This window comes from Streptomyces sp. NPDC005262, from assembly GCF_042872425.1.
Taxonomy (GTDB): Bacteria; Actinomycetota; Actinomycetes; order Streptomycetales; family Streptomycetaceae; genus Streptomyces.
Window position 1 is genome coordinate 1 of record NZ_JBIAKK010000002.1, and the last position, 54820, is coordinate 54820.

Consider the following 54820-nt stretch of genomic DNA (forward strand, 5'->3'; position numbering starts at 1 on the left):
GTACTCACCCTCTCGGGCTTTCCTCCGGGCTTTTCCCTTCGGTCTTGCGTTTCCGACTCTATCAGACTCTTTCGTGTCCGATTCCCGGTCGAAGCGGCCCCCTGCGAAGCAGAAGAATTTTTACTGTGCTTTCCAGGTTTCGCTTTCGCGTTTCCCTTTCCGGCGGTCCCAACCTTACCAGACCCATTTTCGTTCCGTTTCCGGTCCGAATTTGATTCCGATGGCCGTTGGAGTGGCCTTTGCCTTTCGGCGTGTTCACCACTTTAGTCGATTCCCTTAGCGGCTCATAATCGAGTCGATGGGTTCGAATTTCGGCATGCCGAAATCGCACCCGCTAGGGTGAGTCGAAGGTAGTGGTTGGTCGCTTCCGAGTGCTCAGGCCTGGTCCGATGGACCGTGCCGACAGCAGTACCCGTTCAAGCGGCTCGGACTACATTAGGCGGCCGGCAGGGGCGAGTCAAGTTGCGCGGCGGCGTGGCGCATGGGGTCGATCGGGGCTCACGGTGGGGTCGCCATCGGTCCAGAAACGCCAGGGATGCACGGTCCCGTCGCCGCCCACGCCGGTGTGTGGCCCGTTGCGTACCTGGTCGCAGGGTGGCCGGGTGCCGTGCAGTACGGCCGACGAAGCACCCGGGTGGGCGATGGCGCCGGTGCCGTTCAGGGCTTCGTCGACGTCCGGAGCGGTGGCCAGGCGGGCTGGACCTTTGGCCAGTTCTCTGTCATTGCGGGCCGAGAATCGACGATTGCGGCTGAGTTCGGCGCCCACGGATCTCACCGGTCCGGAGCAGTACACCGCTCGCCATGCACCCGGGGCCGCACGCCAGGTTCAGGCAGTGCCACATGCCGTAGGTATCGACTCCGCGCCGACCCACTGGCGAGGCGCGAGCGAGGCGCGCAGCGGCTCAGGCTCCGGCCGACGGCTTGGCTCTCGGGCTCAGTCGGTACGCCGAGACTGTTGGATCACCGGCGAGGTAGAAGCGGTGCTGCCAGTCGTGGGCTTTGCTCACGCCTACCCGAGGACCAACTCGGATGAGTGCGGCTGGTACTGGCTCACCCTCGGACAGTGTGACCGAGGCGCCTGTCAGTAGGTCTGTGCCGTTGTGCTCCGACGTGATGCCGAGCGCTTGGCAGAAGTTCCCAGGACCCCGCGCGAGACGTGGACTCTCGACCTTGCTCCCCCGCCGCTTCCGTGCCAGTTCTTCCCCTTCGATGACCCTGCCTGCCCGGATGAGGACGGCTGTGGCGATGCCGTCCGTCCCGGTGACGATGTTGGCGCACCAGTGGAGACCGTGAGACCGGTAGACGTACAGGTGTCCCGCGGGTCCGAACATGACGGCGTTCCGGGGTGTCCTGCCTCGGTAGGCGTGGGAGGCGGGGTCGGCCGCACCGGAATATGCCTCGGTCTCCGTGATGGTGATGCTCACGGTTCCCTCGGGGGTCTCGTGGGTGAGCATGGCACCGAGCAGCTGGGGGGCGACTTCTTCAGCGGGGTGAGCAAGATCCACAATGTTCATGCTGATCGCTTTGACAGCGTCCGGCCCAGCAGGTCGGGTGCCACGTCCGGTACGGGGCGGTCGAAGAAATCGCGTGTCAGCGGCGTACGGTCCAAGCCCTCGATCATGGCGGTCGAGGTTACCGGGAACCGACTACGGTCGTGGCGCGTATGTACGGGTCAGGACCAAGGAGGAGTAAACATGGGCTTCAAGCGGCTGCTCGCGAGCATGGGTGCCGGTGGTGCTTCGGTGGAGACGGAGCTGACCGAGCTCAACGTCGTACCGGGTGGGGTCGTCCAGGGCGAGGTGCGGATCCAGGGTGGTTCCGTGGCGCAGCAGATCGAGGGACTGTCGGTCGGCCTGCAGGCGCGCGTCGAGGTCGAGGGCAATGACCAGGAGACGAAGCAGGACATCGAGTTCGCCAAGCTGCGGCTCGGTGGTGCGTTCGAGGTGCAGGCCGGTGCGGTGCACGTCGTGCCGTTCGGGCTCGAGATCCCGTGGGAGACGCCGATCACGATGTTCGCCGGTCAGCATCTGCACGGCATGAACATCGGTGTGACGACCGAGCTGGAGATCGCACGGGCGCTGGACTCCGGCGACCTCGACCCGATCAATGTGCACCCGCTGCCGGCGCAGCAGGCGATCCTGGACGCGTTCGGGCAGCTGGGCTTCGGCTTCCGCAGCGCGGACATGGAGCGCGGTCACGTTCGTGGTACGCGTCAGCGGCTGCCGTTCTACCAGGAGATCGAGTTCTTCCCGCCTCAGCAGTACCGGGGGCTGAACCAGGTCGAGCTGACGTTCGTCGCGGACGACCGCGAGATGGATGTCGTCCTGGAGATGGACAAGAAGCCGGGGCTCTTCAGTGAGGGCAGCGACTCGTACCGGGCGTTCAAGGTCGGCCTGCACGACTTCCAGGGGACCGACTGGGCGGCGTACCTCAATCAGTGGCTCGCCCAGGTCGGCGGTCAGCGCAACTGGCTCTAGGGTCGGTGGCGAGTTACCGGAGCCGATCAGGAGAGGTGTTGACGTGACCGAGCCGAAGAGGCCGCCGCTTCCGCATGACTTCCATCCCGAGGTGCCGTCGTTCACGGTGGTGAGCGAGGATCTCACCCCTGGGGCCGTGCTGGCCGATGCCCAGGTGTTCGCGGCCGGGAACACCTCGCCGCAGCTGCGGTGGGAAGGGTTCCCGGCGGAGACCAAGAGTTTCGCCGTGACCTGCTTCGATCCAGATGCTCCGACGGGCAGCGGGTTCTGGCACTGGGTCGTCTTCGACATCCCGGCGTCGGTCACGGAGCTGCCGGCCGGTGCGGGCAGCGGGAAGTTCGACGGGCTGCCCGAGGGCGCTGTTCAGGTCCGTAACGACTACGGGTCGAAGGAGTTCGGCGGTGCCGCGCCGCCGCCCGGGGAGAACCACCGCTACGTCTTCACCGTGTACGCGGTGGACACCGAGAAGCTGGGGGCCGACAGCGATGCGTCGCCGGCGGTCGTCGGCTTCAATCTGCGGTTCCACACGCTGGGACGTGCCCAGCTGATCGGTGAGTACCCCGGTCCCGCCTAGTACTCGGTGAGCTGAGAGTTCCCCTGCTGTTTGCCCTGCCCTGGTCTTGGAGAGATCAGGGCAGGGCATTTTTTATTGCGTTGTCCATCACGGCCTGCCCAGCCAGAGTTGATCCGGGCCTGCCGGGGGGCGGGCGGCACACGGGAGGTGGGCGAAATGCGGGACACGCTGGTTCTCAACGCGAGCTTCGAGCCGCTGTCGACGGTGACGCTGAACCGTGCAGTGGTTCTGATCCTGCAGGACAAGGCTGTCGTCGAGCAGTCGCACCCCGATCTCCGTATGCGTGGCGCCGCCGTGGACATTCCGGTGCCCCGCGTGATCAGGCTCTGCCGGTACGTACGGGTGCCGTTCCGAAGACAGGCGCCGTGGTCCAGAAGGGGCGTGCTGATACGGGACCAGCACCGGTGCGCTTACTGCGGGCGGCGGGCGACGACCGTCGACCACGTGGTGCCGCGGGCCCAGGGCGGTCAGGACACCTGGCTCAACACGGTGGCGTCCTGTGCCGAGGACAACCACCGCAAGGCGGCCCGGACGCCGGAGCAGGCGGGGATGCCGTTGCTGCGGGAGCCCTTCGTCCCGTCGCCCGCGGAGGCGATGCTGCTGGCGATGGGGGCCGGTGAGCGGTCGGCGCTGCCGGAGTGGCTGGACCGGACTGCGGCGTAGGAGAGATACGTACATCGTCGTACCGGAAGCCCGTCTTCGTGCGTAAGAAGACGGGCTTCTCCGTGTCTGCGGATGAGCTTCGCCGATGCGGGGTTGCCGGACGGGCTCTCCGGCGTCCCCCTGGCCTGATCGGTGCGCGGTCCACCGATCAGGCCAGGGGTGTGTACGCGTCAGTCGACCGGAGGTTCCTCGCGACGCTCCTTGCCGGTGTTGAAGCCCGGGACACCGGTGCCGAGGTTGCCGAAGGCGCCGCTGAGGCCCTTGAGGGCGTCGCCGATCTCGCTCGGCACGATCCAGAGCTTGTTGGCGTCGCCTTCGGCGATCTTCGGGAGCATCTGGAGGTACTGGTACGAGAGGAGCTTCTGGTCCGGGTCGCCGGCGTGGATGGACTCGAAGACCGTACGGATGGCCTGGGCCTCGCCCTCGGCGCGCAGGGCCGCGGCCTTGGCCTCGCCTTCGGCTCGCAGGATCGCGGACTGCTTCTCGCCCTCCGCGGTGAGGATCGCGGACTGCCGCGTTCCTTCGGCCTGGAGGATCGCTGCGCGCTTGTCCCGGTCGGCCCGCATCTGCTTCTCCATCGAGTCCTGGATGGAGGTGGGCGGCTCGATCGCCTTCAGCTCGACACGGTTGACGCGGATGCCCCATTTGCCGGTGGCTTCATCGAGGACTCCGCGGAGCGCGGCGTTGATCTCCTCGCGGGAGGTCAGGGTCCGCTCCAGGTCCATGCCGCCGATGATGTTGCGGAGGGTGGTGACGGTGAGCTGCTCGATCGCCTGGATGTAGCTGGCGACTTCGTACGTCGCGGCGCGCGCGTCCGTCACCTGGTAGTAGATGACGGTGTCGATGTTGACGACCAGGTTGTCCTGGGTGATCACCGGCTGGGGCGGGAACGGGACGACCTGTTCACGGAGGTCGATCCGGTTGCGGATGGTGTCGATGAATGGAACGACGATGTTCAGGCCGGCGTTGAGCGTACGGGTGTAGCGGCCGAAGCGCTCCACGATGGCTGCGCTGGCCTGCGGGATGACCTGGATCGTCTTGATCAGGGCGATGAAGACGAGCACCACCAGAATGATCAGGACGATGATGATCGGTTGCATCGTGTTCCTCGTGCCCTTCGGTTGCCGACGGATCGCGATGATCGGGGTCGGATCTCATGAGGTCTGGATCTCATGATGATCGACATCGAGTCTGGCAGACCGCGGTCCGCCGTGTGTGCGGTTCGGTCACATGACGACGGCGGTGGCCCCGTCGATGTCCACGACGTCCACCTGCCGGCCGGGTTCGAAGCTCTGCTCCCCGTCGTATGCGCGGGCCGACCAGATCTCACCGGCCAGCTTGATGCGGCCGCCGTTGCCGTCGACCCGTTCCAGGACGACGGCCTGACGGCCCTTCAGCGCGTCGATGCCGGTGGCGAGTCGGGGCCGGTCCGCCCGGTGTCTGGCGGCGATCGGGCGGACCACCGCGATGAGCGCGACGGAGACCACGACGAAGACCAGGACCTGGGCCACGATGCCGCCGCCGAGCGCCGCGACGACCGCCGCGGCGACCGCTCCGACAGCGAACATCCCGAACTCGGGCATCGCGGTCAGCACGAGCGGAATGCCCAGCCCGACCGCGCCGATCAGCCACCACACCCACGCGTCGATGTCCACGTGGTCATGGTAGGACCGCGGGTCCCTTCGCCGACAGGGTTGCGATCAGGACATTCAGGACAGCGGAAGGCCGTGCGCGGTGTATCGCTCGCCGGCGTGCTCGACGATGAGCGGCAGACCGAAGCAGAGGGAGAGGTTGCGGGAGGTGAGCTCGGTCTCCATGGGGCCCGCGGCGAGGACCTTGCCCTGACGGATCATGAGGACGTGGGTGAAGCCCGGGGCGATCTCCTCGACATGGTGGGTGACCATGATCATGGAGGGGGCGAGGGGGTCACGGGCGAGCCGGCCGAGGCGGCGGACCAGGTCCTCGCGGCCACCCAGGTCGAGACCGGCGGCGGGTTCGTCGAGGAGGAGCAGCTCGGGGTCGGTCATCATCGCGCGGGCGATCAGCGTGCGCTTGCGCTCACCCTCGGAGAGGGTGCCGAACTTCCGGTCGAGGTACTCGGTCATGCCGAGCCGGTCGAGGAAGGCGCGGGCCCGGTCCTCGTCGACGGCGTCGTAGTTCTCGTGCCAGGTGGCGGTCATGCCGTACGCGGCGGTGAGCACCGTCTGCAGGACCGTCTGGCGCTTGGGGAGCTTCTCGGCCATGGCGACACCTGCGATACCGATGCGGGGGCGCAGGTCGAAGACGTCGGTGCCGACGCCGCCGAGCTGCTCGCCGAGGATCTTGGCGGTGCCCTTGGTCGGGAAGAGGTAGCTGGACGCGATGTTGAGGAGAGTGGTCTTGCCGGCGCCGTTCGGGCCGAGGATGACCCAGCGCTCCCCCTCCTTGACCGACCAGGAGACGTCGTCCACCAGAGCGCGTCCGTCGCGGACCACGGATACGTCCACCAGCTCCAGTACATCGCTCATGAGCGCGTTGTCTCCCCATACAGTCTCGAGATCGTCGCGTGCCTGTGGGCACAGCTCCCAGGGAAAACCTACGCCACCCCAGGAGTGCTCCAGCTCTTAGGTCCGGTTCCCTAGGCTGTCCCCATGCTTTCGGAACCACGCTCAGGGCTGCTGGCCGCATGGGGCAACGCGCTTCTGGCCGGACTTGTGTCGCCGGACGACGCGGCGCTCGCGATTGTCGGAGAGGACGCGGTGCACCGCGTCGAGGGATTGCCCGGTGAAGCGGGGCCGGTCGGGCTCACGCTCGCGCTGGGGCGGCTGCGGGGACTGGGGGCGACGGGCTTCCGGGTCGCGCTGCCGGTGTCGGGGCATCCGCTGGGGCTCAGCGGTCCGCCGGAATTCAACGCGCGGGCGCTGGAGGCGGAGGAGGCGGTGATCGCTTCCGGTGTGCCGTACGGGCTGGTGCCCGAGGTCCGGGAGGTGGGGCCGGCCGGGGATCTGCACGTCGAGGTGGTGTGGCGCTGTCTGCCGGTACGGGAGGCGCCGCCGGCCGATGTGCCGTCGCTGAGCGAGGCGGAGCGGGAGCTCGCCGAGGCCTTGCGGGACGCGACGGCGGTGCTGTCGCGGCTGGACGTGGCCGGCTCGGGGCCGGTGGCGGAAGCGGCGGTGGACGCTTACCGGGCGCGGGCGGAGCGGGGGCGGGAGGTGCTCGCTCCCGGGTATCCGCCCCGGGCGGTACGCGTGCTCGAACTGGCTCAGCGGGTGGGTCTGCTGATCTCGGTGGCGTACGAGAACGGGCACGGCGGGGCGGTGAGCGCGTCGGAGATCGCGGCGAGGGCGGATGCGTTGCGGCCGGTGGAGCGAGTGGCCCGGCGGGCTCAGGTGGCCGCGTACAACGCCTATGTGGAGAGCCGGGAGCGGGGATAGCCCGCGAGGTGGAGCACCGGGGCCGTCCGGTGGCTTCTCCGTCCTCAGCCGCCGGCCAGGATTCATGGTTGAGGTTGATGGCCCGCCACTTGGCATGTGCCGCCGCATGGTTGATGCCGGACGCATCCCTGGTCAGGGCCGTCCGGCATCAACTGGCTTGTGGTGGTCAGCGGTTCAGACCGAAGTTGCCGAACGCCGGGTTGAGCAGGCCGATCACGTTGACCGTGTTGCCGACCACGTTCACCGGGACGTGGACCGGGACCTGGATGACGTTGCCGCTGACCACGCCCGGGGAGTGGGTCGCTGCGCCGTGGGCGCCCGCGCCGTGTCCGGTGGCGGAGGCCGCGCCCGCGCCCGCGGCGATGATGCCACCGGCGATCACGGTGACGGCAGCGGCCTTCTTCAGGTTCTTCACTTCAGGATCCTCCTAGCGTCGCTGCGGCCAGCCGCCGCAGCACGCCATGGAGAACGCTCCCGGACCGAACAGGATGCGCCGTATGGGTGACATACACCCGACAGTATGAATCTCAGCCTGGAGGGAACCGGTCCGCTTCAGCCCTGATCAGCCTGCCACCCCATGCCGGACGGCCCAGAGGGCGGCCTGGGTGCGGTCCGACAGGTCCAGCTTCATCAGAATGTTCGAGACGTGCGTCTTGACCGTCTTCTCGGAGAGGACCAGCGCCCTGGCGATCTCACGGTTGGAACGGCCGTCGGCGATCAGGCCCAGCACTTCCCGCTCGCGTTCGGTGAGGGTGCTCCCCCGGCCCGTACCGCCGCCGGCGTCCTCCTGGGCGAGCAGGGCTCCGGCGACCTCCGGCTGAAGCAGGACATGGCCCGCGTACACCGAGCGGATGGCGCCGGCCAGCGCGTCCGGGTCGACGTCCTTGTACACGTAACCGGAGGCCCCCGCGCGCAGGGCGGGGACCACCGTGCGCTGCTCGGTGAAGCTGGTGACGATCAGCACCTTGGCCGGGTTCTCCAGCTCCCGGAGTCTGCGGAGCGCCTCGATGCCGTCCGTGCCCGGCATCTTGATGTCCATCAGGACCACGTCGGGATGCAGCTCCTCGCTCCTGGCCACGCCCTCCGCGCCGTCGGCCGCCTCCCCGACGACCTCTATGTCGTCCTGGATCTCCAGGAACGTACGCAGACCGCGGCGGACCACCTGGTGGTCGTCGACCAGCAGCACCCTGATGATCTTGTCAGCCACCGGGTACCTCCATCTCGATCGTGGTGCCCTTGCCGGGCGCCGATTCAACGGTGAGCCTTCCGCCGACACCGCTCGCGCGGTCCCGCATCGACACCAGGCCCAGATGACGGCCGGCCTGCCGGGTTGCCGTGGGTTCGAATCCGCAGCCGTCGTCGGTGATCCGCAGCACCGTGGCGGAGCCGCGCCGGGCCAGCGTGACGTCGACCTGCTCGGCTCCCGAGTGGCGCAGCGCATTGTGCAGGGCTTCCTGGGAGACCCTGAGCAGCGCCTCCTCCTGGGCGGCGGGCATGGCCCGTACGCCGAGGCTCTCGAAGTTGACCCGGGCGGTGTGGGCGCGGTCCAGGACCTGGATCTGGGTGCGGAGCGTCGCGACGAGGCCGTCCTCGTCGAGCGCGGCGGGGCGCAGTTCGACGACGGCGGCGCGCAGCTCGTCCACCGCCTCGGCGGCCAGCGCGGCGACCTGCTGGAGCTCGCCCTTGGCGCGGGCCGGATCGCGGTCGACCAGGGCGGCGGCGGCCTGGGCCGTCAGCCGCAGGGAGAACAGCTTCTGGCTGACCGCGTCGTGCAGCTCGTGGGCGAGCCGGGACCGTTCCTCGGCGATGGTGAGCTCACGGCTGCGCTCGTACAGCCTGGCGTTGGTGAGGGCGATGGCCGCGTGCTGGGCGAGGATCGCCAGCAGGTCCTCGTCCTGTGCGGTGAAGCCGCAGCCGCCCTGTGGCTTGGGGCACCGCTTGTTGGCGAGGAAGAGCGCGCCGATGATTTCGTCGCCGTCCCGGATCGGCAGGCCGAGGAAATCCGACATGTCGGGGTGGGCGTCGGGCCAGCCCTCGAAGCGGGGGTCCTTGCGGACGTCGGCCAGGCGCTGGGGCATCGCCTCGTGGAGCATCGCGGCGAGGATGCCGTGCTGCCGGGGCAGCGGGCCGATGGCCTTCCACTGCTCGTCGCTGACGCCGTCGACGACGAACTGGGCGAAGCCGCCGTGGTCGTCGGGGACGCCCAGGGCCGCGTACTCGGTGTCCAGCAGGTCGCGGGCCGAGGCGACGATCGTCTTCAGGACGTCACGCATTTCGAGGTGCCGGCTCATGGCGAGCAGCGCGGCACTGACCGCTGCGAGGCCCGACGGTGGGCTGTGACTCATGGCCTCACCGTACCGGCGGGGTGGCCGCGCCGTATCGGCCTGTGGACGGCGGGTGCTCAGGGCTCCGGGCCTAGGTCGAAGTTCCTGGCGGGGGTGCGGCTCATGGCCGAGGCGGGGAGCGTGGGGGCTTTCCTACGTTGGCTGTGCCGAGGGTTCATCGGCCCTTGCCGACGTACATAAGGGGACGGTTGTCATGCCTGTCGCGATGATCACGGGTGCTTCGAAGGGGCTGGGCCGTGCGCTGGCCGCGGCGCTCGCGCTGCGGGGCTGGGATCTGGTGCTGGATGCCAGGACCGCCGCGTTGCTGGAGGGGACGGCGAAGGAGCTGGCCGGGTACGGGGCGCGGGTGGTCGCGGTGCCCGGGGATGTCACGGACGCCGGGCACCGGGGGGAGCTGGTGGCCGCCGCCGTGGGGCTCGGCGGCCTCGATCTGCTGGTGAGCAATGCGAGTGCGCTGGGTGCCGAGCCGCTCGTGCGGCTCGATGCGCTGCCGTTGGACGGGCTGCGGCAGGCGTTGGAGACCAATCTGGTGGCGGCGCTCGGTCTGGTGCAGGGGGCGCTGCCGCTGCTGCGGGCCTCGGCGGCGGGCGCGGTCGTGGTGGTGAGTTCGGACGCGGCGGCGGAGCCGTACGAGACCTGGGGCGGTTACGGGGCATCGAAGGCGGCACTCGACCAGCTGGCCGCGGTGCTCGGGGTGGAGGAACCGGGGCTGCGGGTGTGGGCGGTCGATCCGGGAGACATGCAGACCGTTCTCTATGCGGCCGCGGTGCCGGACGACGACGATCCGAGACCGCTTCCGGAGAGTGTGGTGCCCTCGTTCCTGCGGCTGCTGGAGCGGCGGCCGGCGAGCGGGCGGTATGCGGCGCCGTGGCCGGCGGAGTCGGGGCCGGAAGATTCGGAGCCGGCCGGGTCGGCGTTGTCAGGGAGGGGACTGTGACCGCGCTGGAGGCGTTGAGGGTGCCCGAGGAGCTCTCGGCACGGGTGCCGGCGGAGCAGCGGGGTGCCGGGCGTGATGACGTACGGCTGCTGGTGTCGCGGGGGCAGGAGATCTCGCACCATGCGTTCCGGGAGCTGCCGGGGCAGCTGCGGGCCGGGGACGTACTCGTGGTCAATACGTCACCGACGCTGCCCGCCGCTGTGAACGGCCGGGTGGGCGGTGCACGCGTCGTCGTGCACTTCTCGACACGGGGTGAGGACGGGCGGTGGGCGGTGGAACTGCGCCACCCGGACAGGACGGGTACGACGGTGCCGCGCCGCGGCGGGCCGGCCGGAGCAGTCGTCAGTCTGCCGGGCGGCTCACGACTGGTGCTGGAGGAGCCGCTGAGCGGCGCGGGCGGTTTCGGCGCGGGGACGCTGGGTGCGGCGGTGGGGGCGAGGCTGTGGTGGGCGCGGGTGTCGGTGGAGGTGCCGGGGCTGCTGCGGCGGTACGGGCGGCCGATCCGTTACGGCTATACGGAGCGGGACCAGCCGCTGTCCGCGTATCAGACGGTCTTCGCTGTGGACTCCCCCGACGGGAGCGGATCGGCGGAGATGCCGAGCGCGGCCCGGCCGTTCACCGCGGGGCTGGTGGCCGCGCTGGTGAGCCGCGGCGTTCAGTTCGCGCCGCTGACGCTGCATACGGGGGTGGCGTCGGCGGAGGCGCACGAGCCGCCGTACCCGGAGCGCTTCGCCGTGCCGCGCGCGACGGCCTGGCTGGTCAATGCGGCGCGGGCGGGCGGTGGGAAGGTCATCGCGGTCGGTACGACGGCGGTGCGGGCGCTGGAGTCGTCGGCGGGGGTGGACGGGGTGGTGCGCGCGGCCGCCGGCTGGACGGATCTGGTGGTGACGCCGCAGCGCGGGGTGCGTGCGGTGGACGGGCTGCTGACCGGGCTGCACGAGCCGGAGGCCTCTCATCTGCTGATGCTGGAAGCTGTCGCGGGGCGGGCCGCGCTGCAGTGCGGATACGCGGAGGCGCTGCGCCATAGGTACCTCTGGCACGAGTTCGGGGACGTGCATCTGCTGCTCCCCGATCCGGAACATGACACTCCGAATTGCTGAAGCAACGTACGGCTAGCTTGTTACACGGCCGATGTGAGGCCGCGCATAGGACGCACGTCACTTACGAAGCCCACTAGTGGATGCCTAGGTCCCACATCAGTCGGCATGAGCCTGGACCGTCACGTCCGAGCGGGTCCACGATCCACTATCCGGGGTCGTACGTCACATAATTGCCACAGCATTTTGCGGCCGCTAAGAATTGCTCTCGTCCCGACGGAGATGCGAACCCGTCGCATCCGTCTTCGTCCTCCGTGAGGACCCTGCAATTCGAAGAGGTACGACTGCATGTCTACGTCCAGCATCTACAGCCGTCTTCGTCGTCTGAGCAAGACCCAGAAGCTCTCCGCCGCGGGTGTCTCCGCCGTCGCCTGCACGGCCCTCTCGCTCTCCCTCGTCCCGGCCCACGCCGAGACCCCTGCCGAGCCGCAGGCCGCCTCCGCCGCACCGGTGGTCATCGCCGGCCTCCCGCAGGCCAAGACCATCCAGGCGAGCATCATCGAGCAGCACTCCACCGCCGAGAAGCTGGTGAAGGCCGCTGACGCCGTCAAGGCGAAGCACGCCGCCGCCGCCAAGGCGAAGGCCGTCGCGAAGGCCAAGGCTGCCGCGAAGGCCAAGGCGAAGGCGAAGGCCGCCGCGAAGGCCAAGGCCGATGTCGCGAAGCGGTCCTCCCAGGCCGCCAGCCGCTCCGCCGCCCGCACCCCGGTCTACGCCGACAACCTGAACGGCTGGATCACCGAGGCGCTGGACATCATGAAGGCCCACGGCATCCCGGGCTCGTACGACGGCCTGCACCGCAACATCATGCGCGAGTCCACCGGTAACCCGAACGCGGTCAACGGCTGGGACGTCAACGCCCAGAACGGCACCCCGTCCTGCGGCCTGCTGCAGGTCATCCAGCCGACGTTCAACGCGTACCACGTCTCCGGTACGTCGACGAACATCTACGACCCGGTCGCCAACATCACCGCCGCGGCCAACTACGCCGCCGACCGGTACGGCTCGATCGACAACGTCAACAGCGCGTACTGATCAGCCGAAGACAGCGTGTACAACGCCGAAGGGCGGCACCCCATTCCGGGTGCCGCCCTTCGGCGTTCCGTGCGTGCTGTGCAGGCCGCTCCGCCGCCCTACTTGCGCATGACCTCCGGCTCGTGGCGGCGCAGCAGGCGCGCCACCGCGAAGCCGCAGACGGTGCCGAGGAACAGCAGCACCGCGATGTTCATCCCCCACTGACCGGCCGTGTGCTCCCACAGCGGGTCGAGGTCGGTCGGGTTCTTCTGGTCCCACGGCGGCATCAGGTGCGCCAGGTCGAGCGTCGAGCCCGCGGCCGCGATGGCCCAGCGGGACGGCATCAGCCAGGCGAACTGCTCCAGGCCGGGCGATCCGTACACCTGGAAGAGGATGCCGGTGAAGACGACCTGGACGATCGCGAACATGACCAGCAGCGGCATGGTCTTCTCCGCGGTCTTCACGAGCGAGGAGATCACCAGGCCGAACATCATCGAGGTGAAACCCAGCGCGATGATCGTGACGCAGAGCTCGACGGCCGGCGGCATGATCAGGCCCTCTTCGGGCAGGTCGCGGATGGCGAAGCCGATGCCGCAGATGATCACGCCCTGGATGGCCGTGATCACGCCGAGGACGATCACCTTGGACATCAGATAGGCGGAGCGGGAGAGGCCGGTGGCCCGTTCCCGTTCGTAGATGACACGTTCCTTGATCAGTTCTCGTACGGAGTTGGCCGCACCCGAGAAGCACATGCCGACCGCGAGGATCAGCATGATCGTTCCGGCGTCTCCGTTGAACTTCGACGGCGGCTTCGGAGGGGCCAGGCCGAAGTCGGCCGGGATGACCACGCTCACGATGCCGAGGACCGCGGGCAGGATCACCATCAGACCGATGAAGCCCTTGTCGGACGCGATCACCGACACGTATCGGCGGATCAGTGTCCACAGCTGCGTCATCCAGCCCTGCGGCTTCGGCGGACGCATCTGCTGCGGCGGCGGCATGTGTACGGACTGTGCGGCGACGGCGTCGATGTCCGCGGCGTACATCTGGTAGTGCTGCGAGCCGCGCCAGCGGCCCGCCCAGTCGTAGTCGCGGTAGTTCTCGAACGCGGAGAAGACGTCGGCCCAGGTTGTGTAGCCGAAGAAGTTCAGCGCTTCCTCCGGCGGACCGAAGTAGGCGACGGAACCGCCCGGCGCCATGACGAGCAGCTTGTCGCAGATCGCCAGCTCGGCGACCGAGTGCGTGACGACGAGGACCGTACGGCCGTCGTCGGCGAGGCCACGCAGCAGCTGCATGACATCGCGGTCCATGCCCGGATCGAGGCCTGAGGTCGGCTCGTCCAGGAAGATCAGCGAAGGCTTGGTGAGCAGCTCGAGGGCGACGGAGACACGCTTGCGCTGGCCACCGGAGAGCGAGGTGACCTTCTTGTCCTTGTGGATGTCGAGCTTGAGCTCGGCGAGGACCTCATGGATCCGGGACTGGCGCTCGGCCTCGGTGGTGTCCGCGGGGAAGCGCAGCTTGGCCGCGTACTTGAGCGCCTTGGTGACCGTGAGTTCCTTGTGCAGGATGTCGTCCTGCGGGACCAGGCCTATGCGCTGGCGCAGCTCGGCGAACTGCTTGTACAGGTTCCGGTTGTCGTAGAGGACATCGCCCTGGTTGGCGGGCCGGTAGCCGGTGAGCGCCTTGAGCAGGGTGGACTTGCCGGAACCGGACGGGCCGATGACCGCGATGAGCGACTTCTCCGGGACGCCGAACGAGACGTCCTTGAGGATCTGCTTCCCGCCGTCGACCGTCACCGTGAGGTGCCGGGCGGAGAAGGAGACCTCACCGGTGTCGACGAACTCCTCGAGCCGGTCGCCGACCAGACGGAACGTCGAGTGACCGACACCGACGATGTCGTTCGGGCCGATGAGCGCGGAGCCGGACTTGTGGAGCGGCTGACCGTTGACGTACGTGCCGTTGTGGGAACCGAGATCGCGGATCTCGAAGCGGCCGTCGGGGGTCGCGTGGAACTCGGCGTGGTGGCGCGAGACCTGGAGGTCGGAGACGACGAGTTCGTTCTCCAGCGCACGGCCGATGCGCATCACACGGCCGAGGTCCAGCTGGTGGAACGTGGTCGGGCTGCGGTCGCCGTAGACCGGCGGGGCCCCCGCGGCACCGCCGGGACCACCTGCGCCGGGTGTCTTTGTCATGCCCTGCTGGTGCGGCACCTGAGGCTGCTGGTGCGGAGCGGGCTGTTGCGGCCGGCCCTGCGGTGCCTGCTGCCAGCCCTGCTGCTGGGGCTGCTGCGACGCGGGATCCGGCCAGCCGGCACCACCCTGCTGGGGCTGCTGTGCGGGGGCCTGCTGCGCGCCCGCACCCTGACCGCTGTACACATCGGCGCCCGCGCCGGATCCGCTGAAGCTCAGCCGCGGTCCGTCAGTGGCGTTGCCCAGGTGCACGGCGGAACCCGGCCCGATGTCCATCTGATGGATCCGCTGACCCTGTACATAGGTGCCGTTGGTGGAGCCGTGGTCCTCGATGAACCAACTGCGGCCCCCCCAGCTGATCGTGGCATGCCGCCACGACACCCTGGCGTCGTCGATCGTCAGGTCGCCCTGCGGATCGCGCCCGAGGGTGTACGGCCTGGACGGATCGAGCGTCCAGGTCCTTCCATTCAATTCCAGTACGAGTTCCGGCACTCCGCGCCCCACTAGTTGTCCCCCGAGTTACCCCCATCACAGGGAGTCTAGGGATGCTGAACATCGTGGGGAACTATTCCAGGAGCAGTCCCCGATACGAAAGTCGGGCCGGTTCAGGACCGTGACGAGACCTGCGCCCACGCGCCGTTGACTCGGGAGAAACATGCTCGGAGAGTGGTAAGCGCCCATGAGTGCGTACGGATCATGAGCGAATAGGTCAACCCAGGGCATCTCGGGGCGAATTGAGGGGGTCCTGATGGCGAGGGACGTGCGCGGGGGCGGCGGCGGTACGGGGCATATCCCTTGGGGGGATGCGGTGTTGGCCGCCATCGCCTCGGTCGGCTGGGCGATGGTCGCGATGGCGGGGACGGCGGCCCTGGGACTGCATCTGCTCGGCGCCGACTCGGCGGGGGCGCTGGGGCCGATGACGGCGGCCGTTGTGGTGCTGGGGGCGGGCGGATCGGTCTCTCCGTCGGGCGATGTCTCGGCGTTCGGGCTGGACGCGTCCGAGGCGCACGCCGCCCTGTCGGTCACACCGCTGGGGGTGGGGCTGGCGGGTGCGCTGTTCCTCTCCTTCTTCTTCCTGCGGTCGCTGCGCGGGGCGGGAGCAGTCCTGCCCGGTGCCGAATTCGCGGTCCGCGCAGGAGCGGTGGTGGTGATGTTCGTCGCCGTGCTCGGCGGTCTGGCCTGGGCCGGTCACGACGTCGTGACGATCGACGGTGCGTCCCTGGGCCTGGACGAGGTGCCGGGGGCGGGCGGCGATGCCCCCGGTGGGGCCGGGGGCATCGGTGACCTGCTGCCGGACGGGCTCGGCGATCTGGGTGACCTCGGCGGGCTGCTGCCGGACCGGCTGGCGGATCTCGCAAGGGCGCAGGCCCATGTCGGGTTCACGGTCGACACGGTGAAGTCTCTGGCGGGCGGGGCCTGCTGGGTGCTCGGGGTACTGGTGATCGCAGTTCTGGCCTCGCGTCGTACACCGTTGCCGTCCCGTCTGGCACGGCTGCACCGGACCGTACGTCCGGCGGTGTCCGCGCTGGTGTCGGTGCTGCTCGTGGCGGTGGTCGCCGGGTGCGCGGCAGCGGCGTACGCGGCGGTCGGCGACGACCACCCGAAACGGATCGCGGGGGCAGCGCTGCTCGGGGCGCCGAACGGGACGTGGCTCGGGGTGCCGCTCGGCCTCTTCGTGCCGTGGGACGGGCAGGCGACCGGAGAGTTGGCCGAGCTGCTGCCCGATCCGCTGGACCAGCTGCTGCGGGTGTCCGCCGACGAACCGGTGACGGTCGGGCGGCTGGCCGAACTGGACCACCGGGTCTGGCTGCTGGCGGTCGCCGCCGCGGTGATGATGCTGTACGCGGGAATGCTGGCCGCGACACGTACCGATCGGGGAGGGGCGACCGCCGCCCGGTTCGCGGGGCGGTGTGCGCTGCGGCTCGGAGGCGTGACGGCGGCGGCCCTGCCGCTGCTGGTGTGGCTGACGCAGGTGTCCGCGGACGGATCGCTTTCGGTGCTGGGCTTCGATGCGTTCGGGGCCGGGATCGAACTGCACGGGCATCCGGGGACGGCCGCGGTACTGGGCGCGCTGTGGGGTGCGGGTGCGGGTGGGGTGGGGGCACTGGCGGCGTGCGGGGCGGGAGCGGTACCTGCGGTTCCCGCCGGGTCATCGGGCCGGGGTGGCGACGAGGGGGGTGGAGGTGGTCCGGTGCATGGGCCGTACACGCCGTCGCGGCCGTACCGGCCGTCGCACGCGGAGACCAACCCGTATCTGCGCCCGCATCCGGCGGACGCGATCCATGGGGCGCCGACGGTGGTGGGACCGATCGTCCCGCCCGCCGCTCCGAAGGTGCCGCCCCCGGGGCCCGGGCCGGCGCCGCGGGACGGGGCACCGCCGCCCGACCGGCCGCCCGCCCGGGGGTGAACGTGTCTCCCCGGCCGTCGGGCGGGCACGAGAACGCCAGGTGAAAGCTCCGTTCCCGAGCGCCGCACCGGCTTGGAAACGCGCCGGTCGGGAATCCCTACCCGGTGTCCGGTCCGCGGGACGGGGCTTCGGGCGGGTGAGGCGGACCGATACGGTGGAGGCACCATGAGCGCATCTCAGCCCCCTCAGTCCTCCTCGTCTCCCGAGCCCCCTGAGGCCCGTCAGGGCACCGACACCCCCACCCTTCTCGTCAAGATCTTCGGCAAGGACCGCCCCGGCATCACCGCCGGGCTCTTCGACACGCTCGCCGCCTACGCGGTCGACGTCGTCGACATCGAGCAGGTCGTCACCCGTGGCCGTATCGTCCTGTGCGCGCTGGTCACCGCTCCCACCGGTGGCAGCGCCGCGGCCGGCACCACCGAGGGCGATCTGCGGGCGACCGTGCACAGCTGGGCCGAATCGCTGAAGCTGCAGGCCGAGATCATCTCCGGGACCGGTGACAACCGGCCGCGTGGTTACGGGCGCTCCCATGTGACCGTGCTCGGACACCCGCTGACCGCCGAGTCGACCGCGGCCATAGCGGCCACGATCACGTCGACGGGCGGCAACATCGACCGCATCTTCCGGCTGGCGAAGTACCCGGTCACGGCCGTCGAGTTCGCCGTGTCCGGCACCGAAACCGCTGAGCTGCGGACCGCACTGGCCACCGAGGCCGCCGGGATCGGGGTCGATGTCGCCGTCGTATCAGCCGGACTGAGCCGCCGTGCGCAGCGGCTGGTCGTCATGGATGTCGATTCGACGCTCATCCAGGACGAGGTCATCGAACTGTTCGCGGCCCACGCCGGCTGTGAGGACAAGGTCGCCGAGGTGACCGCGCAGGCGATGCGCGGCGAGCTCGATTTCGAGCAGTCGCTGCACGCGCGGGTGGCGCTGCTGGCGGGGCTCGACGTGTCGGTGGTGGACAAGGTGCGCGCCGAGGTGCGGCTGACGCCCGGCGCCCGCACGCTGATCCGCACGCTGAAGCGTCTCGGCTACCAAGTGGGCGTCGTCTCCGGCGGGTTCACCCAGGTCACCGACGATCTGAAGGAACGGCTCGGGCTCGACTTCGCCTCTGCCAACACGCTGGAAGTGGTCGACGGCAAGCTCACCGGCCGGGTCGTCGGCGACATCGTGGACCGGGCGGGCAAGGCCAGGCTGCTGCGCAGCTTCGCCGAGCAGGCCGGGGTCCCGCTTGCGCAGACCGTCGCGATCGGTGACGGCGCAAATGACCTGGACATGCTGAACACGGCCGGCCTCGGGGTCGCCTTCAACGCCAAGCCGGTCGTCCGCGAGGCCGCGCACACCGCGGTGAACGTGCCGTTCCTGGACACCGTGCTGTATCTGCTCGGGATCACCCGTGAGGAGGTCGAGGCCGCCGACGGTCTCGTCGGCTGACCGACCGGCCTCGCGCCTCGCGTACGCGAGAGGCCCCGGCACTCGTGACCATGTGTCCCGTGCCGGGGCCTTTCCGTGTACTGCGGCGTGATCAGTCGTTCGGCGTCCAGTACTCGACGAGCTTGCCCACCCCGTGCTCCACGCCCTTCCAGGAGCCGGAGAACTCGATCACGGCGAACGCGGCGGTCGGGAAGCCGCCACGGGTCATCCGGGCCATGGTCTCGCCCTCCGCAGAACCGGCCAGGGCGTCGGCGACGGCGTGCATGCCGGGGTTGTGGCCGATGAGAAGCAGGTTCTGCACGTCGTCGGGGGTCTCGTTGAGCAGGGCGATCAGTTCGCCGAGAGAGGCCTCGTACAGCCGCTCCTCGTACACGGTCCTGGGCCGGTGAGGCATCTCGTGCACCGCCAGCTTCCAGGTCTCGCGCGTCCTGACGGCGGTCGAGCACAGGGCCAGATCGATGACGATGCCGGAGTCGACGAGTTTGCGGCCTGCCACGGGGGCATCCTTGCGGCCACGCTCCGCGAGCGGCCGCTCATGGTCGGAGTCCTGCGACCATTCCGCCTTTGCATGCCTGAGTAGGACGATCCTGCGAGGTGTATCGACGCTCATACACCTCAGCTTCGCACGAAATGAGCCGCCCGGCGCAGGGTGTTGGAGGGCTCCCCCACTGCGGGTGAACGGGGTCAGCGGGCCAGCAGCTCCACGATTCGCTCAAGCAGCTGACCGATCGCCGAGTCGCCCGTCGCGGCGTGCGCCTCGCCGGATCCGGAGATCAGCAGCAGCAGTGCGGCGAACGCGACCGCGGGCAGCACGACGGCCCACCACGGCAGCCTTACCTCGACACCGGCCGAGGCCGGGCGGGGAGATCGGGTGTAGGTACGGGCCGCCATGTCCGCCTCCGTGGGCCATCGGTTCTGATACTCAGAACTTACGGATGCGGGGGTGCCGGTCCCATCCGGCGACCCACCCACTTCACCCTGACCCTGGCCCCCTAGGGGATGGTGGTGCTAGCCCCACCATCGGCCCCGCCGGCGGAACGCGCGAGGAGCGCAGGCCGGGCAGGAGGCGGCGCGGTCCGAGGCGTCGGACAGAGGCGCCGAGGGAAACGTCGGGGGGAGGCTTCAGGGAGAGGCGTCAGGGAGAGGCGACCGAGGCGATCACTCCGATGATCACCGTGATCAGGAGCATCGCCCCGAGCACGAGGAGAAGCTTCTTCTGACCGTTCTGAGGATTCGGATCGAGAACTGGCATGGGGCCAGTCTCGCATCTCAGCATTCGTCCTCGATCGTCCGGTCCCGCCCGGCCAGGATCCCCGCCACCATCTGCGGCACCATCAGGCCCGCCATCAGCGCGATCGGCAGCCCCCAACCGCCGCTGTGCTGGTACAGCACGCCGACGAGCAGCGGACCGGGGATCGAGATCAGATAGCCGGTCGACTGGGCGAACGCTGACAGCCGGACCACTCCGGCGCCGCTGCGGGACCGCATGCCGATCATGGTGAGGGCGAGCGGGAAAGCGCAGTTGGCGATGCCGAGGAGCAGTGCCCAGGCCCAGGCGCCGCCGGCCGGTGCGAAGTAGAGGCCCGCGTAGCCGACGAGGCCGCAGGCGCAGAGGAAGACGACGATCGGGCCCTGGTTCTTCATCCGGGCGGCCACCCGCGGGATGACGAAGGCGAGTGGCACACCCATGGCCATGGTCACCGCGAGCAGGACGCCCGCCGTGCCAGCCGAGACCCCGGCGTCACGGAAGATCTGCGGCATCCACCCCATGGCGATGTACGCGGCGGTGGCCTGCAGACCGAAGAAGCAGGCGAGACCCCAGGCGGTGCGGCTGCGGGTGATCCGCAGCGCCGGGGCATCCCCGTGCTGCTGGGTGGTGGCGTGTCCGGCGGCGCCTCGGCCGCCCCGCATCAGCGGGATCCAGGGCAGGACCGCCGCGGCGGCGAGAGCGGCCCAGATCCCGAGACCGGCCTTCCAACTGCCACCGAGTACATCGGTCATGGGCACGGTGACGGCTGCGGCGAGCGCGGTGCCGAGGGCCAGCGCCATCGAGTAGAGGCCGGTCATGGAGCCGACCCGGTCCGGGAACCAGCGCTTGACGATCACCGGCATCAGGACGTTGCTGACGGCTATACCCATGAGGGCGAGCGCGCTGGCCGCGAGGAAGCCGGCCGTGGAGCCGGCGAACGGCCGGAGCGCCAGACCGGCCGCGATGGCGACCATGCCGGCACAGACGACCGCACCGGGGCCGAAGCGGCGGGCGAGGCGCGGCGCCATGATGCCGAAGACCGCGAAGCACAGCGGCGGCACGGAGGTGAGGACACCGGCGACGCTGCCGCTCATGTGCAGCCCGTCCCGTACCTCTTCGAGAAGAGCGCCGAGGCTGGTGATGGCGGGGCGGAGGTTGAGCGCGGTGAGGACGAGACCGACGGCGACCAGACGAAGCACCCAGGGGGCGGGTCCGGCCGGGCCGGAGGCGGTCTGCGGTGCCGGGGAGTCCATGGCGGGGGCGGTCGCCGTGGCGGGGTGCGGGCTCTGGGGCCGGGTCGAGGTCCGGGTCCGGTGCTGGGTCTCGTCTTCGGGCATGGGTCCATCATAGAATCATGGGATGATTGATTGTCCACTCGTCCGAGAGCCTTCGGAGACCTCCGAGAGGACCGGGAACCGGGGAATCCGGCGGCCCCGAGGATCCGCGCAAGGAGCATCATGGCTTTGACGTCCCCGCGGCGGTCGGCGCTCGCCGACCAGGTGATCGCGCAGCTGAGGAACCAGATCACCTCGGGCGAGTGGCCCGTCGGTTCGCGGATTCCGACCGAACCCGAACTGGTGGAGCAGCTGGGGGTGGCCCGCAACACCGTCCGCGAGGCGGTGCGCGCGCTCGCGCACAACGGGCTGCTGGACATCCGGCAGGGGTCGGGCACGTATGTCGTCGCCACCAGTGAGCTGGCCGGCGTGATGCACCGCCGGTTCGCGTCCGCCGACCCGCGTCATGTCGCCGAGCTGCGGTCGACGCTGGAGTCTTCAGCGGCCCGGCTGGCAGCCGCCCGGCGCACCGAGCGGGACCTGAAGCAGCTGGACGCGCTCATGGCGCGGCGCGAGGAGACCTGGGCCGCGGGCGACGTCGAGGCGTTCGTGGCCGCGGATGCGACGCTGCACCTGGCCGTGGTCGCCGCCTCGCACAATGACGTGCTGACGGGCCTCTACGCCGACCTGGGGGATCTGCTGCGCGACTATCTGCGGGTCGATGTCGGGCACGAGCTACGGCCGGAGAACCATATGGACCATGCGCGGCTGGTCGAGGCGATCCGCGCCGGTGACGCGGAGACGGCGGCCGCCGAGGCCGCGAGTCATGCGCTGAGCTGCCTGGTGGACCGGGTCTGATCCGGATGCCCCGGAAGAGGGAAGAGGTGTTCCTCCGCCTATAAGGGCTGTCCCGTAATCCCTGGTGGATCAGGGCGCGGCGTCGGATGCGGTGCATCGCAAGGCGGAGGGGCGTCATCGTACCGGGCGTATTCGGGCATTCCGACAACGCAGTGAGGTGCCGTAGCTGTCGTCGTGCGCCCCGCCAGGGATTGCGGGACAGCCCTTAGACCCGTTGGTGGGTGATCCAGACGGAGGCGACTTCCTTCCAGCAGCGGTCGTCCATCCGTACCGTCTGTCCGGGGGCGACGTCGACCGGTACGCCGTCCGCGTCGATGTCCCACCAGCGGTCGCATTCGGTGTGCAGCTGCACCCGGTCGTTGGTGGGGTACGGGTTGTGGCAGTAGGCGACCACCCAGGAGCCCTGGACCGACGTACGGCAGTCGGCACCGTGCGGGTCCGGGACGGGGGCGGTCGGCGCGGACGCCCCGAGCCACCCCAGGCCGGATATGCCCAGGGGGAGGACAAGTGCGGCGACGCCGATCGAGGCCGCCAGCAGGGCCCAGGTTCGGCGACGTATGGGGCGCACAGCGACCTCCTCCCGCAGCCTGACCAAAAGTCCGGTTCCACCACATTCTGCGGTGCATCGACCATCTTTTCGACCTGAGCGCCGAACGGCCGGGCGGGGACGTACGACGGCCGCGCATCACCTGCTCGGAGGTGGTACGCGGCCGTTTCGTACAGGGTTCTACGAGGTCAGGCACCCATCATGTGCACGCCACCGTCGACGTGGATGATCTCGCCCGTGGTCTTCGGGAAGAAGTCCGAGAGCAGCGCGACGACACCGCGGCCGGCCGGCTCCGGGTCGGCCATGTTCCAGGCGAGCGGGGAACGGGTGTTCCAGACGTCCGCCAGCTCCGAGAAGCCCGGGATGGACTTCGCGGCCATCGAGCCGATCGGGCCGGCCGAGATCAGGTTGCAGCGGATGTCGTCCTTGCCCAGGTCGCGGGCGAGGTAACGGGAGGTGGCCTCCAGCGCGGCCTTGGCCGGGCCCATCCAGTCGTACTGCGGCCAGGCGAACTGTGCGTCGAAGGTGAGGCCGACGATCGAGCCGCCCTCGCTCATCAGCGGCTTGCAGGCCATGGCGAGCGACTTCAGCGAGAACGCCGAGACGTGCATCGCGGTGGCGACGGACTCGAACGGGGTGTTGAGGAAGTTGCCGCCGAGCGCGTCCTGCGGCGCGAAGCCGATGGAGTGGACGACGCCGTCCAGCGAACCGAGCTCCTCACGGACCAGGCCTTCGAGCCGGTCCAGGTGCTCGGTGTTGGTCACGTCCAGCTCGATGACCTTGGCGGGCTTGGGCAGCTTCTTGGCGATGCGCTCCGTCAGCGTGGGCCGGGGGAAGGCGGTCAGGATGACTTCGGCACCCTGCTCCTGGGCCACCTTGGCGGTGTGGAAGGCGATGGACGACTCCATCAGCACACCGGTGATGAGGATGCGCTTGCCGTCGAGAATTCCGATCATGGTGGTCAGTGACCCATGCCCAATCCGCCGTCAACGGGGATGACGGCTCCAGTGATGTACGACGCGTCGTCGGAGGCGAGGAAGCGCACCGCGGCGGCGATCTCCCCGGGCTGCGCGTAACGGGCCAGCGGCACCTGGGCGACGATGCCCTTGCGCTGCTCCTCGGTGAGCGCCTGGGTCATGTCGGTGTCGACAAAACCGGGCGCGACGACGTTGAAAGTGATGTTCCGCGAGCCGAGCTCGCGCGCCAGCGACCGGGCGAAGCCGACCAGACCGGCCTTCGAGGCGGCGTAGTTGGCCTGCCCCGCCGAGCCGAGGAGACCGACGACCGAGGAGATGAGGACGACGCGGCCCTTCTTGGCGCGCAGCATGCCGCGGTTGGCGCGCTTGACGACCCGGAAGGTGCCGGTGAGGTTGGTGTCGAGTACGGACGTGAAGTCCTCCTCGGACATCCGCATCAGCAACTGGTCCTTGGTGATACCGGCGTTGGCGACCAGCACCTCGACCGGACCGTGCTTCTCCTCGATCTCCTTGTAGGCCTGCTCCACCTGCTCGCCGTCGGTGATGTCGCACCGGACGGCCAGAACGCCGGCCTCGGTGAGGGCCTGGGGCGGCTCGCCCGAGCGGTACGTGATCGCGACCTTGTCGCCGTTGTCGGCGAAAGCGCGGGCGATGGCGAGGCCGATGCCCCGGTTTCCTCCGGTGACGAGAACCGAGCGGCTCAACGGATCACCCTTTCGATAGCGGTCTGGTACCTCGAAAACCTATCGGTACCAGGTGCTCCACGGGGAATCGGCCCCTGACAGTGGCTTCCGCAAGGCACTGTGGGGTTCCTACAGTGCCTCGCCCCGCACCGCCGGATCCGCTTCGGAAAAATACGGGAAAACCAGAGGCCCCTGACGGGCTCGCACCGCATGATTCACTGCGGAGACACATCGCACAGGTCGAGAAGGGGAAAGCCGACGTGCCCCATGAGGTAGATCAGTCATTCCTGGCCCTGCCGCTACGGGCCCTCGCCGACGCGGCGCTCGCCCGGGCCCGGGCGCTGGGCGCCGTCCATGCGGACTTCCGCTTCGAGCGGGTGCGCAGTGCGTCCTGGCGGCTGCGGGACGCCCGGCCCGCCGGGACTTCGGACACCACCGATCTCGGGTACGCCGTGCGTGTGGTGCACGGCGGGGCATGGGGGTTCGCGTCCGGCGTGGATCTGACCATGGACGCGGCGGCGAAGGTCGCGTCCCAGGCGGTCGCCATGGCGAAGCTGTCGGCCAAGGTGATCGAGGCGGCCGGGTCCGACGAGCGGGTGGAACTGGCGGACGAGCCGGTACACGGCGAGCGGACCTGGGTGTCGGCGTACGACATCGACCCGTTCTCCGTGCCGGGCGAGGAGAAGGCGGGGCTGCTGGCCGAGTGGAGCAGCCGGCTCCTCGGCGCGGAGGGTGTCGCGCATGTGGACGCCTCGCTCATGACCGTCCATGAGAACAAGTTCTACGCGGACACGGCGGGCACCGTCACCACCCAGCAGCGGGTGCGGTTGCATCCGCAGTTCACCGCCGTCGCCGTGGACGGGACGACCGGTGAGTTCGACTCGATGCGGACCATCGCGCCGCCGGTGGGCCGCGGCTGGGAGTACCTCACGGGCACCGGCTGGGACTGGGACTCCGAGCTGGAGCGGATCCCGGGGCTGCTCGCCGAGAAGATGCGGGCGCCGAGCGTCGAGGCGGGGACGTACGACCTGGTCGTGGATCCGTCGAATCTCTGGCTGACGATCCATGAGTCGATCGGCCACGCCACCGAACTGGACCGGGCGCTGGGGTACGAGGCGGCGTACGCCGGAACCTCGTTCGCCACCTTCGACCAGCTGGGCAAGCTGGCGTACGGCTCGCCCGTGATGAATGTGACGGGCGACCGCACCGCCGAGCACGGGCTCGCGACCATCGGTTACGACGACGAGGGTGTCGAGGGCCAGTCCTGGGACCTGATCAAGGACGGCACGCTGGTCGGCTACCAGCTCGACCGGAGGATCGCCAAGCTGACGGGCCTCGGCCGCTCCAACGGGTGCGCGTACGCCGATTCGCCGGGCCATGTCCCCGTACAGCGGATGGCGAACGTGTCGCTGCAGCCGGATCCGGGCGGGCTGTCCACGGATGACCTGATCGGCGGGGTGGAGCGCGGCATCTATGTGGTCGGCGACCGGTCCTGGTCGATCGACATGCAGCGCTACAACTTCCAGTTCACCGGGCAACGGTTCTTCCGCATCGAGAACGGCAAGCTGGCCGGTCAGCTGCGCGATGTCGCATACCAGGCGACGACGACGGACTTCTGGGGCTCGATGGAGAAGGTCGGCGGCCCGCAGACGTACGTCCTGGGCGGCGCCTTCAACTGCGGCAAGGCCCAGCCGGGCCAGGTCGCGGCCGTCTCGCACGGCTGCCCCTCCGCCCTCTTCCGAGGCGTGAACATCCTCAACACGACGCAGGAGGCGGGCCGATGAGCCGCGTCAGCAAGCCGTACGAGATCGTCGAGCGTGCGCTCGAACTGTCCACCGCCGACGGCTGTGTGGTCATCGCCGACGAGGACTCCTCCGCCAATCTGCGCTGGGCGGGCAACGCGCTCACCACGAACGGGGTGACCCGGGGGCGGACCCTGACGGTCATCGCGACGGTCGACGGCGCCGACGGCGCGGCGTCCGGTGTGGTGTCCCGTTCCGCGGTCACCGCCGACGACCTGGAACCCCTGGTGCGGGCCGCCGAGGCCGCCGCGCGCGGGGCCGGGCCCGCCGAGGACGCGCAGCCGCTGGTCACCGGCGTGCCGTCGTCCCCCGAATTCACGGATGCCCCGGCCGAGACGAGTTCCGAGGTGTTCGCGGAGTTCGCCCCGGCACTCGGTGACGCCTTCGCCCGCGCCCGGGCCGGCGGCCGCGAGCTGTACGGCTTCGCGCACCACCAGCTGACCTCGACGTATCTGGGCACGTCGACGGGGCTGCGGCTGCGCCACGACCAGCCGAACGGGACGCTGGAACTGAACGCCAAGTCCCCCGACCGGTCGCGCTCCGCCTGGGCGGGCCGGGCAACCAGGGACTTCAAGGACGTCGACCCGGCCGAGCTGGACGCGGAGCTGGCGCAGCGGCTGGGCTGGGCGGAGCGCCGTATCGAGCTGCCCGCCGGGCGGTACCAGACGCTGCTGCCGCCGACCGCCGTGGCCGATCTGCTGATCTACCAGCTGTGGTCGTCGACGGCCCGGGACGCCGCCGAGGGCCGGACGGTCTTCTCCAAGCCGGGGGGTGGCACCCGGCTCGGCGAGACGCTGTCCGAGCTGCCGCTGACCCTGCGCAGCGACCCGAACGCGCCCGGGCTCGAGTCCGCCCCGTTCGTGATCGCCCACTCCTCCGGGGACGGCGCCTCCGTCTTCGACAACGGGCTGCCGCTGTCGTCGACCGACTGGATCCGGGACGGCCGGCTGGACCGTCTGACGACCACCCGTCACACGGCCGGACTGACCGGGCTGCCGGTGGCTCCGGCGATCGACAACCTGGTGCTCGACGGCGGTGGGGAGCGGTCGCTGGACGAGATGGTGGCGGCGACGACCGGCCGGGCCCTGCTGCTGACCTGCCTCTGGTACATCCGGGAGGTCGATCCGGCGACTCTGCTGCTGACCGGACTCACCCGGGACGGGGTGTACCTGGTGGAGGACGGCGAGGTGGTCGGCGAGGTCAACAACTTCCGGTTCAACGAGTCGCCGGTCGATCTTCTGTCACGGGCCGTCGAGGCGGGCCGTACCGAGAAGACGCTGCCGCGCGAGTGGGGCGACTGGTTCACCCGGGCCGCGATGCCGGCGCTCCGCATCCCGGACTTCAATATGAGCTCGGTCAGCCTGGGCGTATAACCTCGTACACGTCTATTGGCACAGCGAAGGAGACGCGAGACCCGTGACGGACATCGTCGACGAACTGCAGTGGCGTGGGCTGATCGCCCTCTCTACTGACGAGGACGCATTGCGCAAGGCGTTCGCGGACGGTCCTGTCACGTTCTATTGCGGCTTCGACCCGACCGCGCCCAGCCTGCACCTCGGCAACCTGGTACAGATCCTGACCATGCGCCGGATCCAGCTGGCGGGCAACCGCCCGCTGGGTCTGGTCGGCGGCGCCACGGGGCTGATCGGCGACCCGAAGCCGAACTCCGAGCGCACGCTGAACGCGCCGGAGGTCGTCGCGGGCTGGGTGGAGCGGCTGCGTGGGCAGATCGAGCGGTTCCTCGACTTCGAGGGCCCGTACGCCGCGACCATGGTCAACAACCTGGACTGGACGTCGGGCCTGTCGGCGATCGACTTCCTGCGTGACGTCGGCAAGTACTTCCGGGTCAACAAGATGATCGCGAAGGAGGCGGTCGCCCGGCGGCTGAACTCCGACGCGGGCATCAGCTACACCGAGTTCAGCTACCAGATCCTGCAGGGCATGGACTTCCTGGAGCTGAACCGGCGGTACGGCTGCACCCTGCAGACCGGTGGCAGCGACCAGTGGGGCAACCTCACCGCGGGCACCGACCTGATCCACCGGGTCGAGCCGGATTCCGACGTGCACGCGCTGGCCACCCCGCTGATCACCAAGGCGGACGGGACGAAGTTCGGCAAGACGGAGTCCGGCACGGTCTGGCTCGACCCCGAGCGGACCACGCCGTACGCCTTCTACCAGTTCTGGCTGAACGCGGACGACCGGGACGTCTCCAAGTTCCTGCGGATCTTCAGCTTCAAGTCCCGCGAGGAGATCGAGGAGCTGGAGAAGCTGACCGAGGAGCGGCCGCAGGCACGCGCCGCCCAGCGGGCGCTGGCGGAGGAGCTGACCACGCTCGTGCACGGCGCCGCCGAGTGCGCGGCGGTCGTCAATGCCTCGAAGGCGCTCTTCGGGCAGGGCGAGCTGGCCGAGCTCGACGAGCCGACGCTGCGCGCCGCGCTCTCCGAGGTGCCGCACGCCGAGGTCACCGAGCTGGGCCCGCTGGTGGACCTCCTGGTGGAGGTCGGTCTGGCGCCGAGCAAGTCGGGGGCCCGCCGTACGGTCAAGGAGGGCGGCGCCTACGTGAACAACGTCAAGGTCGTGGACGGCGAGGCCGCACCGGCCCGCGAGGAGCTGCTGCACGGGCGCTGGCTGGTGCTGCGCCGGGGCAAGAAGAACCTCGCGGCCATCGAGGTCACGGCCGGCTGACCGGCAGCGGACCGCACACGACGGCCGGGCACGCGACATGCGTGCCCGGCCGTCGCCGCGTCGGACGTCCTGCGGCCGCGCCTGCGCTCAGGCCTTCTGCTTCCTGGTACCGCGCATCGAGGTCCAGAGCATGTCGCCGACGCCGACGATGACCACGGCGCCGATCAGCTGGAGAAGATGGCGCGTCCAGTCGATGCCCCTGGTGTCGTTGACGCCGATCCACGTCGCGACGGCATTGCCGATGATGCTGCCGATGATGCCGAAAATGGTTGTCAGCCAGAGTGGGATCTGCTGCTTGCCCGGCAGGATCGCCTTCGCGATCAGGCCGAGGACCAGACCCACGATGATTGCCCACAGCCAACTCATGTCGCCTCCTGGTGCGGCGCGGTGTCGCGCATGTGCGCAAGTCTTGGCGTACAGGCCGTACGACGCATGTCGGACAGGTCCATACGTGCCATGAGTGTGCTGATGTGCACAAATACTGTGTGCCCCGGTCTCGATGCCTCCGGATGCCGGGCGTACCGTGGAACGGCTCGTGAAGAGCCAGGGGAAGGGTGACGGGAACGTGATGCGGAAGCAGAGTGGTGCGGAGGTCTTCCGGATCACGGGAGCCCGGCAGAGCCTCGCCGACGATGTCCGCGGCAGGCAGCGACGCTACGTGATCTCGATGTCCGTACGCACGGTTTCGGTGATCCTGGCCGCCGTGCTGTGGAACATCGAGAAGCCTGTGGCCATCGTGGCACTCGCGCTGGGTGCGCTACTCCCGTACGTCGCCGTGGTCATCGCCAACGCGGGCCGGGAGAACACTCCTTCGCTGCCCTCGACCTTCGTGCCGCCACCCGTCAGGCCGGCGCTCGAGGTCGCCCCGCCTGCCGGTCCGGCGGACTCCGACCGGGCCCGTAGCGCCCCGGATCCGCATGACCACAGTTGAGCTCACGGCACGCCGAATCCTCAAGAAGAGCTCAGATCAATCATGAAGTTCAGGTGCACCGCACCCCGGTCCGCGTGACATACTTCCTACGCGCTCCGCATCCCCCGTCGGAGCGACGGACCGACGCCGGGCAGCTCCCCCCGTGGCTGCTCGGCGTCGTTTTTCTCCCGGGCAGCAGGTCGGCCTCGCGGCTGGCCTAGGGTTGAGTCCGTGAACTTCCCGGACTCCCCCGAAAATGCCGCCGAGAGCGCTGCTTCCGCCGCACCGATCTGCTCCGCCAAGGGCTGCCGTGCGGCCGCCGTATGGGTGCTGGCCTGGAACAACCCGAAGCTGCACACCCCCGAGCGCCGTAAGACCTGGCTGGCCTGCGACGAGCACCGGGAACATCTCTCCTCGTTCCTGGGGGTGCGCGGTTTTCTGAAGGATGTCGTGACGCTGGCGGAGTGGGAGTCCTCGGCCGCCGGGGACGGCCATTAGCCGCCGATCGCCGACATCGGGCGGTCGGGCTGCAGGAAGGACGGGTCGTCCAGACCGGATCCGGCCTTCTTTCCCCACATCGCGAGCCGCCAGATCCGGGCGATCTCCTTGTCCGGGGCCCCGGAGCGCAGCGCGCCGCGCAGATCGGTCTCCTCGCGGGCGAACAGGCAGGTCCGGACCTGGCCGTCGGCAGTGAGCCGGGTGCGGTCGCAGGCCCGGCAGAACGGGCGGGTGACGGAGGCGATGACACCGACCCGGTGGGGTCCGCCGTCGACGAGCCAGCGCTCGGCGGGGGCTGACCCGCGCTCGCCGTCGCCCTCCGCGGTGAGCGAGAAGCGGGTGCGCAGGGAGCTGAGTATGTCGCCCGCCGTGATCATGCCGTCGCGCTTCCAGCCGTGCTGGGCGTCGAGCGGCATCTGCTCGATGAAGCGGAGCTCGTAACCGTGTTCCACGGCCCAGGCGAGCAGGTCAGGGGCTTCGTCGCCGTTGAGCCCGGGCATCAGGACGGTGTTGACCTTCACCGGGGTGAGGCCGGCGTCGCGGGCGGCTTCGAGGCCTGCCAGCACGTCGTGGTGACGGTCGCGGCGGGTGAGGGTCTTGAAGACGTCGGGGCTCAGGGTGTCCAGCGAGACGTTGACCCGGTCGAGTCCGGCGGCCTTGAGGGCTGCCGCCGTACGCTTGAGCCCGATGCCGTTGGTGGTCAGCGACATCTTCGGCCGGGGGGTCAGTGCCGCGCACTGTTCGACGATGGAGACGAGACCCGGGCGCAGCAGCGGCTCACCGCCGGTGAAGCGGACTTCGTCGATGCCCAGCTGGGTCACGGCGATACGGACGAGCCGGACGATCTCGTCGTCGCTGAGCAGGTCCGGCTTGGCCAGCCATTGCAGGCCTTCTTCGGGCATGCAGTACGTGCACCGCAGATTGCAGCGGTCGGTCAGCGAAACGCGCAGGTCGGTGGCGACCCGATCGTAGGTGTCGATGAGCATGGTGGGCCCCCTCCCCCGGTGCGTACCCGGTTGCGGATCTGACTCTCCCGAGACTACGCGACACCTGTGACAGGGGGGATGGCCCGTTTGACACGAGGGGCGACGCGGCCGCGTCGTAGGACTCTACGACGCGGCCGCGGGATCCGCGCGGTGCGTGACGCGAACTTCTGGGTCGATTCCTTCTCGTCAGTGGGCGCCGACACCGGTGAGGGACTTGACCTCCAGCTCGGCGTACTTGCCCTTGTCCGGCTCCTCCTTCGAGAGCAGGGAGCCGAGCCAGCCGAGCAGGAAGCCCAGCGGAATCGAGATCAGGCCCGGGTTCTCCAGCGGGAACCAGGCGAAGTCGGCGTCGGGGAACATCGACGTGGGCTTGGAGGAGACGACCGGCGAGAACAGCACCAGCAGGACGGACGAGGCCAGGCCGCCGTAGATCGACCAGAGGGCACCCTGGGTGGTGAACCGCTTCCAGAACAGGCTGTACAGGATGGTCGGCAGGTTCGCCGAGGCGGCGACCGCGAAGGCGAGGGCGACCAGTCCGGCCACATTCAGATCGCGGGCGAGGGCGCCGAGACCGATGGAGACGATGCCGATGGCGACGGTCGCCCACTTGGCCGCGCGGACCTCTTCCTTCTCGGTGGCCTTGCCCTTGCGGATGACGTTGGCGTAGATGTCGTGCGCGAACGACGACGAGGACGCCAGGGTCAGGCCGGCGACGACGGCGAGGATGGTGGCGAAGGCGACCGCGGAGATGACGGCGAGCAGGATGGCACCGCCGGTGGAGCCGGAACCGCCGCCGATCTCCAGGGCGGCCAGCGGGGCCGCCGTGTTGCCCGCCTTGTTCGAGGCGATGATGTCGCCGGGCTTGAGGATCGCCGCGGCGCCGAAGCCGAGCACGATCGTCATCAGGTAGAAGGCGCCGATGATGCCGATCGCCCAGTTCACCGACTTACGGGCGGCCTTGGCGGTGGGCACGGTGTAGAAGCGGATCAGGATGTGCGGGAGCCCTGCGGTACCGAGGACCAGGGCGATACCGAGCGAGATGAAGTCCAGCTTCGATGTGCTGGTGGCGCCGTACTTGAGTCCGGGCTCCAGGAACGCCTTGCCCTTGCCGCTGTTCTCCGCCGCACTGCCGAGCAGGTCGGAGATGTTGAAGTGGAACTTCAGCAGGATCAGGAAGGTGATGAGCACGGTGCCCGCAATGAGCAGGACGGCCTTGACCATCTGCACCCAGGTGGTGCCCTTCATTCCGCCGATGGTGACGTACACGATCATCAGCAGACCCACCAGGGCGACGATGGCGATCTTTCCGCCGTCGCTGGTGATGCCGAGCAGCAGCGAGACGAGCACACCGGCGCCTGCCATCTGCGCGAGCAGGTAGAAGATCGAGACGACGATGGTGGAGGCGCCTGCCGCGGTACGGACGGGGCGCTGGCGCATGCGGTACGCGAGGACGTCGCCCATCGTGTAGCGGCCCGAGTTCCGCAGCGGCTCCGCGACCAGCAGCAGGGCGACGAGCCAGGCGACGAGGAAGCCGATGGAGTACAGGAAGCCGTCGTAGCCGAAGAGCGCGATGGCGCCCGCGATGCCGAGGAACGACGCGGCGGACATGTAGTCGCCGGAGACCGCGAGGCCGTTCTGGAAGCCGGTGAACTGGCGGCCGCCCGCGTAGAAGTCGGAGGCGTCCTTGGTCTGCCGGCCTGCCCACACGGTGATGAACAGGGTCGCGACGACGAAGCAGGCGAAGAGTGTGATGATCAGCGGCCGGTGCTCGCTCGCGCCTTCTGCGGCGAGCTGGACGGTGGGGTAAGCGGCGTGGGCGGCGCTCATGCGTCGGCCTCCATACGGGACTTGATCGCGGCGGCCTTCGGGTCGAGCTTCGTGGCGGCGTGGCGGGAGTAGAGCCAGGCGATGAGGAACGTGGTGAGGAACTGGGCGAGACCGAAGACGAGCGCCACGTTGACGTTGCCGAACAGCTTCGTGCCCATGAAGCCGCCCGCGTAGTTCGACAGGAGCACGTAGAGCAGGTACCAGAGGACGAAGGCGATGGTCAGGGGGAAGGCGAACGACCGGTGCGCGCGGCGCAGTTCGCCGAACTCCGCGCCCTCCTGGACCTCGACGAACTCCTCGGTGGTGGGCTGGGCAGGGCCGGTGTCAGGACGGGCCTTGGGTGGCGATGCATCGGTAGCCACGGAATCTCCTCGCGATGCGGGTGCGGTGGTGGGGACGGTGGTTTTCACAGGAAGACCTCGATGTCGGGGGGCCGGTGGTGCGCCTCCCCTGACAACGGCACGGAGAGAACCGCGAAGTGGTTCACCGCGGTTTGCCTGTTCTTGAACTCATCCGATCGGATCCACCGTCGAACGGAGTTCCGTCAACTCATTGATGAGCCGGGATGATCAGCGATAGCTTCGCTCTTCATGTACGCGGCCGAACACACCCCGTGTCCGGTCGACTGGCACGGATGATGTGGAGACCCCATGGCTCATCTGGGATCCAGACGGACGCGCGCACTGGCGCTGCCTGTCGGACTGGCCCTCACGGCCTCGCTCGGCTTCCTGCCGGCGAGTGCCGCATCCGCCGCCCCGTCGGACGGACTGCCCGCGGCGGCGGTCTCGACGGACGGCCCCAAGCTGTCGTACGTCGTCAACACCCGTGGCGGTCACGGCACCGTCAAGCAGGTGAAGAAGGCGATAGCCCGGGCCGGTGGCACGGTGGTGATCGCCTACGAGCAGATCGGCGTCATCGTCGTCCACTCGCAGAACCCGGAGTTCGCGCAGTCGATCCGGCGGGTGAAGGGGGTCGACTCGGCGGGGGCGACCCGCACCAACCCCATCGTTCCGCAGGCCACCAAGGACATCGGGGTCGAGCAGTCGCTCTCCGCCGAGCAGGCGCGGGCGGCGGCCGCGGAGGCGACGGCGGACCAGGATCCGATGGAGCCGCTCCAGTGGGATCTGCCCGCCATCAAGGCGGACCAGGCGCACCGGGTGTCGCTGGGCAGCAAGAAGGTCACGGTCGCGGTCATCGACACAGGTGTCGACGACACGCACCCGGACCTGGCTCCGAACTTCGACCGCGGGGCATCGGCGAACTGTGTGAGCGGCGCGCCGGACACGGCGGACGGCGCCTGGCGCCCCCAGACCGGTGAGAGCGACCACGGCACGCATGTCGCGGGCACCATCGCCGCCGCGAAGAACGGCATCGGCGTGACCGGTGTCGCGCCGGGCGTCAAGGTGGCGGGCATCAAGGTGGCGACCTCGAGCGGGTTCTTCTACACCGAGGCCGTCGTCTGCGGCTTCGTCTGGGCCGCCGAGCACGGCGTCGATGTCACGAACAACAGCTATTACACCGACCCTTGGCTGTACAACTGCAAGAACGACCCCGACCAGGGCGCCCTGGTGGAAGCGGTCACCCGCGCCAGCCGGTACGCGGAGCACAAGGGCACGGTCAACGTCGCCGCGGCCGGCAACAGCAGCGAGGACCTGGCCGCCGACACGCTGGAGGACTCGACCAGCCCCAACGACACCACGCCGGTGACGCGGACGGTCGACCCTCGGGAGTGCCTCGACATCCCGACGATGCTGCCGGGTGTCGTCACGGTCTCCGCGACCGGCGCCAAGGGCCTGAAGGCCTCGTACTCCAACTACGGTGACGGGATCATCGATGTGGCCGCCCCGGGCGGCGACTCCACGATCTACCAGACGCCCGCTCCGCCGGCCACGAGCGGTCTGATCCTGTCGACGCTGCCGGGCGGCAAGTACGGCTACAAGGCCGGCACGTCGATGGCCTCCCCGCATGTCGCGGGTGTGGTGGCCCTGATCAAGTCGTCGCACCCGCACGCCTCGGCGGCCGCGGTGAAGGCGCTGCTGGTGAACGAGGCGGACGCCACCGCGTGCGGCGACCCGTACGACATCAACGGCGACGGCAAGATCGACGCCGTCTGCGAGGGCCCCAGGAACCACAACGGCTTCTACGGTGCCGGTGTGGTGGACGCGCTGGACGCGGTCCGCAGGTAGTCACCACGCGTATCGGGGAAGGGCCGGGGACGACTGTCCTCGGCCCTTCCCTCGCACTACGGTGGCACCGGGTGCCATAGTGCGGTCATGGCAGATGTGATCGACACGCGGAGCTCCGGGACGGAGCAGGCATGGGCCGCCCTCGGCGGCGATCCGGCACTTCTGGGCCGTATCGACGGCGGCGGACCGGCCGGGCTGCTGCCCGCGCGGCTGCCCGTCATGGAGCTGGCCCGTTCCACCGTCGCCGTCTGCGCGCTGGCCGCCGCCGAACTGGCCGCGCGCCGTGCAGGCAGCGCCGGCGCGCCGGTGGAGCGGGTCCGGGTCGACGACGGTGCGGTGGCCACCGCGTTCCTCAGCGAGCGCCATCTGCGGGTGGACGGGCGCGCGCCGATCAATTTCGCCCCGCTGTCCCGGTTCTGGCGGACGACCGACGGCTGGGTCCGCACCCACGCCAACTACCCGCACCACCGGGCCCGGTTGCTCGCCGCGCTCGGCCTGCCCGCCGATGCCGGAGTGGACGCGGTGGCCGCGGTGCTCGCCGAGCGACGGGCGGTGGAGACCGAGGAGACGGTGTACGCCGCGGGAGGTCTGGCCGTCGCCCTGCGTACCTCCGGGGAGTGGGCCGCGCACGAGCAGGGAGCCGCGATCGCCGCACGCCCGCTGCTGACGCTCGACCGGACCGAGGGGCCGGGACAGGTGGGTGCACGCCGCCTGCCCGCCGTGTCGGGTTCGCCGCTGCTGCCCGCCGCCGGACTCCGGGTTCTCGATCTGACCCGTGTCCTGGCCGGTCCGGTGGCCACCCGCACGCTGGCGCTGCTGGGCGCGGACGTCCTGCGGATCGATGCGCCCCAGCTGCCGGAGAGTCAGGACGCCCACAACGACACGGGGTTCGGCAAACGGTCGGTCTCGCTGGATCTGGGCGACCGGGCGGACCGGGCGACGTTCGACGAGTTGCTGGCCGCCGCCGATGTGCTGGTCACCGGATACCGGCCGGGCGCGCTGGAGACGTACGGCCTGACGCCGGAGGCGCTCGCCGCACGCCGTCCCGGTCTGGTCCTTGCTCAGGTGTCCGCGTGGGGGCGGTACGGACCGTGGCACGAACGGCGCGGCTTCGACAGTCTGGTGCAGGTGGCCACCGGGATCGCGGCCGTGGAGGGGGACGCCGGGACGCCGGGCGCACTGCCCGCGCAGGCCCTCGACCACGGCACCGGCTATCTGCTGGCGGCGGGCGTGCTGCGGGCGCTGACCGAGCAGCACGACGACGGCGGTTCGCGGCTGCTGCGGCTGGCACTCGGGCAGACGGCGCACTGGCTCTGCGGCGGGCTCACGCGCACCCAGGACTCGTACGGCCTCTCGGAGACGTACGACCCCGAGAAGTATCTCGGCTCCACGGACGGCGCCCTGGGCCGGCTGCGGTACGCCCTGCCGCCGGTCTCCTTCGCGGGCGGCCCGGCGGACTGGTCGCGTCCGCCGGGCCGGTTGGGCGCGGATGCACCGAAGTGGCTCACCACTACGGCTTGATGAGGACCTTCAGCGCCGTGCGCTCGTCCATGGCCTTGTAGCCGGCGGGAACCTCGTCGAGGCCGATGGTGAGGTCGAAGACGGGCGACGGGTCGATCGTGCCGGCCAGGACGTCGGGAAGCAGTTCCGGAATGTAGGTGCGAACGGGGGCGACGCCGCCGCGCAGCGCGATGTTCCGGTCGAACATGACGCCGAGGTCCAGGCCGGTGCCGCTGCCGTGCGGCACGCCGACGTAGCCGATCGAGCCGCCGTCGCGGGTGATCCCGACCGCCGTGCGCATCGACTGCTCGGTGCCTACGGCCTCGATCACGGCGTGGGCGCCCGCGCCGCCGGTCAGTTCCCGTACGGCGGCAACGGCTGCCTCGCCGCGCTCGGCGACGACGTCCGTGGCGCCGAAGGCGCGGGCGATGTCCGTGCGCACCTGGTGACGGCCGAGCGCGATGATCCGCTCGGCGCCGAGCCGCTTCGCGGCCATGACGCCGCACAGGCCGACCGCCCCGTCACCGACGACCGCGACCGTGGTGCCGGGCTTCACGCCCGCGCCGACGGCGGCGTGGTGCCCCGTGCCGAGCACGTCGGACAGCGCCAGGAGCGCCGTGAGCAGGCGGTCGTCGGACGCGGCGGCAGCGGGGAGCTTGACCAGCGTGCCGTCGGCGAACGGGACGCGCACGGCCTCGCCCTGCCCGCCGTCGGAGCCGACGGAGCCCCAGAAGCCGCCCTGCGGGCAGGACGTCGTCAGGCCCTCGGCGCAGTACTCGCAGGTGCCGTCGGACCAGACGAAGGGGGCGACGACGAGGTCACCGGGCGCGAAACCGCTGACCTCCGGTCCCGCCTCCTCGACGATCCCGATGAACTCGTGGCCGATGCGCTGGCCGGGCTGACGGGCGGCCTCACCGCGGTACGCCCACAGGTCGCTGCCGCAGATACAGGCCCGCAGGACCCGCAGCACCACATCGGTGGGCTGCTGGATCGTCGGGTCCGGCACCTCCTGGACACGGATGTCGTGAGGGGCGTGGATGACAGTGGCGCGCATGCGTGGGGGTCCTTGCTGATCTCAGATGCTGATACTCCGCTCACCGTACGCCCCAGGGGTGGCAGCGGCCCCTTCCGGGCCCGGTGTGAGCACCCCGACCGTCAGCAGGAACTGCGCCACGATGTACGTGAGCATGACCCAGAAGTCCGGCGCGGGCAGCTGCGGCCAGTCGGCGAAGCCGGTGGCGATGAGCGCGTCGGACAGCAGGAAGAGCGCCCCGCCGAGCGCGGCGTACCGGCCGCGGGTGCTGGACCGGTAGGCCATCGCGGTGAGCAGCAGGCTGTAGCCGGCCATCGGGATCCGCAGGTCCGCGGGGAGCCCGCCCCAGATGAGGGCGACGAAGCCGACGAGGACCGCGGCGTACCCCGCGCCGAGCAGCAGGGAGCTGCGGGCCCGCCCGAAGAGCCACAGATAGCAGACATGGCCCGCGGCGAAGGAACCCATGCCGATGAGGAAGGCGGCATCGGCGTCGGGCAGCAGGAACGTGTCGCCGCCCCAGCCGAAGAGCAGCGCGGCGACGAGCAGCCGGGGTCCGCGGCGGGCGGCGGCGTACCCGGCGAGCAGCGGCATCAGCAGCGGCTTGGCGACGAGGTGGGCGAGACGCACGTCGGCGAGGACGCCGACGAGATCGACGGCGGAGGCGACGAGAAACGCGATGAGCAGGGGGCGTACGAACCGTGCCCGGACGTCCGTGACGGCTCCGGCGTTCATCCGGTGCTCTCCGGGACGGGAACGGCGGTGGAGGCGGCGCCGGAGGCGGTGGCTGCCGAGGCGTCCGTCGACGCCGGCTGCCAGCCCGGCCCGCGGAAGATCCGGCCGGCCCGCTCGCCCCAGCTCTCCGCCGCCCGCACGTCCCGTGCGATCGCGGCGTACTCGTGCGTCGCGACGCGCAGCGGGTTGTAGGTGGCGATGTTCTTGGTGAGCCCGTAGACGGGCCTCTCCGTCTCTGCGGCGAAGGAGCCGAAGAGCCGGTCCCACAGGATCAGGATGCCGCCGAAGTTCCGGTCGAGGTAGCCGCCCTGGGAGGCGTGGTGCACCCGGTGGTGGGAGGGCGTGTTCAGTACGTACTCGAAGGGCCTGGGCAGCTTGTCGATCCGTTCGGTGTGCACCCAGAACTGGTAGACGAGATTGGCCGACGAGCAGAAGGCCAGCGCCGCCGGATGGACACCGCAGGCGATGAGCGGAACGTAGAACGGCCAGACGGTCAGCGAGGTCCAGGGCTGGCGCAGCGCGGTGGTGAGGTTGAACTTCCGGCTGGAGTGGTGGACCACATGGCAGGCCCAGAGGATCCGGATGACATGGTGGCCGCGGTGGGACCAGTAGTAGAAGAAATCCTGCGCGAGCAGCATCAGCAGGATCGTCCACCACAGGACGGGAACGCGGAGCGGGGTCAGCTCGTAGACCGCGGTGTAGATGGCCACGATGGGCACTTTCCACAGCAGATCGAAGACGAGACTGCCGAGCCCCATGGTGACGCTGGTGACGGCGTCCTTGGTCTCGTACCCGGCGGCGTCCTCGTCGGGGTGGATGCGGGCGCTGACCATTTCGACAACGGTGAGCAGGACGAAGGCCGGTATGGACCACAGCACGACATCGGGCAGGTTCGGCTCCATGCGAGCACCGTAGAGCGGCGGGTCGGCCGGGGACTAGACGTTGTTACCAACAAGTATGCGAGACGCGATGTCAGCAACCTTTGGTGACTTCTGCCAACACGGGCCGGATCAGACTCCGACCGCTCCCAGCAACGCCCCCGCCGCATAGGTGACCCCCATGGCCACCGCTCCCCCGCCCATGTTCCGCAGCACCGCGCGCCCCACCGCCGCGTCGCCGAGCCGCGCGCTCCACCATCCGGTGAGCGCCAGCGCCGCCAGTACCGCCAGTACCGTGACGATCAGCCGCAGCGACGCCGGTGGCAGCACGATCGCGAGCAGCGGCAGCAGCGCTCCCGCCGTGAAGGCCAGGAAGCTCGCGCCTGCGGCGTGCCAGGGGTTCGTCAGGTCGTCCGGGTCGATCCCCAGCTCCACCTCCGCGTGGGCACGCAGAGCGTCGCGTTCGGTGAGCTGGACGGCGGCCTCGCGGGCGACTTCCCGGCTCAGCCCCTTTCCCTCCAACAGACCGGTCAGCTCGGCGAGTTCAGCCTCCGGGGTCTCCTGCAGCTCCCGTTTCTCCGTCGCCAGCGCGGCCTGCTCCGAGTCGCGCTGGGTGGATACCGACACGTATTCGCCCGCCGCCATCGACATGGATCCGGCCAGCAGTCCGGCGAGGCCCGCCGTCAGCAGGGCACCGCGGTCGCCGGTGGCTCCGGCGACGCCGACGACGATGCCCGCCGTGGAGACCACTCCGTCGTTGGCGCCGAGCACCGCGGCGCGCAGCCAGTTCAGCCGCGCGCCGAGGCCGTTGCCGTGGGACTCGTCATGCGCCCGGGTATCCGTCACCCGGGGATGGTCTCATCCTCACCGGGTCCCGTCACCAGACGCGGACCGATCCGCCCGGCGCGAAGGCCGGGCTGGTCGCGTCGGCCGGGGCCTCCTTGAGGGGCTCGGCGATCTCGTCGACCGTCGGGCCGGCCGTCGCGGCGATGCGGTCGAGTGCGGGCAGGTCGAAGCCGTACACACGGGCCGCGTTACCGCCGACCATCGCCGCGATCTCGTCGGGCGGGAGTCCGGCGTACGCGATCCGCAGGCCCTCGCGCGAATAGGGGGCGGTGCCCTCGTCGTGCGGGTAGTCGCTGCCCCACATGATCTTGTCGAGGCCGATCCGGTCGCGCAGCGGCACCTCGTGGGGGCGCATGAAGCTGGCGCCGACGAAGCAGTTGTCGCGCCAGACCTCGCCGGGACTCGCTCCCATCGAAGCGGCAAGCCCCGCACCGAACTTGGACTCGGCGGTGGATGCCCGGGAGGCCGCAGCGACCAAGCGGCCGTGGTAGTAGTCGAGCATCTCGACGACGCCCGGGATCCAGCCGGAGCCCTGTTCGGTGAGGACCAGTTTCAGTCCGGGGTGGCGGCGGAAGGCCCCGCCGAAGATCAGATGCCACAGCGCCCGGTGGGAGAACCAGGTCGTCTCCACCATGAAGACGGCTCGTGCCGCCGGTTCGTCTCCGAGCGGCGGGGAGGCCGATCCGCCGTGGTGGTTCACCGGCACGTCCAGCTCCTCGCAGACCGCCCACAGCGGGTCGTACACCTGGGAGTACAGCTCCGGGATGCCGGATCCCGGCGGGGTGCCGGGCAGCAGGATGCCGCCGGTGAGTCCCGCCTCCCTGGTGCGGCGGACCTCGCGGACCGCCTCCGCCGGGTCGTTGAGGAGGATCTGCGCGACGCCCGCCCGCCGGCCGGGCGCTTCGGCGCAGAAGTCGGCGAGCCAGCGGTTGTGGGCGCGCAGGCCCGCCCAGCGCTGTTCGTACTCCTGCGGTGAGGGCGCGGGGGCCATCAGGGAGGCCGAGGGGAAGAACGGTGGGATGGTGTTGGGGAAGACGACCTCCGCGACGATGCCGTCCGCCGCCAGCTCGGCGAGGCGGCGTTCGGAGTTCCAGTTGCGGTCGGCGGTGTCGGCGAGGAGGTCCGCGTACGGATTGACGTACGCCGCCGCCCAGGCGTCGAAATCCTCGTGGTACTTGGCCTCCAGGTACGGCCTGTAGTCGAGCAGGTCGGCTCCCGCGTGACAGTCGGCGGAGATGACGGTGTAGCGCTCGCGGGACATCAGCCGACCCCCAGGACCGGGAAGTCGTGGTCCGTCAGCCAGTGCCGGCCGACCTCGCGCGAGCGTGCCCAGGACGCTTCGACCGCCGTCTGGTCGGCGCTCTGGCCCAGCTCCTGCGGGGTCGGGCCGATGCGCCGGGCGATCGGCGCGAGCTTCGCCGTGTCGAAGCCGAAGACCTCGGCGGCGGCGAGCCCCAGCATCCGGCGGGTCTCGGCCACCGGGATGTCGTGGAAGGTGGTGCGCAGCCAGTCGGCGGTGTTCGGCCAGGTGCCTTCGGGGTGCGGGAAGTCGCTGCCCCACAGGATGTTGTCGACGCCGATCTCGTACCGCTGGGCGAGCTCACGGCGCTTGGTGTTGGTGGCGCAGATGAACACCTGGCGGTCCAAGTACTCGTGCGGGGGCCGCTTCAGCTCGGCGAACGGCGAGAGCTTCTTTCCGCCGTGGGCGCCCAGGTAGAGCCGGTCCATGAACCAGAGCAGGTTCGGCAGCCACCAGCAGCCGGACTCGGCGACGCCGAACCTCAGCCCCGGGTGGCGTTCGAAGGCGCCCGACCAGAGCAGGAACCAGAGCGGGCGGGACGGCCACCAGGTGACCTCCGAGACGTAGATCCCCAGGTGGTCGCCGTACTCGTGGCGCGGGGCCGCGCCGGAGTGCGTGACGACCGGCATCCCCGTCTCGGCGGCGGCCGCCCACACGGGGTCGTAACGGCGGTCGTGGTACGGCGCCTTGTCCACCCACATGGAGGGGATCATCAGCGCTCCGAGACCGGACTCCTTGGCCCGGTGGATCTCGGCGACGACACGGCCGACCTCACCCGTGACGGGCAACAGGGCGACTCCGCAGTGCCGTTCGGGGTCCCGCGAGACGAAGTCGGCGAGCCACCGGTTGTGGGCCTGTGCACCGGCCATGCCGAGTTCCGGGTCCTGGTCGCCGGAGAGGCCGAGGCCGACGCCGAACGGGGCGGCGGTCCGGCTGTCGACGGCGTCCGCGTCCGGGAAGACGACCTCGGCCGCCACCCCGTCGCCGTCGAGCTCCTTGAGCCGCTGCGCGGCGTCCCAACCGCCCCTCAGCCCCTCCTCGTTGTCGTGGAACCACTTGTCGGCGAAAGCCTCGTTGCGTACGCCGAGGCTGGTCATCTCCTCGCGGCGGCGGTCGCGCCCGGCGAGGAAGTCGTCGAACTCCCGGTGGAAGCGGGCGTCCAGATAGGGCCGGTACTCCTCGGTGGGCAGCCCGGCGTGGCAGTCGGAGGAGATGATCAGATACGGGTCGGTCATCGCTCGCCCCTCAGTCGAGTATGAAGCTCTCCAGGTACGACGGGTTCGCCCGGTCGAGCATCGACTGCGACCTGGCGCGGATCTGCCGGTCGCTGTGCTCGCTCGGCGGCAGCAGCCAGAAGCGGTCGGCGCGGATCCCGTCCACGACCGCGCCCGCGACCTCCTCCACCGGTGTGAACTCGACCTCGTGTCCGGCCGCTCTCATGGCGGACTCCCACTGACCGAGGCTGCGGTACGGGGTCCGGCGCGGCCGTTCCTTGGCGTACCGCTCGGGCCGGTTGCGGTGCGACTCCCACAGTCCGGTGCGGAGCATGTGCGGGCCGGGAAAGAGCACCGAGGCGCCGACCGCCGCGCCCTCCGCCTTCAGATGGGCGTACAGCGACTCGGTCATGGTGACGACGGCGGACTTGGTGACCGCGTAGACGGAGGCGGTCGGCAGCGGGGCGATGCCGCCGTCGCCGGACGAGGTGTTGACGACCCGGCCGGGCTCACCGCCCTCGATCATCCGGGGCACGAAGGCCTGGATGCCGTGGAAGACGCCCCACACATTGACGGCGAACGCCCACCTCCAGTCGTTCGGCTCGTGCTCCCACATCCGGCCCTCGGCACCGGAGCCGACACCCGCGTTGTTGCACAGCACGTGGACGGCGCCGAAGGTGTCGTACGCCGCGTCGGCGAGAGCCTGGACGGAGTCCCGCTCGCTGACGTCCACCGCCCGCGCCAGCACCTGCGCACCGTCCTCGCGCAGCTCGGCCGCCGCCTTGTCGAGCGCACCCTCCTCCACGTCGGCGAGGACGACCTTCAGCCCCTCGGCCGCGAACCTGCGGGCCATCGCGAGCCCGATGCCGCTCGCGGCGCCGGTGACGACGGCGACCTGGCCCTCCCCCAGCCTCATCGGACACTCCCCTGCGGCGGGCCGTCGTGGATCTGCTGCGGGTCGTCGTAGCGCTGGTGGATGTACGGCAGCAGCGCCTCGGCGCTCACCCGCTCCACGGCCCTGCCCTGCTGGTCGCTGGTCTTCTCACCGATGGTCAGATCGATCAGCCGGCGTACGGGGAGGTCGGCGACCGGGTCGTACACCGACTCGCGCAGCACCACATCGCCCGAGATCCGCTCCAGCTTGCGGACCTTCTCGTGGCGGATGCAGTGGATCAGTACGGGATCGGCGTCGAAGCCCTCGCCGTCCGCGGCGGGCAGGAACTTGAAGTAGAAGTCGAGCTTCTCCGCCGGTTCGGGCAACGGCAGCTGCTCGCCGGCCGCGCCGCGTACCTCGACGAACGCGATGCCGTGCCGGACGAGTGCGGCCCGGACGGCGGGTCCGTCGCGTTCGACGGTCACCTCGCCGAGCTTCTTCGGTTCGCCGAAGACCTCACGGCCGCCGACGAGTGCCCGCTCATGGGTCATCGGCATGACGAGCGGATACCAGCCCTCGTGCCCGTCGTGGACGGCGGCGACGGAGACGGAGCCCGCGCCGAGCGGATAGCCGGGGAGGTCGACCTTGCTGATGGCGGCGCGGACGAGCGGCCGTTCGGCGGGTTCGAGGGGCGGTGGCAGGACCGCCGCCACGGCGTCGGGGTCGCTCTCCCAGACGGCGACCACACCGGTGGACCAGATGTCGGGGAGCTTGGATCGGGCTGTGCGGGCCGCCGCGATCTCGGCGTCGGTGCGCGCGCCGTACCGTACACGTGCCATGGACGTACCACCCTTCTCGGTTGTCCGTGCCCGGGTTCTGTAACACTGTTACACCGGCCGGAATGAAGGGTAAATAGACATGCACGTAACGGGGTTCGGAAAGCTGGGAGCACTGTGGCGCGATCGTCGCTGACCCGCGAAGACGTTCTGGAGGCCGCTGCCGCCCTGGTGCGGCAGCACGGCCCGGATGCCCTCACGATGCGCAAGCTGGCCGCCGAACTGGGCACGGCGGTCACCTCGATCTACTGGCATGTCGGCAATCGCGAGTCGCTGCTCGACGCCCTGGTGGAGCGCACCGTCCAGGAGATGGGCGTCGTCCGGCCGGCGGGCCGCACCCCGGTGGCCCGGATCGTCTCCGTCGCCCGGGGGCTGCGCCGCGAACTGCGCGCCCGCCCCCACCTGATCGCGATGGTCCATGAACGCGGTCTCACGGAGCGGATGTTCCTGCCCGCGCAGCAGGCCCTCCTCCACGAGGTGCACACCGCGGGGCTGCGCGGGGCGCGGGCCGCCGACGCGGTACGGGCGGTGCAGTTCCAGACCGTCGGCTTCCTGCTCGTCGAACGCAACCGGGAACGCTCCCCGGTCCAGTCCCCCGGCGAGAGTGATCTCTGGGACTCGGTCACGGCCGAGCACGACCCGGCGCTGGCCCGCGCGCTCGCCCTCCCCGCCGACCAGGAACGACTGTTCACGGCGTCGATGCGGGCACTGGTGAGCGGACTGCTCGCCACCGGTGGGAGCTGAGGGCCGTCCCGTAATCCCTGGTGGATCAGCGCGCGGCGTCGGATGCGGCGCATCGCAGGCGGCGGATCGTCCGCATACCGGACGCATTCGGACGCTCCGACAACGCAGCAACGTGCCGTGGATGTCGTCGTGCGCCCGCCAGGGATCACGGGACAGCCCCTGGTGACCCCTCGCCGGACGGCTCGAACAGAACGCTCCCGGATGGTGAGCTGTCAGTCGCGGCCCGTATTCTCTGTGACCATGCTCGACGACCGCCAGACCGCAGCACCGTGGCCGACCGCCTACCCACAGGGGTACGCGGTCGTCGACGTGGAGACCACCGGACTCTCCCGGGACGACCGGATAGTGTCCGCTGCCGTCTACCGGCTGGACGCGCAGGGCAACGTCGAGGATCACTGGTACACCCTCGTCAACCCGGAGCGGGACCCCGGCCCCGTCTGGATCCACGGCCTGACCAGCGACGTCCTGGAGGGCGCCCCGCTCTTCCCGGAAGTCGCCGCCGATCTGTCCGAGCGGCTCGCGGGCCGCGTGCTCGTCGCGCACAACGCCGCCTTCGACTGGTCGATGCTGGCCCGGGAGTACGCGCGCGCCGCGGTCGTCGCCCCGGTCGAGCACCGGCTCTGCACCATCGCGCTCTCCAAGGAGCTCCGACTGCCGCTGCCCAACCACAAGCTGCAGTCGCTGGCCGCGCACTTCGGAGTCGTGCAGCAGCGTGCGCACCACGCGCTGGACGACGCCCGGGTGCTGGCCGAGGCGTTCCGGCCGAGTCTGCATGCCGCGGCGCGCGACGGGGTGCGGCTGCCGCTGCTGGAGTGCCGCCCGCTGACCGAGTGGTCGGACTCCCCGGTCACCCCGCGGGTCGGCCACCAGCCGTCGTACGGCGGTCAGAGCAGTTGGCGCCCTTCCCGCAAGCGGCCGGCCTGCCCGTATCCGAACCCGGGGCGGTACGACAAGGACAAACCGCTCATGCAGGGCATGCGGGTGGCGTTCTCCGGGGACACCTCCATCGACCGTGAACTGCTGGAGGACCGGGCGATCGAGGCCGGGCTGCATGTGGCGACCAGCGTCTCGCGGCTGACCAGCCTGCTGGTCACCAACGACCCCGACGCGGCGACGTCGAAGACGGTGAAGGCAAAGGCGTTCGGCACACCGATAGTGGACGAGAGCGCCTTCACCCATCTGCTGCGGGATGTGGCACAGGTGTCGACGACGACCGGGGCCCCGGTGGCTCCCTCCCTGCCGACGCCGTCATCGGAGTGAACCGGGGGCGACTCGCCCGTCCGCCGCTCGCCGCCCGGCGTCCCCGCGTCCCACCCTGTGGCGCATGGCACGTTGTGAAGTTTGCGGAAACGACTACGGCATGTCGTTCGAGGTGCACGCGCAGGGCGCGGTGCATGTCTTCGACTGTTTCTCCTGCGCCATTCACCGGATGGCGCCCATCTGTGAGCACTGCCGGGTCCAGGTCATCGGCCAGGGTGTCGAGGTGGACGGGCACTGGTTCTGCGGCGGTCACTGCGCCCGGGCCGAGGGGAAGGTGGGCATCATCGACAAAGTCTGACCACCGGCCGCACAGCCCGTTCCGCCACCCCCTCCGCGAGGCACCCCATGACGCAGTTGTACCGTCGTGGGGTGTACCGCTTCCTGTTGACCCGGCAGTGGCTGATCCTCGCCCTCCTCACCCTCGTCCTCATTCCCACGATGGTCGAGCTGGGCTTCTGGCAGCTGCACCGGCATGAGCACCGGGTGGCGCAGAACGCTCTGATCTCGCACAACCTCAAGGCGAAGCCGGTTCCGGTCGCCACACTCACCTCCCCGGGGCACACGATCCCGCGCTCCGACTACTGGCGTGCGGTGACGGCCACGGGGACGTACGACACGGGGCACGAGGTCGTCGTGCGCCGCCGGACCTCCACCGACGGAAGCATCGGTTTCCACGTACTGATCCCGCTCGACCTCAAAGGCGGCGGCACGGTCCTGATCAATCGCGGCTGGGTCCCCGCCGCCGACGACCAGCGCGCCTTCCCGGACGTCCCGGCCGTACCCAAGGGCGAAGTGACCGTCACGGGGCGGCTCAAGGCCGACGAGACGACGGGAACCAGCGGCATCAAGGACCTGTCGGACCTGCCTGACCGCCAGGTGATGCTGATCAACAGCGCCCAGCAGGCCAAGGCGCTCTCCCGGCCCGTCCTCGGCGGCTACATCGAGCAGACCGGGCCCGAACCGTCCGGCGACGTCCCCGAGCTGATCGAGGCCCCCGACGACAGCTCCATCGGTCCGCACATGGCGTATGCGGTCCAGTGGTGGCTGTTCGCCGCGGGCGTACCGGTCGGATATGTGGTGCTCGCCCGGCGCGAGAAGCGCGACCGGGTGGAGGCCGCGGCCGGGGCCGAGGCCTCCGGAGAGCCGGAGACCGAGCCGGAGAAGCCCGAGCCCGCGACGGCCTGACAGTGCCCGCGGCAGCCTGACCGGTGGCCGCCCGACCGGTTCCGCGGCAGGAGTCTGCGGCCGCCCGTGGGACACCGGCTGCTTAGCGAGGCCCCGGTTCGGGAACACGGCAGAACGTGACCCCACGCATCGAGGACTACGCCCTGATCGGCGATCTGCAGACAGCCGCCCTGGTCGGCAGGAACGGTTCTGTGGACTGGCTCTGTCTGCCCCGCTTCGACTCGGGCGCCTGCTTCGCCGCTCTGCTCGGCGACGACGACAACGGCCACTGGCGCATCGCTCCGAAGGGCGCGGACAGCTGCACCCGGCGCAGCTACGTGGGTGACTCCCTCGTCCTGGAGACGTTCTGGGAGACCCGCACCGGCACCGTCAAGGTCATCGACTTCATGCCGCAGCGCGACCAGGAACCCGATGTCATGCGGATCGTCGAGGGGATCAGCGGCTCCGTCGACATGACATCGGTGATCCGGCTGCGCTTCGACTTCGGCTCCATCGTGCCGTGGATGCGCCGCTCGCAGGGCCACCGGGTGGCGGTCGCCGGACCCGACTCGGTCTGGCTGCGCAGCGAGCCACCGGTCAAGACGTGGGGCCAGGAGTTCTCCACCTGCTCGTCCTTCACCGTCTCCGCCGGCGAGCAGGTGGCGTTCGTCCTGACCTGGCACCCGTCCCACTCGCCGCGTCCCGACCTCGTCGATCCGCACGAGGCGCTGAAGAACACCCTTTCCGACTGGGCCGAGTGGTCGGCCCGCTGCAAGTACCGGGGACCGTACCGGGAAGCCGTGATCCGCTCGCTGATCACCCTCAAGGCGCTCACCTTCGCCCCGACCGGCGGCATCGTGGCGGCCCCCACCACATCGCTGCCGGAGGAGATCGGCGGCGTCCGGAACTGGGACTACCGCTTCTGCTGGCTGCGGGACTCCACCCTGGCGCTCAACGCGCTGCTCTCGGCCGGCTACGTGGGGGAGGCCGCCGCCTGGCGGGACTGGCTGCTGCGCGCCGTCGCCGGGGATCCCGCCGACCTGCAGATCATGTACGGCCTGTCGGGCGAACGGCGGCTGCCCGAGGCGGAGCTGCCCTGGCTGGCCGGATACGAGAACTCCAGCCCGGTCCGGATCGGCAACGCGGCGGTCCGGCAACGGCAGCTGGATGTGTACGGAGAGGTCATCGACTCGCTCCGGCTCGCGCGCGAGGCGGGCCTGGCCGATCAACCGCACGCCTGGAGCCTCCAGCTCAGCCTGCTCGGATTCCTGGAGTCCACCTGGCGCGAGCCGGACGAGGGACTCTGGGAAATCCGTGGCCAGCGCCGCCACTTCGTGCACTCGAAGGTGATGGCCTGGGTCGCCGCCGACCGCGCCGTACGCACCCTGGAGGCGAACCCGTCGCTGGCCGGGGACGCCGAACGGTGGCGGGTGATGCGGGACGCCGTGCACCGGGAGGTGTGCGAGAAGGGGTACGACCCGGTACGGAACACGTTCACGCAGTCGTACGGCTCCCGGGACCTGGACGCGGCGACGCTGCTGATCGCTCGGAGCGGATTCCTGCCGCCGGACGATCCGAGACTCGTCGGCACGGTCGACGCGGTCCGGGACGAGTTGGGCAGCGACGGTCTGGTCCGCCGCTACAGCACGGAGGGTGTCTCGATCGACGGACTGCCGGGCGGCGAAGGAGCGTTCCTGGCGTGCTCGTTCTGGCTGGCGGACGCACTGCGCCTGACCGGGCGCGCCGAGGAGGCCACCGAACTCTTCGAGCGGCTCCTCGAGCTCCGCAACGATGTCGGGCTGCTGGCCGAGGAGTACGACACCGTGGCGCGGCGGCAGCTGGGCAATTTCCCGCAGGCATTCAGCCATATCGGACTGGTGGGCACCGCGGTCGCACTGACCGGGGAGGACATGCTGGAGGCCGAGACGGCAGGATAGGGGCCATGGATCTTGAATTGAAGGACCGTGTGTACATCGTCACCGGCGCGACCCGGGGGCTGGGCAACGCCACGGCACGGGAGCTGGTGGCGGACGGAGCGAAGGTGATCATCACCGGCCGTGACGAGAAGCGGGCCGAGGCGGCCGCCGCCGAACTGGGGCCGGACGCCGTCGGTCTCGCCGCCGACAATGCGGAGCCCGCCGCCGCGCAGCGGTTGGTGGACACCGCCCATGAGCGGTTCGGGCGGCTCGACGGCATCCTGATCAGCGTCGGTGGGCCCGCTCCCGGCTTCGTCGCGGACAACACGGACGAGCAGTGGCAGTCGGCATTCGATTCGGTGTTCCTGGGTGCGGTGCGGCTGGCGCGTACGGCGGCCGCGGCGCTCGGCGAGGGCGGGGTGATCGGCTTCGTGCTGTCCGGCTCGGTCCATGAGCCGATCGCCGGGCTGACCATCTCGAACGGTCTGCGACCGGGCCTGGCCGGATTCGCCAAGTCCCTGGCCGACGAGCTCGGCCCGCGGGGCATCCGCGTGGTGGGCGTGCTGCCGGCCCGGATCGACACCGACCGGGTGCGTGAGCTGGACGCGCTGTCCGGCGATGCGGAGGCGTCCCGTGCGGCGGCCGAGGCGCGCATTCCGTTGCGCCGGTACGGCACACCGCAGGAGTTCGGCCGGACGGCGGCGTTCCTGCTGTCGCCCGCGGCGTCGTATCTGACGGGGATCATGGTGCCGGTGGACGGCGGTGTACGGCACGGGTTCTGAGCGAGCGCCGGGGCCGTCCGGTGGCCGATCCTGCCCTCGATCTCCCCCATGGCCCCAAGGGCACGGGAGGCACCCTCGACGGGCAGGATTGTGCCGCTGCCGGACGTCCCCGCCGTCAACTCACGCGTTCGGCACGGTGTTTGACGGCCCGCAGCTGCACCTCGGCCGGTAGCTGCGCCAGCCCCGCCGAGTCCCGCGCATGGGCCAGTGCCTCGTCCGTGAGGCGGCCGAGCGCCTCGCCCGGTGCCGCGTGCGGTTCCATCAGCAGCCTGATCCGGGCCTGCGGCGAAATGCGCCGGCCGACGAGCGTCACCTGAGCACGGGCCACCCCGTCCAGTGTCCCCGCCTCCCCGGCGAGCACGCCCTCCAGGGCCCGGCCGCGCAGCAGCGCCCCCTCGCCGTCGCCGCTCTCGACCAGCACCTCGGCGAGGCGGGCGCGGCGGAGCTGGGCGAGGAACCACCACAGCGCGAGGACGACCAGCACGGCGAGGACCACGATCACGGTGGGCCACCACCAGCCGTCGGCGCGCCAGCGATCCCGGTCGGCCTGGGAGAGCAGCACGTCGGTCCTGCCGTCCCACGGCCACCAGGACGGTACGGAGAGACCGAGCCCGGCGGCGAGTACCGCGCCGCCGCCGCAGATCAGCACCAGGCCGGCGAGTCCGAGCAGTACCCGGTTGACGGTACTGAGCACCGTGGTCACCCCTTCTTGGTGGGACGGCGGACATGCACCGACAGGCTCGGCGGCTTCGCCAGACCCAGTTCCTCGATGCCCGTGGCCAGCACGGTGTCCAAGTCGGCCCGAACGTCGTCGAGTTCACGGAAATGCGACACGGCGCGCACAGCGACCTTGGCACGCCCCATCCGGACCCGCACCGACTGCACGCCGGACACCTCCACCGCCCGGTCGCGCAGGACCAGGGCGGCGGCGGTGCGGTCGAGCCCGGCCCGTACACCGGGACGGTCACGGCGCATCGGCAGCAGGTCGCGAAGGCCGGGCGTGGCGGCGAGGACGATCAGCCACAGGCCGATCGCCATGGCGACCCCCGCTCCGACCAGCACCCACACGTTGTTCAGCGGGCGTTGCGCCAGTTCGTCGGCGAGCGAGCGGCGCCACCGCATCGCCGGATGGTCGGCCCGCACCGCCGCCACGTCGTACAGCAGCAGGCCTGCACCGCCGAGGATCACCAGCGCGACGAGGCCGGCGGGGACGCGGCGCGCTGACCAGAAGCGGCCGGCACCGCCGCCGTCCTCCTTCGTCGGCGCCGGGTCGTACGAGGCGGCGGAGGCCGACTGGTCCAGGGCCACCGCTCCGCCGTGTTCCACAGGGTCGACGGCGGGCAGGCGCCTCGTGCTGTTCCCCGGGTCCTGGGGTTCGGTCATCGGATCCTCCCCTGTGCCGCGGCGCTCGCTCCCGCGGGGTGCAGACGCTCGACCTGTACGGCCACTTCGGGCACTTCCATCCCCGCCAACGCCCTTACCCGTTCGATGACCCGCCGACGCACGGCACCGCACTGGCGGCCGATGTCGGTGGGGTATCCGAGTTCCAGACTGACCCGTACCCGTGCGGTGTCGCGTTGCACCGTGACGGTGGCACGCGGGGACGCACCCTCCTTCGGCGGCTCGTCGATCGCCTCCTTCGCTGCCTGCGCGGCAATCTTCGCGACCACCCGGTCGGCGATCCTGGTCTCCCCGCGTTCCGCGGCAGGGATCCGGCCGAGTACCCCCGACAACTCCGTCATCGCCGTCGGTCGCCGCGCTCGCGACTCCGGAAGAAGTCGCCGGGTTCCAGATCGCCGTCGAGGAAACGACCGGCGATGAAGCCGACCGCTCCCAACGCCGCGACCAGCAGAAAGGCCCCGAATCCGCCGAAGTATCCGGCGAACCCGAGCGCCATGCCGGCCACCAGGCCGACCACAGCCATGCTCATCGTGCGCTCCTCAACTGCCTCGGGTGGGAGGCTTACTGGAGACGTGGCTCGGACTGGTCCTCGTCCTCCTCGTCGGGCAGCTTCACATCGCTGACCGCGATATTGACCTCGACGACCTCGAGGCCGGTCATCCTTTCGACCGCCGCAATGACGTTCTCCCGCACATCACGGGCGACATCGGAGATCGAGACGCCGTAGTCGACGACGATCTCCAGGTCGAGCGCGGTCTGCGACTCGCCGACCTCCGCCTTGACGCCGCGGGTCACGGACTTGCCGCCGCCGGGGACCCGGTCACGCACCGCGCCGAACGTACGGGAGAGGCCGCTTCCCATCGCATGGACACCGACCACGTCGCGCGCCGCCATGCCGGCGATCTTCTCGACCACACCGTCCGCGATGGTGGTACGGCCGCGGGTGGCGGGGTCTCCCCCGCCGCGCTTGGTCAGCGGACTCCTTCTGCTGTCGTCCCCCGTCGCCTGGTCGGGGTTCTCGGGCCGGTTCCGCTGTGGGGTGTCGGTCATCGCCACACTTCCCTTCAGGGCAGGGTCGGACTTCGTTGCCCACATTAAGTGTGCTTGCCCCATCTCGCGCCGCGGATGCGGCAGGCTGGGGCAATGACGACGGCTGACAGCCCGCACAGGGCCGACGGATGGACAGCTGCGGTACGACAGAGGCTCGGCCTGGGCCGATTGCTCCCTCTGGGCGGTCCGGCGGACGGCGCGTGGATCTCGGAGCGAGCCGCCGTCGCGGTGCTGCGCCGGACGGTGGACACGCCCGGCCCCGGCCCCGTGCTCGGTGAGGTACGGATCGCGGTGGCGGATCCCGAATCCGCCCCGGACCCGGCACTGCCGGCCCCGCCCAGTGCGCTGCTGCCCGGGCCGCTGCGGATCGAGGCGACGATGTCGGCAACGGCCGACCGGCCACTGCCCACCGCCGCCGCCGCACTGCGCTCGGCGCTGCTGACAGCAGCCGCACAACGGCTCGGCCTGGTGGTCGGCGAGGTGGACCTACGGGTGACGGAGCTGCTGGACACGGTCCCCGGACGGCCGGCACCGGAGCCGTCCGCGGTGCGTGGAGCGGAGCCGGAGGGCGTGGCAGGGACCGCGGCCGCCGGGGTCCCCGGCGTCGCGGCACTGACCCGGGTGCTGGGCAGCGCGGTGCACACGGCCCCGGACCATGTGCGGGTCGAACTGGCGACGTCCGGGGACCACCGGGCACTCGACGTGGCGCTGGCGGTGCGCACGGCGGTGTCGGAGGCCGTGCACGGGCACCCGCCGGTCACCGTGCTGGTCACCGCGGTGGTGGAGAAGCACTGAGAGGGGCGGCCGGGCGGTTCGTCGCCCGGCCGGTGCCGTGCTCTCAGTCGGTGACGCCCGCCAGGTCTCGCAGCCGACGGCCCTGCGCCGCGCGTTCGGCGGTGCGCTGGTCCTCGTACGTGCGCGAGACGGCACCACTCAGCAGCGCCTTGGTCTCGATGACGGCGTCGCGCGGAGCCGCCAGCAGTGCTGCGGACAGGTCGCGGGCCGCCTCGTCGAGCTGGTCGGCGGGGACGACGAGGTTGGCGAGACCGGTGCGCTCGGCCTCCTCCGCGTGCACGAAGCGGCCGGTGGCACAGATCTCGAGCGCACGGGCATACCCCACCAGGTTCACCAGAGGGTGCGTGCCGGTGAGGTCCGGGACCAGGCCCAGGCTGGTCTCGCGCATGGCGAACTGCACGTCCTCGGCGACGATCCGCAGATCGCACGCGAGGGCGAGCTGGAAGCCGGCACCGATGGCATGTCCCTGCACGGCTGCGATGGACACGATGTCGTTGCGGCGCCACCAGGAGAACGCCTCCTGGTACTCGGCGATGGTCGCGTCGAGCTCGGACTCCGAGCCGCGCGCCAGGTCCAGGAACGACGGCTCACCGTCGAACCCCTCAGGGGTGAACGCCTGCCGGTCGAGGCCGGCGGAGAAGGATTTCCCCTCGCCGCGCAGCACGACAACCCGCACGCTGCCGGGCAGTGCCCTTCCGGCCGCCGTCAACGCCCGCCACAGAGCGGGGGACTGAGCGTTGCGCTTGGCCGAGTTGGTGAGGGACACCGTGGCAACCGCGTCATCGACGGTGAGTCGTACGCCGTCCTGGTCGAGCACAGAGTCGAGCGAGGTCATGGGGCGCCTCCGGGATCGGGTGCAGTCAGCAGGTCGAGCTAAGTGACTGAACAGTAACCACCCGGTCGATCACGCGACCTACCGGGTGGCCACCTCCGAAACAGGTGAGCCCTCGGAACGCGTCCGTCCAGCGACGCGCCCCGATCCGCCGACGGCCGTCAGGCCGCGGCGGCCTTCTTGCCTCGTGTTGCTCCGCCACGCCCTCGCAGCGTGACTCCGGACTCGCTGAGCATCCGGTGGACGAATCCGTAGGAGCGGCCGGTCTCTTCGGCCAACGCCCGGATGCTCGCACCGGAGTCGTACTTCTTCTTCAGGTCTGCCGCGAGCTTGTCACGCGCGGCGCCGGTAACCCGGCTGCCCTTCTTCAGAGTCTCGGCCACCCGTGCCTCCTCATGGGAAGTGCGCTCTGGACTCTCATGATCACCCCTCGCGGGCTTCCTGGCCACCCATTCGGCAAGGTCCGTACAACCGGTTTGGCACCCCGGGAATACGCCATCACAACCGGAATCCAGCATTCCGTAGGGCGACAGGGGCGTGTCGCCGCGGGTCCGAGATGAACGGCCAGGTCAGGGCCGTACGGGAGGATCGGACCCCACATGGGTGCGCCCGGCAGGTATCTGCCGGGCGCCGC

At 70.2% G+C, this 54820-nt stretch carries 58 protein-coding genes and 1 pseudogene; 24 read left to right on the top strand and 35 right to left on the bottom strand.

The annotated features are described in order from the left end of the window. Window positions 1-457: 457 nt before the first annotated feature. Together ACFYP5_RS05130 and ACFYP5_RS05135 are read right to left on the bottom strand one after the other, a co-directional pair. Window positions 458-851: pseudogene (locus ACFYP5_RS05130) on the bottom strand (DNA-3-methyladenine glycosylase); the annotation flags it as partial. A 51-nt stretch (window positions 852-902) separates the two neighbouring features. Beyond that, window positions 903-1514: a DNA-3-methyladenine glycosylase gene (locus tag ACFYP5_RS05135; protein ID WP_389030812.1), complete on the bottom strand. Its 612-nt coding sequence runs from the start codon at window positions 1512-1514 to the stop codon at window positions 903-905. Window positions 1515-1694: 180 nt separating this feature from the next. Here ACFYP5_RS05135 and ACFYP5_RS05140 point away from each other — a divergent pair, with 180 nt between their 5' ends. The 3 genes from ACFYP5_RS05140 to ACFYP5_RS05150 all read left to right on the top strand — a co-directional run bounded on the left by ACFYP5_RS05140 (window position 1695) and on the right by ACFYP5_RS05150 (window position 3714). Beyond that, entirely contained in the window at window positions 1695-2477 is a 783-nt protein-coding gene (locus ACFYP5_RS05140) for a sporulation protein (protein WP_389030815.1), read from the top strand. 43 nt (window positions 2478-2520) lie between these two features. Further along, window positions 2521-3051, top strand: a complete 531-nt coding sequence (locus ACFYP5_RS05145) for a YbhB/YbcL family Raf kinase inhibitor-like protein (RefSeq protein ID WP_389030818.1) — start codon at window positions 2521-2523, stop codon at window positions 3049-3051. Window positions 3052-3207: 156 nt separating this feature from the next. Further along, window positions 3208-3714, top strand: a complete 507-nt coding sequence (locus ACFYP5_RS05150) for an HNH endonuclease (protein ID WP_030920231.1) — start codon at window positions 3208-3210, stop codon at window positions 3712-3714. Window positions 3715-3884: 170 nt separating this feature from the next. Here the strand turns inward: ACFYP5_RS05150 and ACFYP5_RS05155 are convergent, their stop codons facing one another. From ACFYP5_RS05155 to ACFYP5_RS05165, 3 genes are all read right to left on the bottom strand, one after another. Next, window positions 3885-4814: an SPFH domain-containing protein gene (locus tag ACFYP5_RS05155; protein ID WP_030920228.1), complete on the bottom strand. Its 930-nt coding sequence runs from the start codon at window positions 4812-4814 to the stop codon at window positions 3885-3887. A 126-nt stretch (window positions 4815-4940) separates the two neighbouring features. Further along, entirely contained in the window at window positions 4941-5369 is a 429-nt protein-coding gene (locus ACFYP5_RS05160; RefSeq protein ID WP_093772011.1) for an NfeD family protein, read from the bottom strand. A gap of 54 nt (window positions 5370-5423) precedes the next feature. Next, complete coding sequence (locus tag ACFYP5_RS05165; protein WP_329164491.1) at window positions 5424-6221, bottom strand: ABC transporter ATP-binding protein; 798 nt, start codon at window positions 6219-6221, stop codon at window positions 5424-5426. Between the two features lie 123 nt (window positions 6222-6344). On the opposite strand from ACFYP5_RS05165, the gene ACFYP5_RS05170 reads away from it, so the two are divergent. Beyond that, window positions 6345-7127 (top strand): hypothetical protein, encoded by a 783-nt coding sequence (locus tag ACFYP5_RS05170; RefSeq protein ID WP_389030822.1) that lies wholly within the window; start codon window positions 6345-6347, stop codon window positions 7125-7127. A 166-nt stretch (window positions 7128-7293) separates the two neighbouring features. Here the strand turns inward: ACFYP5_RS05170 and ACFYP5_RS05175 are convergent, their stop codons facing one another. The 3 genes from ACFYP5_RS05175 to ACFYP5_RS05185 form a co-directional block, all read right to left on the bottom strand. Next, window positions 7294-7542 carry a chaplin family protein gene (locus ACFYP5_RS05175; protein ID WP_030920217.1) on the bottom strand — a complete coding sequence of 83 codons (249 nt, stop codon included), beginning with the start codon at window positions 7540-7542 and terminating at the stop codon, window positions 7294-7296. A gap of 147 nt (window positions 7543-7689) precedes the next feature. Then, the gene (locus ACFYP5_RS05180; protein WP_389030825.1) at window positions 7690-8334 is read right to left on the bottom strand and encodes a response regulator; all 645 of its coding nucleotides are present in this window, start codon (window positions 8332-8334) and stop codon (window positions 7690-7692) included. Further along, a complete protein-coding gene (locus tag ACFYP5_RS05185; protein WP_389030828.1) occupies window positions 8327-9472 on the bottom strand; it encodes a GAF domain-containing sensor histidine kinase in 1146 nt (381 codons plus the stop codon). Before ACFYP5_RS05185 ends, ACFYP5_RS05180 begins: the two co-directional genes overlap by 8 nt. Window positions 9473-9665: 193 nt before the next feature. Here ACFYP5_RS05185 and ACFYP5_RS05190 point away from each other — a divergent pair, with 193 nt between their 5' ends. From ACFYP5_RS05190 to ACFYP5_RS05200, 3 genes are all read left to right on the top strand, one after another. Then, complete coding sequence (locus ACFYP5_RS05190; RefSeq protein ID WP_389030831.1) at window positions 9666-10409, top strand: SDR family NAD(P)-dependent oxidoreductase; 744 nt, start codon at window positions 9666-9668, stop codon at window positions 10407-10409. Then, on the top strand, window positions 10406-11509 hold the full coding sequence (locus ACFYP5_RS05195; protein WP_389030833.1) for an S-adenosylmethionine:tRNA ribosyltransferase-isomerase: 1104 nt from the start codon (window positions 10406-10408) through the stop codon (window positions 11507-11509). Before ACFYP5_RS05190 ends, ACFYP5_RS05195 begins: the two co-directional genes overlap by 4 nt. A gap of 285 nt (window positions 11510-11794) precedes the next feature. Continuing rightward, entirely contained in the window at window positions 11795-12538 is a 744-nt protein-coding gene (locus tag ACFYP5_RS05200) for a transglycosylase SLT domain-containing protein (RefSeq protein WP_389030836.1), read from the top strand. 98 nt (window positions 12539-12636) lie between these two features. On the opposite strand, the gene ACFYP5_RS05205 is transcribed toward ACFYP5_RS05200, so the two are convergent. Next, a complete protein-coding gene (locus tag ACFYP5_RS05205) occupies window positions 12637-15210 on the bottom strand; it encodes an FHA domain-containing protein (RefSeq protein WP_389030838.1) in 2574 nt (857 codons plus the stop codon). Between the two features lie 244 nt (window positions 15211-15454). Between ACFYP5_RS05205 and ACFYP5_RS05210 the strand changes: the two genes are divergently transcribed. Next, complete coding sequence (locus ACFYP5_RS05210) at window positions 15455-17113, top strand: streptophobe family protein (protein ID WP_389030841.1); 1659 nt, start codon at window positions 15455-15457, stop codon at window positions 17111-17113. Window positions 17114-17278: 165 nt separating this feature from the next. Continuing rightward, window positions 17279-18547 (top strand): phosphoserine phosphatase SerB, encoded by a 1269-nt coding sequence (serB, locus tag ACFYP5_RS05215; protein ID WP_389030843.1) that lies wholly within the window; start codon window positions 17279-17281, stop codon window positions 18545-18547. 91 nt (window positions 18548-18638) lie between these two features. Here serB and ACFYP5_RS05220 read toward each other — a convergent pair whose 3' ends face one another. The 4 genes from ACFYP5_RS05220 to ACFYP5_RS05235 all read right to left on the bottom strand — a co-directional run bounded on the left by ACFYP5_RS05220 (window position 18639) and on the right by ACFYP5_RS05235 (window position 21133). Further along, window positions 18639-19157, bottom strand: a complete 519-nt coding sequence (locus ACFYP5_RS05220) for a histidine phosphatase family protein (protein WP_030920180.1) — start codon at window positions 19155-19157, stop codon at window positions 18639-18641. A gap of 74 nt (window positions 19158-19231) precedes the next feature. Then, window positions 19232-19438 (bottom strand): hypothetical protein, encoded by a 207-nt coding sequence (locus ACFYP5_RS05225; protein ID WP_389030845.1) that lies wholly within the window; start codon window positions 19436-19438, stop codon window positions 19232-19234. A gap of 244 nt (window positions 19439-19682) precedes the next feature. Beyond that, window positions 19683-19799 carry an SGM_5486 family transporter-associated protein gene (locus ACFYP5_RS05230; RefSeq protein ID WP_267005888.1) on the bottom strand — a complete coding sequence of 39 codons (117 nt, stop codon included), beginning with the start codon at window positions 19797-19799 and terminating at the stop codon, window positions 19683-19685. Between the two features lie 17 nt (window positions 19800-19816). Continuing rightward, window positions 19817-21133, bottom strand: a complete 1317-nt coding sequence (locus ACFYP5_RS05235; protein WP_389030847.1) for a CynX/NimT family MFS transporter — start codon at window positions 21131-21133, stop codon at window positions 19817-19819. 120 nt (window positions 21134-21253) lie between these two features. Here ACFYP5_RS05235 and ACFYP5_RS05240 point away from each other — a divergent pair, with 120 nt between their 5' ends. After that, window positions 21254-21928: a FadR/GntR family transcriptional regulator gene (locus tag ACFYP5_RS05240; protein WP_389030850.1), complete on the top strand. Its 675-nt coding sequence runs from the start codon at window positions 21254-21256 to the stop codon at window positions 21926-21928. Window positions 21929-22133: 205 nt separating this feature from the next. Here the strand turns inward: ACFYP5_RS05240 and ACFYP5_RS05245 are convergent, their stop codons facing one another. The 3 genes from ACFYP5_RS05245 to fabG all read right to left on the bottom strand — a co-directional run bounded on the left by ACFYP5_RS05245 (window position 22134) and on the right by fabG (window position 24156). Next, window positions 22134-22496: a hypothetical protein gene (locus ACFYP5_RS05245; protein WP_389030852.1), complete on the bottom strand. Its 363-nt coding sequence runs from the start codon at window positions 22494-22496 to the stop codon at window positions 22134-22136. 167 nt (window positions 22497-22663) lie between these two features. Next, window positions 22664-23431: an enoyl-ACP reductase FabI gene (fabI, locus tag ACFYP5_RS05250; RefSeq protein WP_313936621.1), complete on the bottom strand. Its 768-nt coding sequence runs from the start codon at window positions 23429-23431 to the stop codon at window positions 22664-22666. Window positions 23432-23436: 5 nt separating this feature from the next. Further along, on the bottom strand, window positions 23437-24156 hold the full coding sequence (fabG, locus tag ACFYP5_RS05255) for a 3-oxoacyl-[acyl-carrier-protein] reductase (RefSeq protein WP_389030855.1): 720 nt from the start codon (window positions 24154-24156) through the stop codon (window positions 23437-23439). Window positions 24157-24395: 239 nt separating this feature from the next. Between fabG and ACFYP5_RS05260 the strand changes: the two genes are divergently transcribed. From ACFYP5_RS05260 to tyrS, 3 genes are read left to right on the top strand one after another with little or no spacing between them, the layout of a single operon-like run. Continuing rightward, the gene (locus ACFYP5_RS05260; protein WP_389030857.1) at window positions 24396-25919 is read left to right on the top strand and encodes a TldD/PmbA family protein; all 1524 of its coding nucleotides are present in this window, start codon (window positions 24396-24398) and stop codon (window positions 25917-25919) included. After that, the gene (locus tag ACFYP5_RS05265; RefSeq protein ID WP_389030859.1) at window positions 25916-27310 is read left to right on the top strand and encodes a metallopeptidase TldD-related protein; all 1395 of its coding nucleotides are present in this window, start codon (window positions 25916-25918) and stop codon (window positions 27308-27310) included. Before ACFYP5_RS05260 ends, ACFYP5_RS05265 begins: the two co-directional genes overlap by 4 nt. 43 nt (window positions 27311-27353) lie before the next feature. Continuing rightward, the gene (gene tyrS, locus ACFYP5_RS05270) at window positions 27354-28622 is read left to right on the top strand and encodes a tyrosine--tRNA ligase (RefSeq protein ID WP_389030862.1); all 1269 of its coding nucleotides are present in this window, start codon (window positions 27354-27356) and stop codon (window positions 28620-28622) included. Between the two features lie 87 nt (window positions 28623-28709). Here the strand turns inward: tyrS and ACFYP5_RS05275 are convergent, their stop codons facing one another. Next, the gene (locus ACFYP5_RS05275) at window positions 28710-28988 is read right to left on the bottom strand and encodes a GlsB/YeaQ/YmgE family stress response membrane protein (RefSeq protein WP_389030865.1); all 279 of its coding nucleotides are present in this window, start codon (window positions 28986-28988) and stop codon (window positions 28710-28712) included. Window positions 28989-29190: 202 nt separating this feature from the next. On the opposite strand from ACFYP5_RS05275, the gene ACFYP5_RS05280 reads away from it, so the two are divergent. Both ACFYP5_RS05280 and ACFYP5_RS05285 read left to right on the top strand, forming a co-directional pair. Then, window positions 29191-29553, top strand: coding sequence for a DUF3099 domain-containing protein (locus tag ACFYP5_RS05280; RefSeq protein ID WP_389032898.1), 363 nt, complete (start codon window positions 29191-29193; stop codon window positions 29551-29553). A 210-nt stretch (window positions 29554-29763) separates the two neighbouring features. Beyond that, complete coding sequence (locus tag ACFYP5_RS05285; protein WP_389030868.1) at window positions 29764-30030, top strand: hypothetical protein; 267 nt, start codon at window positions 29764-29766, stop codon at window positions 30028-30030. Here the strand turns inward: ACFYP5_RS05285 and moaA are convergent. The 3 genes from moaA to ACFYP5_RS05300 all read right to left on the bottom strand — a co-directional run bounded on the left by moaA (window position 30027) and on the right by ACFYP5_RS05300 (window position 33205). Next, window positions 30027-31016, bottom strand: a complete 990-nt coding sequence (moaA, locus tag ACFYP5_RS05290) for a GTP 3',8-cyclase MoaA (protein WP_389030871.1) — start codon at window positions 31014-31016, stop codon at window positions 30027-30029. The two genes, ACFYP5_RS05285 and moaA, sit on opposite strands and share 4 nt — an antisense overlap. Before the next feature lie 186 nt (window positions 31017-31202). Beyond that, window positions 31203-32843 (bottom strand): cation acetate symporter, encoded by a 1641-nt coding sequence (locus ACFYP5_RS05295; RefSeq protein ID WP_389030874.1) that lies wholly within the window; start codon window positions 32841-32843, stop codon window positions 31203-31205. Next, window positions 32840-33205, bottom strand: a complete 366-nt coding sequence (locus ACFYP5_RS05300; RefSeq protein WP_389030877.1) for a DUF485 domain-containing protein — start codon at window positions 33203-33205, stop codon at window positions 32840-32842. Before ACFYP5_RS05300 ends, ACFYP5_RS05295 begins: the two co-directional genes overlap by 4 nt. A gap of 288 nt (window positions 33206-33493) precedes the next feature. Between ACFYP5_RS05300 and ACFYP5_RS05305 the strand changes: the two genes are divergently transcribed. Together ACFYP5_RS05305 and ACFYP5_RS05310 are read left to right on the top strand one after the other, a co-directional pair. Further along, window positions 33494-35029 (top strand): S8 family serine peptidase, encoded by a 1536-nt coding sequence (locus ACFYP5_RS05305; RefSeq protein WP_389030880.1) that lies wholly within the window; start codon window positions 33494-33496, stop codon window positions 35027-35029. Window positions 35030-35116: 87 nt separating this feature from the next. Beyond that, window positions 35117-36550: a CoA transferase gene (locus ACFYP5_RS05310; protein ID WP_389030883.1), complete on the top strand. Its 1434-nt coding sequence runs from the start codon at window positions 35117-35119 to the stop codon at window positions 36548-36550. On the opposite strand, the gene ACFYP5_RS05315 is transcribed toward ACFYP5_RS05310, so the two are convergent. From ACFYP5_RS05315 to ACFYP5_RS05350, 8 genes are all read right to left on the bottom strand, one after another. Then, entirely contained in the window at window positions 36540-37583 is a 1044-nt protein-coding gene (locus tag ACFYP5_RS05315; RefSeq protein ID WP_389030886.1) for a zinc-dependent alcohol dehydrogenase family protein, read from the bottom strand. The genes ACFYP5_RS05310 and ACFYP5_RS05315 overlap by 11 nt on opposite strands. A 21-nt stretch (window positions 37584-37604) precedes the next feature. Beyond that, window positions 37605-38294, bottom strand: coding sequence for a lysoplasmalogenase (locus tag ACFYP5_RS05320; protein ID WP_389030888.1), 690 nt, complete (start codon window positions 38292-38294; stop codon window positions 37605-37607). Continuing rightward, window positions 38291-39196, bottom strand: coding sequence for a sterol desaturase family protein (locus ACFYP5_RS05325; protein WP_389030891.1), 906 nt, complete (start codon window positions 39194-39196; stop codon window positions 38291-38293). The genes ACFYP5_RS05320 and ACFYP5_RS05325 overlap by 4 nt, the downstream gene beginning before the upstream one ends. A 108-nt stretch (window positions 39197-39304) precedes the next feature. Then, window positions 39305-40018 (bottom strand): VIT family protein, encoded by a 714-nt coding sequence (locus ACFYP5_RS05330; protein ID WP_389030894.1) that lies wholly within the window; start codon window positions 40016-40018, stop codon window positions 39305-39307. 31 nt (window positions 40019-40049) lie between these two features. After that, entirely contained in the window at window positions 40050-41279 is a 1230-nt protein-coding gene (locus tag ACFYP5_RS05335; protein ID WP_389030897.1) for an amidohydrolase family protein, read from the bottom strand. After that, window positions 41279-42553, bottom strand: a complete 1275-nt coding sequence (locus ACFYP5_RS05340; RefSeq protein WP_389030900.1) for an amidohydrolase family protein — start codon at window positions 42551-42553, stop codon at window positions 41279-41281. The genes ACFYP5_RS05335 and ACFYP5_RS05340 overlap by 1 nt, the downstream gene beginning before the upstream one ends. Window positions 42554-42563: 10 nt before the next feature. Then, window positions 42564-43448, bottom strand: coding sequence for an SDR family NAD(P)-dependent oxidoreductase (locus ACFYP5_RS05345; RefSeq protein WP_389030903.1), 885 nt, complete (start codon window positions 43446-43448; stop codon window positions 42564-42566). Continuing rightward, the gene (locus tag ACFYP5_RS05350; protein ID WP_389030906.1) at window positions 43445-44245 is read right to left on the bottom strand and encodes an acetoacetate decarboxylase family protein; all 801 of its coding nucleotides are present in this window, start codon (window positions 44243-44245) and stop codon (window positions 43445-43447) included. The genes ACFYP5_RS05345 and ACFYP5_RS05350 overlap by 4 nt, the downstream gene beginning before the upstream one ends. A 114-nt stretch (window positions 44246-44359) precedes the next feature. Here ACFYP5_RS05350 and ACFYP5_RS05355 point away from each other — a divergent pair, with 114 nt between their 5' ends. The 6 genes from ACFYP5_RS05355 to ACFYP5_RS05380 all read left to right on the top strand — a co-directional run bounded on the left by ACFYP5_RS05355 (window position 44360) and on the right by ACFYP5_RS05380 (window position 50108). Continuing rightward, window positions 44360-44986 carry a TetR/AcrR family transcriptional regulator gene (locus ACFYP5_RS05355; protein ID WP_389030909.1) on the top strand — a complete coding sequence of 209 codons (627 nt, stop codon included), beginning with the start codon at window positions 44360-44362 and terminating at the stop codon, window positions 44984-44986. 234 nt (window positions 44987-45220) lie between these two features. Next, window positions 45221-46246 (top strand): DEDDh family exonuclease, encoded by a 1026-nt coding sequence (locus tag ACFYP5_RS05360; RefSeq protein WP_389030911.1) that lies wholly within the window; start codon window positions 45221-45223, stop codon window positions 46244-46246. Between the two features lie 64 nt (window positions 46247-46310). Further along, window positions 46311-46544: a hypothetical protein gene (locus ACFYP5_RS05365; RefSeq protein WP_078852816.1), complete on the top strand. Its 234-nt coding sequence runs from the start codon at window positions 46311-46313 to the stop codon at window positions 46542-46544. 71 nt (window positions 46545-46615) lie between these two features. Beyond that, the gene (locus ACFYP5_RS05370; protein WP_389032901.1) at window positions 46616-47431 is read left to right on the top strand and encodes an SURF1 family protein; all 816 of its coding nucleotides are present in this window, start codon (window positions 46616-46618) and stop codon (window positions 47429-47431) included. Between the two features lie 116 nt (window positions 47432-47547). After that, the gene (locus ACFYP5_RS05375; protein WP_389030913.1) at window positions 47548-49347 is read left to right on the top strand and encodes a glycoside hydrolase family 15 protein; all 1800 of its coding nucleotides are present in this window, start codon (window positions 47548-47550) and stop codon (window positions 49345-49347) included. Between the two features lie 5 nt (window positions 49348-49352). Beyond that, a complete protein-coding gene (locus tag ACFYP5_RS05380; protein WP_389030916.1) occupies window positions 49353-50108 on the top strand; it encodes an SDR family oxidoreductase in 756 nt (251 codons plus the stop codon). Window positions 50109-50223: 115 nt separating this feature from the next. Here the strand turns inward: ACFYP5_RS05380 and amaP are convergent, their stop codons facing one another. Genes amaP through ACFYP5_RS05405 form a run of 5 tightly spaced genes read right to left on the bottom strand, consistent with a single transcriptional unit; the run spans window position 50224 to window position 52559 of the window. Then, on the bottom strand, window positions 50224-50802 hold the full coding sequence (gene amaP / locus ACFYP5_RS05385; protein WP_389030919.1) for an alkaline shock response membrane anchor protein AmaP: 579 nt from the start codon (window positions 50800-50802) through the stop codon (window positions 50224-50226). Window positions 50803-50807: 5 nt separating this feature from the next. Continuing rightward, on the bottom strand, window positions 50808-51491 hold the full coding sequence (locus ACFYP5_RS05390) for a DUF6286 domain-containing protein (protein WP_389030921.1): 684 nt from the start codon (window positions 51489-51491) through the stop codon (window positions 50808-50810). Further along, window positions 51488-51850, bottom strand: coding sequence for a hypothetical protein (locus ACFYP5_RS05395; RefSeq protein ID WP_389030924.1), 363 nt, complete (start codon window positions 51848-51850; stop codon window positions 51488-51490). The genes ACFYP5_RS05390 and ACFYP5_RS05395 overlap by 4 nt, the downstream gene beginning before the upstream one ends. Beyond that, window positions 51847-52038 (bottom strand): hypothetical protein, encoded by a 192-nt coding sequence (locus ACFYP5_RS05400; RefSeq protein ID WP_030920082.1) that lies wholly within the window; start codon window positions 52036-52038, stop codon window positions 51847-51849. Before ACFYP5_RS05400 ends, ACFYP5_RS05395 begins: the two co-directional genes overlap by 4 nt. A gap of 32 nt (window positions 52039-52070) precedes the next feature. Beyond that, complete coding sequence (locus ACFYP5_RS05405; protein ID WP_389030926.1) at window positions 52071-52559, bottom strand: Asp23/Gls24 family envelope stress response protein; 489 nt, start codon at window positions 52557-52559, stop codon at window positions 52071-52073. 93 nt (window positions 52560-52652) lie between these two features. Here ACFYP5_RS05405 and ACFYP5_RS05410 point away from each other — a divergent pair, with 93 nt between their 5' ends. Then, window positions 52653-53354, top strand: coding sequence for a hypothetical protein (locus ACFYP5_RS05410; protein ID WP_389030929.1), 702 nt, complete (start codon window positions 52653-52655; stop codon window positions 53352-53354). A 43-nt stretch (window positions 53355-53397) separates the two neighbouring features. Here the strand turns inward: ACFYP5_RS05410 and ACFYP5_RS05415 are convergent, their stop codons facing one another. Both ACFYP5_RS05415 and ACFYP5_RS05420 read right to left on the bottom strand, forming a co-directional pair. Further along, window positions 53398-54189: an enoyl-CoA hydratase/isomerase family protein gene (locus ACFYP5_RS05415; RefSeq protein ID WP_389030931.1), complete on the bottom strand. Its 792-nt coding sequence runs from the start codon at window positions 54187-54189 to the stop codon at window positions 53398-53400. Window positions 54190-54347: 158 nt separating this feature from the next. Further along, entirely contained in the window at window positions 54348-54569 is a 222-nt protein-coding gene (locus ACFYP5_RS05420) for a helix-turn-helix domain-containing protein (protein WP_007263382.1), read from the bottom strand. Window positions 54570-54820: the final 251 nt, after the last annotated feature.

Bases quoted from the DNA above. Each gene is read 5' to 3' on its own strand.
- ACFYP5_RS05410 (WP_389030929.1), top strand. From the start codon at position 52,653: ATGACGACGGCTGACAGCCCGCACAGGGCCGACGGATGGACAGCTGCG.
- ACFYP5_RS05200 (WP_389030836.1), top strand. From the start codon at position 11,795: ATGTCTACGTCCAGCATCTACAGCCGTCTTCGTCGTCTGAGCAAGACC.
- ACFYP5_RS05165 (WP_329164491.1), bottom strand. From the start codon at position 6,221: ATGAGCGATGTACTGGAGCTGGTGGACGTATCCGTGGTCCGCGACGGA.
- ACFYP5_RS05390 (WP_389030921.1), bottom strand. From the start codon at position 51,491: ATGACCGAACCCCAGGACCCGGGGAACAGCACGAGGCGCCTGCCCGCC.
- serB (WP_389030843.1), top strand. From the start codon at position 17,279: ATGAGCGCATCTCAGCCCCCTCAGTCCTCCTCGTCTCCCGAGCCCCCT.
- ACFYP5_RS05150 (WP_030920231.1), top strand. From the start codon at position 3,208: ATGCGGGACACGCTGGTTCTCAACGCGAGCTTCGAGCCGCTGTCGACG.
- ACFYP5_RS05350 (WP_389030906.1), bottom strand. From the start codon at position 44,245: ATGGCACGTGTACGGTACGGCGCGCGCACCGACGCCGAGATCGCGGCG.
- ACFYP5_RS05405 (WP_389030926.1), bottom strand. From the start codon at position 52,559: ATGACCGACACCCCACAGCGGAACCGGCCCGAGAACCCCGACCAGGCG.
- ACFYP5_RS05135 (WP_389030812.1), bottom strand. From the start codon at position 1,514: ATGAACATTGTGGATCTTGCTCACCCCGCTGAAGAAGTCGCCCCCCAG.
- ACFYP5_RS05320 (WP_389030888.1), bottom strand. From the start codon at position 38,294: ATGAACGCCGGAGCCGTCACGGACGTCCGGGCACGGTTCGTACGCCCC.
- ACFYP5_RS05325 (WP_389030891.1), bottom strand. From the start codon at position 39,196: ATGGAGCCGAACCTGCCCGATGTCGTGCTGTGGTCCATACCGGCCTTC.
- ACFYP5_RS05155 (WP_030920228.1), bottom strand. From the start codon at position 4,814: ATGCAACCGATCATCATCGTCCTGATCATTCTGGTGGTGCTCGTCTTC.
- ACFYP5_RS05340 (WP_389030900.1), bottom strand. From the start codon at position 42,553: ATGACCGACCCGTATCTGATCATCTCCTCCGACTGCCACGCCGGGCTG.
- ACFYP5_RS05140 (WP_389030815.1), top strand. From the start codon at position 1,695: ATGGGCTTCAAGCGGCTGCTCGCGAGCATGGGTGCCGGTGGTGCTTCG.
- ACFYP5_RS05305 (WP_389030880.1), top strand. From the start codon at position 33,494: ATGGCTCATCTGGGATCCAGACGGACGCGCGCACTGGCGCTGCCTGTC.
- ACFYP5_RS05265 (WP_389030859.1), top strand. From the start codon at position 25,916: ATGAGCCGCGTCAGCAAGCCGTACGAGATCGTCGAGCGTGCGCTCGAA.
- ACFYP5_RS05395 (WP_389030924.1), bottom strand. From the start codon at position 51,850: ATGACGGAGTTGTCGGGGGTACTCGGCCGGATCCCTGCCGCGGAACGC.
- ACFYP5_RS05310 (WP_389030883.1), top strand. From the start codon at position 35,117: ATGGCAGATGTGATCGACACGCGGAGCTCCGGGACGGAGCAGGCATGG.
- ACFYP5_RS05225 (WP_389030845.1), bottom strand. From the start codon at position 19,438: ATGGCGGCCCGTACCTACACCCGATCTCCCCGCCCGGCCTCGGCCGGT.
- ACFYP5_RS05315 (WP_389030886.1), bottom strand. From the start codon at position 37,583: ATGCGCGCCACTGTCATCCACGCCCCTCACGACATCCGTGTCCAGGAG.
- ACFYP5_RS05345 (WP_389030903.1), bottom strand. From the start codon at position 43,448: ATGAGGCTGGGGGAGGGCCAGGTCGCCGTCGTCACCGGCGCCGCGAGC.
- ACFYP5_RS05185 (WP_389030828.1), bottom strand. From the start codon at position 9,472: ATGAGTCACAGCCCACCGTCGGGCCTCGCAGCGGTCAGTGCCGCGCTG.
- ACFYP5_RS05235 (WP_389030847.1), bottom strand. From the start codon at position 21,133: ATGCCCGAAGACGAGACCCAGCACCGGACCCGGACCTCGACCCGGCCC.
- moaA (WP_389030871.1), bottom strand. From the start codon at position 31,016: ATGCTCATCGACACCTACGATCGGGTCGCCACCGACCTGCGCGTTTCG.
- ACFYP5_RS05240 (WP_389030850.1), top strand. From the start codon at position 21,254: ATGGCTTTGACGTCCCCGCGGCGGTCGGCGCTCGCCGACCAGGTGATC.
- fabI (WP_313936621.1), bottom strand. From the start codon at position 23,431: ATGATCGGAATTCTCGACGGCAAGCGCATCCTCATCACCGGTGTGCTG.
- ACFYP5_RS05210 (WP_389030841.1), top strand. From the start codon at position 15,455: ATGGCGAGGGACGTGCGCGGGGGCGGCGGCGGTACGGGGCATATCCCT.
- ACFYP5_RS05190 (WP_389030831.1), top strand. From the start codon at position 9,666: ATGCCTGTCGCGATGATCACGGGTGCTTCGAAGGGGCTGGGCCGTGCG.
- ACFYP5_RS05295 (WP_389030874.1), bottom strand. From the start codon at position 32,843: ATGAGCGCCGCCCACGCCGCTTACCCCACCGTCCAGCTCGCCGCAGAA.
- ACFYP5_RS05335 (WP_389030897.1), bottom strand. From the start codon at position 41,279: ATGTCCCGCGAGCGCTACACCGTCATCTCCGCCGACTGTCACGCGGGA.
- ACFYP5_RS05400 (WP_030920082.1), bottom strand. From the start codon at position 52,038: ATGAGCATGGCTGTGGTCGGCCTGGTGGCCGGCATGGCGCTCGGGTTC.
- ACFYP5_RS05275 (WP_389030865.1), bottom strand. From the start codon at position 28,988: ATGAGTTGGCTGTGGGCAATCATCGTGGGTCTGGTCCTCGGCCTGATC.
- ACFYP5_RS05280 (WP_389032898.1), top strand. From the start codon at position 29,191: ATGCGGAAGCAGAGTGGTGCGGAGGTCTTCCGGATCACGGGAGCCCGG.
- ACFYP5_RS05365 (WP_078852816.1), top strand. From the start codon at position 46,311: ATGGCACGTTGTGAAGTTTGCGGAAACGACTACGGCATGTCGTTCGAG.
- ACFYP5_RS05415 (WP_389030931.1), bottom strand. From the start codon at position 54,189: ATGACCTCGCTCGACTCTGTGCTCGACCAGGACGGCGTACGACTCACC.
- ACFYP5_RS05220 (WP_030920180.1), bottom strand. From the start codon at position 19,157: ATGAGCGTCGATACACCTCGCAGGATCGTCCTACTCAGGCATGCAAAG.
- ACFYP5_RS05230 (WP_267005888.1), bottom strand. From the start codon at position 19,799: ATGCCAGTTCTCGATCCGAATCCTCAGAACGGTCAGAAGAAGCTTCTC.
- ACFYP5_RS05170 (WP_389030822.1), top strand. From the start codon at position 6,345: ATGCTTTCGGAACCACGCTCAGGGCTGCTGGCCGCATGGGGCAACGCG.
- ACFYP5_RS05380 (WP_389030916.1), top strand. From the start codon at position 49,353: ATGGATCTTGAATTGAAGGACCGTGTGTACATCGTCACCGGCGCGACC.